Annotated in this window: 53 protein-coding genes (1 of these 53 only partly in view); 26 read left to right on the top strand and 27 right to left on the bottom strand. The window is 71.2% G+C overall.

Features of this window, described 5'->3' with window-relative positions:
• A protein-coding gene (locus tag IE278_RS35345; RefSeq protein ID WP_189778649.1) for a glycoside hydrolase family 16 protein crosses the window boundary here: on the top strand, window positions 1-1,127 show its 3' portion. Its footprint begins 145 nt before the window's first position; only the last 1,127 of its 1,272 coding nucleotides appear in the window; the start codon falls outside the window, past its left edge; it ends in the stop codon at window positions 1,125-1,127.
• A gap of 416 nt (window positions 1,128-1,543) precedes the next feature.
• Here the strand turns inward: IE278_RS35345 and IE278_RS35340 are convergent, their stop codons facing one another.
• Complete coding sequence (locus IE278_RS35340; protein WP_189778648.1) at window positions 1,544-1,780, bottom strand: hypothetical protein; 237 nt, start codon at window positions 1,778-1,780, stop codon at window positions 1,544-1,546.
• A 186-nt stretch (window positions 1,781-1,966) separates the two neighbouring features.
• Between IE278_RS35340 and IE278_RS35335 the strand changes: the two genes are divergently transcribed.
• From IE278_RS35335 to IE278_RS35325, 3 genes are all read left to right on the top strand, one after another.
• Window positions 1,967-3,004: a PHP domain-containing protein gene (locus IE278_RS35335; protein ID WP_189778669.1), complete on the top strand. Its 1,038-nt coding sequence runs from the start codon at window positions 1,967-1,969 to the stop codon at window positions 3,002-3,004.
• Between the two features lie 51 nt (window positions 3,005-3,055).
• Window positions 3,056-3,721, top strand: a complete 666-nt coding sequence (locus IE278_RS35330) for an HAD family hydrolase (protein ID WP_189778647.1) — start codon at window positions 3,056-3,058, stop codon at window positions 3,719-3,721.
• A 314-nt stretch (window positions 3,722-4,035) separates the two neighbouring features.
• Window positions 4,036-4,998: an SDR family NAD(P)-dependent oxidoreductase gene (locus IE278_RS35325; RefSeq protein WP_189778646.1), complete on the top strand. Its 963-nt coding sequence runs from the start codon at window positions 4,036-4,038 to the stop codon at window positions 4,996-4,998.
• A 96-nt stretch (window positions 4,999-5,094) separates the two neighbouring features.
• Here the strand turns inward: IE278_RS35325 and IE278_RS35320 are convergent, their stop codons facing one another.
• Window positions 5,095-5,376, bottom strand: a complete 282-nt coding sequence (locus tag IE278_RS35320) for a hypothetical protein (RefSeq protein ID WP_189778645.1) — start codon at window positions 5,374-5,376, stop codon at window positions 5,095-5,097.
• A gap of 195 nt (window positions 5,377-5,571) precedes the next feature.
• Complete coding sequence (locus tag IE278_RS42575) at window positions 5,572-7,065, bottom strand: ROK family transcriptional regulator (RefSeq protein ID WP_246571176.1); 1,494 nt, start codon at window positions 7,063-7,065, stop codon at window positions 5,572-5,574.
• Between the two features lie 168 nt (window positions 7,066-7,233).
• On the opposite strand from IE278_RS42575, the gene IE278_RS35305 reads away from it, so the two are divergent.
• The 4 genes from IE278_RS35305 to IE278_RS35290 are packed head-to-tail and all read left to right on the top strand — an operon-like array spanning window position 7,234 to window position 11,854.
• On the top strand, window positions 7,234-8,550 hold the full coding sequence (locus tag IE278_RS35305) for an ABC transporter substrate-binding protein (RefSeq protein WP_189778644.1): 1,317 nt from the start codon (window positions 7,234-7,236) through the stop codon (window positions 8,548-8,550).
• Between the two features lie 7 nt (window positions 8,551-8,557).
• Entirely contained in the window at window positions 8,558-9,547 is a 990-nt protein-coding gene (locus tag IE278_RS35300) for a carbohydrate ABC transporter permease (RefSeq protein WP_189778643.1), read from the top strand.
• Entirely contained in the window at window positions 9,540-10,439 is a 900-nt protein-coding gene (locus IE278_RS35295; RefSeq protein ID WP_189778642.1) for a carbohydrate ABC transporter permease, read from the top strand. The genes IE278_RS35300 and IE278_RS35295 overlap by 8 nt, the downstream gene beginning before the upstream one ends.
• 56 nt (window positions 10,440-10,495) lie before the next feature.
• Entirely contained in the window at window positions 10,496-11,854 is a 1,359-nt protein-coding gene (locus IE278_RS35290; RefSeq protein ID WP_189778641.1) for a GH1 family beta-glucosidase, read from the top strand.
• A 10-nt stretch (window positions 11,855-11,864) separates the two neighbouring features.
• Here the strand turns inward: IE278_RS35290 and IE278_RS35285 are convergent, their stop codons facing one another.
• Window positions 11,865-12,824 (bottom strand): phosphotransferase family protein, encoded by a 960-nt coding sequence (locus IE278_RS35285; protein WP_246571183.1) that lies wholly within the window; start codon window positions 12,822-12,824, stop codon window positions 11,865-11,867.
• A 190-nt stretch (window positions 12,825-13,014) separates the two neighbouring features.
• On the opposite strand from IE278_RS35285, the gene IE278_RS35280 reads away from it, so the two are divergent.
• The 4 genes from IE278_RS35280 (at window position 13,015) to IE278_RS35265 (ending at window position 16,526) form a co-directional block, all read left to right on the top strand.
• Entirely contained in the window at window positions 13,015-13,401 is a 387-nt protein-coding gene (locus tag IE278_RS35280) for a hypothetical protein (RefSeq protein ID WP_189778639.1), read from the top strand.
• Between the two features lie 128 nt (window positions 13,402-13,529).
• Window positions 13,530-14,024 (top strand): FBP domain-containing protein, encoded by a 495-nt coding sequence (locus IE278_RS35275; RefSeq protein ID WP_189778638.1) that lies wholly within the window; start codon window positions 13,530-13,532, stop codon window positions 14,022-14,024.
• A gap of 82 nt (window positions 14,025-14,106) precedes the next feature.
• Window positions 14,107-15,354, top strand: coding sequence for an FUSC family protein (locus IE278_RS35270; protein ID WP_189778637.1), 1,248 nt, complete (start codon window positions 14,107-14,109; stop codon window positions 15,352-15,354).
• Window positions 15,355-15,443: 89 nt separating this feature from the next.
• Complete coding sequence (locus IE278_RS35265) at window positions 15,444-16,526, top strand: hypothetical protein (RefSeq protein WP_189778636.1); 1,083 nt, start codon at window positions 15,444-15,446, stop codon at window positions 16,524-16,526.
• An 87-nt stretch (window positions 16,527-16,613) separates the two neighbouring features.
• Here the strand turns inward: IE278_RS35265 and IE278_RS35260 are convergent, their stop codons facing one another.
• Entirely contained in the window at window positions 16,614-17,339 is a 726-nt protein-coding gene (locus IE278_RS35260) for a DUF2470 domain-containing protein (RefSeq protein ID WP_189778635.1), read from the bottom strand.
• Window positions 17,340-17,437: 98 nt separating this feature from the next.
• Complete coding sequence (locus IE278_RS35255; RefSeq protein WP_189778634.1) at window positions 17,438-18,046, bottom strand: TetR/AcrR family transcriptional regulator; 609 nt, start codon at window positions 18,044-18,046, stop codon at window positions 17,438-17,440.
• A 149-nt stretch (window positions 18,047-18,195) separates the two neighbouring features.
• Here IE278_RS35255 and IE278_RS35250 point away from each other — a divergent pair, with 149 nt between their 5' ends.
• The gene (locus IE278_RS35250) at window positions 18,196-19,746 is read left to right on the top strand and encodes a cytochrome P450 (protein ID WP_189778632.1); all 1,551 of its coding nucleotides are present in this window, start codon (window positions 18,196-18,198) and stop codon (window positions 19,744-19,746) included.
• On the opposite strand, the gene IE278_RS35245 is transcribed toward IE278_RS35250, so the two are convergent.
• The 10 genes from IE278_RS35245 to IE278_RS35200 all read right to left on the bottom strand — a co-directional run bounded on the left by IE278_RS35245 (window position 19,714) and on the right by IE278_RS35200 (window position 30,681).
• On the bottom strand, window positions 19,714-20,553 hold the full coding sequence (locus IE278_RS35245; RefSeq protein ID WP_189778624.1) for a pentapeptide repeat-containing protein: 840 nt from the start codon (window positions 20,551-20,553) through the stop codon (window positions 19,714-19,716). The genes IE278_RS35250 and IE278_RS35245 overlap by 33 nt on opposite strands.
• A gap of 78 nt (window positions 20,554-20,631) precedes the next feature.
• A complete protein-coding gene (locus IE278_RS35240) occupies window positions 20,632-21,408 on the bottom strand; it encodes an SDR family NAD(P)-dependent oxidoreductase (RefSeq protein WP_189778622.1) in 777 nt (258 codons plus the stop codon).
• A gap of 80 nt (window positions 21,409-21,488) precedes the next feature.
• Window positions 21,489-22,790: an alpha/beta fold hydrolase gene (locus tag IE278_RS35235; RefSeq protein ID WP_189778620.1), complete on the bottom strand. Its 1,302-nt coding sequence runs from the start codon at window positions 22,788-22,790 to the stop codon at window positions 21,489-21,491.
• A 168-nt stretch (window positions 22,791-22,958) separates the two neighbouring features.
• A complete protein-coding gene (locus IE278_RS35230) occupies window positions 22,959-23,984 on the bottom strand; it encodes a LacI family DNA-binding transcriptional regulator (RefSeq protein ID WP_189778618.1) in 1,026 nt (341 codons plus the stop codon).
• Window positions 23,985-24,063: 79 nt separating this feature from the next.
• Complete coding sequence (locus IE278_RS35225; protein WP_189778616.1) at window positions 24,064-25,485, bottom strand: BNR repeat-containing protein; 1,422 nt, start codon at window positions 25,483-25,485, stop codon at window positions 24,064-24,066.
• A gap of 85 nt (window positions 25,486-25,570) precedes the next feature.
• The gene (locus IE278_RS35220; RefSeq protein WP_189778614.1) at window positions 25,571-25,891 is read right to left on the bottom strand and encodes an L-rhamnose mutarotase; all 321 of its coding nucleotides are present in this window, start codon (window positions 25,889-25,891) and stop codon (window positions 25,571-25,573) included.
• Between the two features lie 90 nt (window positions 25,892-25,981).
• Window positions 25,982-27,067 carry a rhamnose ABC transporter substrate-binding protein gene (gene rhaS / locus IE278_RS35215; protein WP_189778612.1) on the bottom strand — a complete coding sequence of 362 codons (1,086 nt, stop codon included), beginning with the start codon at window positions 27,065-27,067 and terminating at the stop codon, window positions 25,982-25,984.
• Window positions 27,068-27,141: 74 nt separating this feature from the next.
• On the bottom strand, window positions 27,142-28,134 hold the full coding sequence (locus IE278_RS35210; protein WP_189778610.1) for an ABC transporter permease: 993 nt from the start codon (window positions 28,132-28,134) through the stop codon (window positions 27,142-27,144).
• A complete protein-coding gene (locus IE278_RS35205) occupies window positions 28,127-29,167 on the bottom strand; it encodes an ABC transporter permease (RefSeq protein ID WP_189778608.1) in 1,041 nt (346 codons plus the stop codon). The genes IE278_RS35210 and IE278_RS35205 overlap by 8 nt, the downstream gene beginning before the upstream one ends.
• On the bottom strand, window positions 29,164-30,681 hold the full coding sequence (locus IE278_RS35200) for a sugar ABC transporter ATP-binding protein (protein WP_189778606.1): 1,518 nt from the start codon (window positions 30,679-30,681) through the stop codon (window positions 29,164-29,166). The genes IE278_RS35205 and IE278_RS35200 overlap by 4 nt, the downstream gene beginning before the upstream one ends.
• 294 nt (window positions 30,682-30,975) lie before the next feature.
• Here IE278_RS35200 and rhaI point away from each other — a divergent pair, with 294 nt between their 5' ends.
• The 7 genes from rhaI (at window position 30,976) to IE278_RS35165 (ending at window position 40,179) form a co-directional block, all read left to right on the top strand.
• Window positions 30,976-32,136, top strand: coding sequence for an L-rhamnose isomerase (gene rhaI / locus IE278_RS35195; protein ID WP_189778604.1), 1,161 nt, complete (start codon window positions 30,976-30,978; stop codon window positions 32,134-32,136).
• Between the two features lie 244 nt (window positions 32,137-32,380).
• Window positions 32,381-34,420 (top strand): bifunctional aldolase/short-chain dehydrogenase, encoded by a 2,040-nt coding sequence (locus IE278_RS35190; protein ID WP_189778602.1) that lies wholly within the window; start codon window positions 32,381-32,383, stop codon window positions 34,418-34,420.
• A 23-nt stretch (window positions 34,421-34,443) separates the two neighbouring features.
• Window positions 34,444-35,880 carry a rhamnulokinase gene (locus IE278_RS35185; protein ID WP_189778667.1) on the top strand — a complete coding sequence of 479 codons (1,437 nt, stop codon included), beginning with the start codon at window positions 34,444-34,446 and terminating at the stop codon, window positions 35,878-35,880.
• A gap of 167 nt (window positions 35,881-36,047) precedes the next feature.
• Window positions 36,048-36,800: a (Fe-S)-binding protein gene (locus IE278_RS35180; protein ID WP_189778599.1), complete on the top strand. Its 753-nt coding sequence runs from the start codon at window positions 36,048-36,050 to the stop codon at window positions 36,798-36,800.
• Window positions 36,797-38,344, top strand: coding sequence for a LutB/LldF family L-lactate oxidation iron-sulfur protein (locus IE278_RS35175; protein ID WP_246571172.1), 1,548 nt, complete (start codon window positions 36,797-36,799; stop codon window positions 38,342-38,344). The genes IE278_RS35180 and IE278_RS35175 overlap by 4 nt, the downstream gene beginning before the upstream one ends.
• Window positions 38,341-38,991 (top strand): LutC/YkgG family protein, encoded by a 651-nt coding sequence (locus IE278_RS35170; RefSeq protein WP_246571169.1) that lies wholly within the window; start codon window positions 38,341-38,343, stop codon window positions 38,989-38,991. The genes IE278_RS35175 and IE278_RS35170 overlap by 4 nt, the downstream gene beginning before the upstream one ends.
• 33 nt (window positions 38,992-39,024) lie before the next feature.
• A complete protein-coding gene (locus IE278_RS35165; RefSeq protein ID WP_189778597.1) occupies window positions 39,025-40,179 on the top strand; it encodes an ABC transporter ATP-binding protein in 1,155 nt (384 codons plus the stop codon).
• On the opposite strand, the gene IE278_RS35160 is transcribed toward IE278_RS35165, so the two are convergent.
• From IE278_RS35160 to IE278_RS35145, 4 genes are all read right to left on the bottom strand, one after another.
• Window positions 40,146-41,126 (bottom strand): hypothetical protein, encoded by a 981-nt coding sequence (locus tag IE278_RS35160; RefSeq protein WP_189778595.1) that lies wholly within the window; start codon window positions 41,124-41,126, stop codon window positions 40,146-40,148. The genes IE278_RS35165 and IE278_RS35160 overlap by 34 nt on opposite strands.
• Before the next feature lie 126 nt (window positions 41,127-41,252).
• The gene (locus IE278_RS35155) at window positions 41,253-42,278 is read right to left on the bottom strand and encodes an ABC transporter substrate-binding protein (RefSeq protein ID WP_189778593.1); all 1,026 of its coding nucleotides are present in this window, start codon (window positions 42,276-42,278) and stop codon (window positions 41,253-41,255) included.
• Window positions 42,275-42,940: an ABC transporter permease gene (locus tag IE278_RS35150; RefSeq protein ID WP_189778661.1), complete on the bottom strand. Its 666-nt coding sequence runs from the start codon at window positions 42,938-42,940 to the stop codon at window positions 42,275-42,277. Before IE278_RS35150 ends, IE278_RS35155 begins: the two co-directional genes overlap by 4 nt.
• Window positions 42,937-43,617 carry an ABC transporter permease gene (locus IE278_RS35145; RefSeq protein ID WP_189778591.1) on the bottom strand — a complete coding sequence of 227 codons (681 nt, stop codon included), beginning with the start codon at window positions 43,615-43,617 and terminating at the stop codon, window positions 42,937-42,939. The genes IE278_RS35150 and IE278_RS35145 overlap by 4 nt, the downstream gene beginning before the upstream one ends.
• 242 nt (window positions 43,618-43,859) lie before the next feature.
• On the opposite strand from IE278_RS35145, the gene IE278_RS35140 reads away from it, so the two are divergent.
• Both IE278_RS35140 and IE278_RS35135 read left to right on the top strand, forming a co-directional pair.
• A complete protein-coding gene (locus IE278_RS35140; RefSeq protein ID WP_189778590.1) occupies window positions 43,860-44,825 on the top strand; it encodes a lytic polysaccharide monooxygenase in 966 nt (321 codons plus the stop codon).
• A gap of 169 nt (window positions 44,826-44,994) precedes the next feature.
• Complete coding sequence (locus tag IE278_RS35135; RefSeq protein WP_189778588.1) at window positions 44,995-45,900, top strand: squalene/phytoene synthase family protein; 906 nt, start codon at window positions 44,995-44,997, stop codon at window positions 45,898-45,900.
• Window positions 45,901-45,931: 31 nt separating this feature from the next.
• On the opposite strand, the gene IE278_RS35130 is transcribed toward IE278_RS35135, so the two are convergent.
• On the bottom strand, window positions 45,932-46,663 hold the full coding sequence (locus tag IE278_RS35130) for a dienelactone hydrolase family protein (protein WP_189778659.1): 732 nt from the start codon (window positions 46,661-46,663) through the stop codon (window positions 45,932-45,934).
• Window positions 46,664-46,939: 276 nt separating this feature from the next.
• Window positions 46,940-47,323 (bottom strand): MerR family transcriptional regulator, encoded by a 384-nt coding sequence (locus tag IE278_RS35125; RefSeq protein WP_189778586.1) that lies wholly within the window; start codon window positions 47,321-47,323, stop codon window positions 46,940-46,942.
• A gap of 61 nt (window positions 47,324-47,384) precedes the next feature.
• On the opposite strand from IE278_RS35125, the gene IE278_RS35120 reads away from it, so the two are divergent.
• A complete protein-coding gene (locus IE278_RS35120) occupies window positions 47,385-48,512 on the top strand; it encodes an alkene reductase (protein WP_246571163.1) in 1,128 nt (375 codons plus the stop codon).
• 58 nt (window positions 48,513-48,570) lie between these two features.
• Here the strand turns inward: IE278_RS35120 and IE278_RS35115 are convergent, their stop codons facing one another.
• Both IE278_RS35115 and IE278_RS35110 read right to left on the bottom strand, forming a co-directional pair.
• Window positions 48,571-50,778, bottom strand: coding sequence for a 2Fe-2S iron-sulfur cluster-binding protein (locus IE278_RS35115; RefSeq protein WP_189778581.1), 2,208 nt, complete (start codon window positions 50,776-50,778; stop codon window positions 48,571-48,573).
• 11 nt (window positions 50,779-50,789) lie between these two features.
• Window positions 50,790-51,593, bottom strand: coding sequence for a siderophore-interacting protein (locus IE278_RS35110; RefSeq protein ID WP_189778580.1), 804 nt, complete (start codon window positions 51,591-51,593; stop codon window positions 50,790-50,792).
• A 110-nt stretch (window positions 51,594-51,703) separates the two neighbouring features.
• Here IE278_RS35110 and IE278_RS35105 point away from each other — a divergent pair, with 110 nt between their 5' ends.
• On the top strand, window positions 51,704-52,324 hold the full coding sequence (locus IE278_RS35105; protein WP_189778577.1) for a TetR/AcrR family transcriptional regulator: 621 nt from the start codon (window positions 51,704-51,706) through the stop codon (window positions 52,322-52,324).
• Window positions 52,325-52,369: 45 nt separating this feature from the next.
• Here IE278_RS35105 and IE278_RS35100 read toward each other — a convergent pair whose 3' ends face one another.
• From IE278_RS35100 to IE278_RS35090, 3 genes are all read right to left on the bottom strand, one after another.
• Window positions 52,370-52,849: a GntR family transcriptional regulator gene (locus IE278_RS35100; protein ID WP_189778575.1), complete on the bottom strand. Its 480-nt coding sequence runs from the start codon at window positions 52,847-52,849 to the stop codon at window positions 52,370-52,372.
• Window positions 52,842-53,636 carry a hypothetical protein gene (locus IE278_RS35095; RefSeq protein WP_189778573.1) on the bottom strand — a complete coding sequence of 265 codons (795 nt, stop codon included), beginning with the start codon at window positions 53,634-53,636 and terminating at the stop codon, window positions 52,842-52,844. The genes IE278_RS35100 and IE278_RS35095 overlap by 8 nt, the downstream gene beginning before the upstream one ends.
• A 258-nt stretch (window positions 53,637-53,894) precedes the next feature.
• On the bottom strand, window positions 53,895-54,560 hold the full coding sequence (locus tag IE278_RS35090) for a TetR/AcrR family transcriptional regulator (RefSeq protein WP_189778571.1): 666 nt from the start codon (window positions 54,558-54,560) through the stop codon (window positions 53,895-53,897).
• A gap of 108 nt (window positions 54,561-54,668) precedes the next feature.
• On the opposite strand from IE278_RS35090, the gene IE278_RS35085 reads away from it, so the two are divergent.
• A complete protein-coding gene (locus IE278_RS35085; protein ID WP_189778569.1) occupies window positions 54,669-55,616 on the top strand; it encodes an SDR family NAD(P)-dependent oxidoreductase in 948 nt (315 codons plus the stop codon).
• Window positions 55,617-55,972: 356 nt separating this feature from the next.
• Window positions 55,973-56,299, top strand: coding sequence for a hypothetical protein (locus IE278_RS35080; protein WP_189778567.1), 327 nt, complete (start codon window positions 55,973-55,975; stop codon window positions 56,297-56,299).
• Window positions 56,300-56,532: the final 233 nt, after the last annotated feature.

Raw genomic sequence — 56,532 nt, 5'->3', positions numbered from 1 at the left:
CGGTGACGTTCCAGGACACCTTCGACGGTGCCGCCGGTTCGGCCCCCAACTCCTCGAAGTGGCAGATCGAGACCGGCGACAACGTCAACAACCATGAGCGGCAGTACTACACGGCCGGCAACAACAACGCGAAGCTCGACGGCCAGGGCCACCTGGTCATCGAGGCCCGCCGCGAGAACCCGAACAACTACCAGTGCTGGTACGGGCGTTGCGAGTACACCTCGGCCCGCCTCAACACCTCGGGGAAGTTCACCACCACCTACGGACGGGTCGAGGCCCGGCTGAAGGTGCCGCGCGGGCAGGGCATGTGGCCCGCGTTCTGGATGCTGGGCAACGACATCGGACAGGTCGGCTGGCCCAACTCGGGCGAGATCGACATCATGGAGAACGTCGGCTTCGAGCCCGGAACGGTGCACGGCACACTGCACGGCCCCGGTTACTCCGGCTCCGGCGGCATAGGCGCCGGCTACTCGCTGCCCGGCGGACAAGCCTTCGCGGACGCCTTCCACACCTTCGCCGTCGACTGGTCGCCCGAGCGGATCACCTGGTCCGTGGACGGCACCGTCTACCAGACCCGCACCCCCGCCGACCTGGGCGGCAGGCAGTGGGTGTTCAACAAGCCGTTCTTCCTGATCCTGAACCTCGCGGTGGGCGGCTACTGGCCGGGCGACCCGGACGGCTCGACCCCGTTCCCCTCGCAGCTCGTCGTGGACGAGGTGAAGGTGACGACGGGCGAGGGCGCGGGCGGCGGCTCGGCCATCAGGGGCCTCGCGGGCAAGTGCGTGGACGTGGCGGGGGCGAATCCCGCCAACGGCACGCCCGTTCAGCTCTACGACTGCAACGGCACCGCGGCCCAGCAGTGGACCGTGGGCTCCGACGGCACGATCCGGGCGCTGGGCAAGTGCCTGGACGCCGCCGGCGGTGGCACGGCGGACGGTACGCCGGTCCAGCTCTGGGACTGCGCGGGCGTACCCGCACAGCAGTGGGTGGTCTCCGGGGCCCGCGACATCGTGAATCCGCAGGCGAACAAGTGCCTGGACGTCACGGGCAACAACTCGGCCAACAACACCCGGCTGCAGCTGTGGACCTGCACGGGGGCGGCCAACCAGAAGTGGACGGTCGGCTGAGAAGCGGAGAAACGGAGAAACGGAGAAACGGAGAACAAGCTACGGGCTGGGCCCGGGCCGGGTGATCCCCGGCCCGGGCCCAGCCCGTAGGTACGAAGCCCGCGCGTGGCCCGGGTGCCATGAGGCACGTCCGCCCCGGTCGAGCGTGCCACTCCCCTCCTCGGGCCACGCGCACCGCGAGATCAAAATGCCCTGGCCGGAATGAGTCCATGCACGGCGGTGTCCGCCCGCGGGGTGTGCCGATGCGCGGGGTCACGCCACCCGCGACCGGCTCACCACGGCGCGAAAGGCACTGCTCGACGCGCCCCCGTCGGGCCCCTCGAACCCACCGAACCCTTTTCGGGCCCTTTTCGAACCCGTCGGGGGCCGTCAGGTCCGTCGGGATTCACCCGGACGCCCCGCCGCCCGCCGCACGGCTATCGCAGATGCCAGGTGAGCTTGTCCCCGCCGACCCAGCGGACCACGGCCGGGTCGTCGGCGTCGTGCACCGGGATGCCGTACGCCGCGGCGGCCACCAGGACATCCGTGAAGCTCTTGGCCTCACCGATGACGGCGCCGTCGATCTCCACGATCCGGAAGGGCGGATCGCCGGGCTGCACGCCCAGGACCGTGATCCGCGGGTACGAGATGTGAGGGCTGGCGATTTCAGTCATGATCCCACCGGTTCCACACGCGTGCCGCCGATAAGCCTGCCCGGGCGGCGCTGTCGGTCGTCGTGGCGCTCGGCGGCGCCGGCGTGGCCGTGGCCTTACCTGTCGTTATGAGGTTCCTTCATGGTGGCACAGGGCAGGTCGGTCGGCTGCCGTGCGGACCGGGCCCGGCTGGGCCACGCTGGAGCCATGGACCCGGCCGAGGCGCTGGACCGTATCGCCTTCCTGCTGGAGCGGTCCCAGGCCCCCACCTATCGCGTACGGGCGTTCCGCACCGCGGCGGACGTCGTCACGGAGCTGTCCGCCGACGAGGTGGCCCGCAGGGCGGCCGAGGGGTCGCTGGAGTCGCTGAAGGGCATCGGGCCGAAGACCGCGCAGGTGGTGCGCGAGGTGCTGGCCGGACAGCTGCCCGGCTATCTGGAGAAACTGGAGCAGGACGCCGCACACCCCCTCGTCCTGGGCGGCGAGGAGCTGGCGGCCCTGCTGCGCGGCGACTGCCATCTGCACTCGGACTGGTCGGACGGCGGCAGCCCCATCGAGGAGATGGGCCGCGCCGCGGCACGGCTCGGGCACGAGTGGGCGGTCCTCACGGATCACTCGCCGCGCCTGACGGTGGCCCGCGGGCTGTCCCCCGAGCGGCTGCGGGAGCAGCTGGACGTGGTGGCGGAGCTGAACGAGCGCTGGGCGCCCTTCCGGCTGCTCACCGGTATCGAGTGCGACATCTTCGACGACGGGTCGCTCGACCAGGAGCCTGAGCTGCTGGAGCGGCTCGACGTCGTCGTGGTGTCGGTGCACTCCAAGCTGCGGATGAACGCGACCGCGATGACCCGCCGGATGATCGCCGCCGTACGGAATCCGCACTCGGACGTGCTGGGGCACTGCACGGGGCGGCTGGTCACCGGCCGGGGGCGGCCGGAGTCGGAGTTCGACGCGGACGCCGTGTTCGCCGCCTGCGCCGAGACGGGCACGGCGGTCGAGATCAACAGCCGCCCCGAACGCCTCGATCCACCGCGGCGGCTGCTGCGCCGGGCGGTCGCGGCGGGCGTGCTCTTCTCCGTCGACACCGACGCGCACGCCCCCGGACAGCTCGGGTGGCAGGTGTACGGATGCGCGCGGGCCGAGGAGTGCGGGGTGCCCCCGGAGCGCGTGGTGACCACCTGGTCCGCGGAGGAACTGCTGGCCTGGACGCGGGATCGGGTGACTCCCGCGGGCGTACGGGCCCTGTGACGCGGTACTGGGATACCTGGACAACGCGACACCGCGGCGAAGGGACGATGTATGGAGCGGGCGGCCGTATTCGATGTGGACGGCACTCTTGTCGACACCAACCATCTGCATGTGACGGCCTGGTGGGAGGCGTTCAGACAGGCCGGGCACGACGTGTCGATGCACGACGTCCACCGGGCCGTGGGCCTCGGTTCCGACGACCTGATCGGGCATCTGCTGGGCGAGGAGCGGGACACCGGGCAGGACGACGCGATCAGCGCCGCCCACAAGACCCTCTACGGCACGTACTTCGAGCGGCTGCGCCCGTTCCCCGGCACCGGTGACCTGCTGCGACGCCTCGACAGCGAGGGCTGGACCGTCGTGCTCGCCACCTCGGCCGGCGGGGCGGAGCTGGCGGCGCTCCGGCGGGCCATCGACGCCGACGACGTCATCAGGGCGACGGCGAGCTCCGACGACGTGGACTCCGGGAAGCCCGCACCCGATCCGGTGGAGCACGCCCTGGAACTCGCCGGAGCCTCGGCCGAGCACTCGTTCTTCGTCGGTGACACGGTCTGGGACATGCGCGCGGGCACCCGGGCGGGTGTCCTGTGCGTGGGAGTGCTGTGCGGCGGCATCCCGCGCGGCGATCTGGAGAAGGCCGGGGCCAGCTCCGTCTACCGGGACCCGGCCCATCTCCTGGCGTCACTGTCCAAGAGCCCGCTGGTGGCGGAAGGCTGAGCGGGTCGTGACGCAGATCACGATCGGCACCGCCCCGACCTGGGAACACCCGTCGGTAGTTTCCCGTTAAATCAGCTGTGGGTGCGGATGGGACAGTGTCCCCGGGCCTCACCTATCGCCCACAGGGAAGATCGTTCGGCTGAAGCCCTGTGGAGCACACCGCCGAGAGGCGACCGCCATCCGTGGCCACCCACAGACGGCCCCGACCGCGATTCCCCCGTCCGGTCGGGGCCTTTCCCGTTCCCCGCGCCTTTTCTGTTCCTTGGGGGGCGTCGTTTGACTTCGAGAGCGCTCCAATCCGTAGCGTCGTGCGTATGACCACTGCACAGCACAAGATCGGCTCGGGCTTCGACCGGCACAGCACCGCGGACGACGTACTCGCCGGCATCGACCTCACGGGCAAGCTGGCGATCGTCACCGGCGGGTACTCCGGTCTCGGCCTGGAGACGACGCGGGCGCTCAGCAAGGCGGGTGCCCGGGTCGTCGTTCCCGCGCGACGCCCGGCGGTCGCCGAGGAGGCGGTCGCCGGTATCGACGGCGTCGAGGTGGACGAGCTGGACCTCGGCGACCTGGAGAGCGTTCGCGCGTTCGCCGACCGGTTCCTCGCCTCCGGCCGCACCGTCGACCTCGTCATCGACAACGCCGGGATCATGGCCTGCCCCGAGACCCGCGTCGGCCCCGGCTGGGAGGCCCAGTTCGCGACCAACCACCTGGGCCACTTCGCCCTGGTCAACCGACTCTGGCCGGCGATCGCGCCGGGCGGTGCCCGGATCGTCTCCGTCTCCTCGACGGGCCACCACACCTCGGACATCCGCTGGGACGACCCGCACTGGAACCACGGCACCTACGACAAGTGGGAGGCGTACGGACAGGCGAAGACGGCCAACGTCCTGTTCGCCGTGCGGCTCGACGCCCTCGGCAAGGACTCCGGTGTACGGGCCTTCGCGCTGCACCCGGGCGGCATCCTCACGCCTCTCCAGCGGCACCTGCCCAAGCAGGAGATGGTCGAGCGCGGCTGGATCGACGAGAACGGCACCCCGCTGAACCCCGAGGGCTTCAAGAGCCCCGAGCAGGGCGCGGCCACCCAGGTGTGGGCGGCGACCTCCCCGCAGCTGTCCGGCATGGGCGGCGTCTACTGCGAGGACTGCGACATCGCCGAGCTCGCCCCGGCCGACGGTACGCGGGTCGGCGTACGCGAGTACGCGATCGACCCGGCGTCCGCGGCCCGTCTGTGGGACCTGTCGGCGGAACTCACCGGCGTGAACGCCTTCGCCTGAGCCGACGTTCCTTCCCGTCCGTTCCCGGACAGGGCGTCCTTCCTGGACAGGGCGTCCGCGCGACCGCGCCCTCACCCTGTCCAGGGCCCGATCGGCTCAGGCGGGCGACTCCTCCGGCTCCGGGTCCTCGGGGTGGACGGTGCTCGTGCTGGATTCACCCTGCCGGCCGGTGCCCGCCTCGTCGGTGTCGGGGACACCGGTCCCGGCCTTCTCGCCACCGGCGGCCTCGACTGCCCCGTCGGAGTCCTCGCTCGGCCCGGACTCGGGCGGTGTGACGACGTCCCAGGGGTCCTCGCCCTCCTGCACCTGCTGGTCCGGCAGGTCCCGCGGCACGGGGCCGTCGTTCTCCTCGGGCGTCCTGGTCCCGTATTCGCTCACGGTGCGCTCCCCTCCTCGTCGGGCCTCGTGGGGCGGAAATCCCTTGTCGGCCAGGGTGCGGGTACCTGCCGGAACGGATCGGCAAACCCCCGGACGCCGGTGCGGAGCGCTCGCCGGGCAGGGCGCGGGGCGTCCGGGCAGGGCGCGGGGCGCACGGCCTCGCTCTCGCCGCACGATCTTCGCGCGCTCCGCGCGTCAGTGCGGAGCGCGTTCCTCCAGGGCCGCGCGCCAAGCGGGCGGCGGCGTGTCCCCCGAGCCCGGTCCCGTGCCCGCGCGGCGTCCGCCGCGTGCGAAGAAGTCGGCCAGCGGCAGGATCGCCGCGCCGACCGTGACCGCGTCGGGTCCGAGGGCGCCCAGCTCGATGGTGACCCGTTCGGCCGGGTGGCGCAGCGCGTACGAGACGGCGTGGGCGCGGACGGCGGGCAGGAAGCGTGAGCCCAGCTGGAGTCCGGCCCAGCCGCCGATGAGGATGCGTTCGGGCTGGAAGAGGTTGATCAGGTCGGAGAGGCCCGCGCCCAGGTACTCGGCCGTCTCCTCCAGCACGGCCAGCGCCACCGGGTCGGCGGCCGTGCCACCGGCGGCCCCGCCACCGGTCACCGCGCCGGCGGTCGCCGTTGCACCGGTCGCCGTGCCGGCGCCGGCCGTGCCACCCGTAGCCGTGCCGGCTGTCGAAGCACCACCCGTCGAGGCGCCAACGGTCACCGCCCCACCGGTCGAAGCGCCACCGACCCCTGGGCCGTCGGCCCCCGTGCCATCGCCCCCCGCCCCGTCAGCCGGGTACGCGGCCGCGAGCATGGCGGTGAGCGCGGTCTCCTCGTCGACCCCCTTCGGGGGCCGTCCCCCGGCCTCCTCCCAGCGTTCCAGCAGGGCCTCGGCCCCGGCGTACGCCTCCAGGCAGCCGAGTGCGCCGCAGCGGCAGCGGCGCCCCCTGACCCGTACCGTGAGGTGGCCCCATTCCACGGCCCGGCCCAGTTCCACGTCGTCGGAGACGAGGCTGGCGCCGACGCCGGAGCCGAAGAGGACCACGACCGCGTTGCGCGCGCCGCGTCCCGCGCCGAACCACATCTCGGCCTGGCCCAGGGTCTTGGCGCCGTTGTCGGTGAAGTACGGGACGGAGTCCGGGAGCCCGCAGGCGGCGCGGAGCAGGGACTCCAGCGGGACGGCGGGCCAGCCGATGGTCTGGCCGTGCACGACGGCGCCCTCGGCCGCGGTGCGTTCCACGATGCCGGGTACGCCGATGCCGACACCCAGCAGCCGCTCGGGGGCGATGCCGGCGGTGGCCAGGACCTCGGCGACGCCGTCGCGGATGTGGCCGACGATGACGTCGACGTCGTAACCCTGGTGCTCCAACGGCCTTTCCGTGCGGGCGAGTTCGGCGAGTGACAGGTCGAAGAGCTCGACGCGGACGCGGGTCTCGCCGACGTCCACGCCGATCATGTGGCCGCTGGCGGGGGCGACCCGGAGCAGGGTGCGGGGCCTGCCGCCGTCGGAGTCGACGCTGCCCGCCTCCTCCACCAGGCCGTCGGCGACGAGTTCGGCGACGACGTTGCTGATGGAGCCGGAGCTGAGCCCGGTGGCAGGTCCGAGTTCGAACCGGCTCATCGGTCCGTCGAAGTAGAGCCTTCTCAGCACGGCCGTGCGATTGCCTCGTCGCAGGTCACGTACCGTTCGCCCGTTCCGCCCCGCCATGTGTTCCCTTCCCGCCGTACCCCCGACCTGCAAGATACCGCTGCGCGATCCCTTGACGCGACTTTCTTCCGGGTCTTAACTCACGTCCTAAATTAAGCCGTGAGGGTCGTTCGGGAAGTGAACACGGGACGATCCTCTGTTTTCCCTCCGGAAGGGACGCCTGACGTCATGCGCAGAACCCGAGCCGCGGCCGCGAGCGCGGTCACTGTCTCCTTGCTGGCCGCCGTGACCGCGTGCGGCGGTGGCTCGTCGACGGACGGCGGGTCCAACGACTCGCCGAAGACGCTCACCTACTGGGCATCCAACCAGGGCCCGAGCATCGAGGCCGACAAGAAGATCCTCACTCCCGAGCTGAAGAAGTTCGAGAAGCAGACCGGCATCAAGGTGAAGCTGGAGGTCATCCCCTGGTCGGACCTCCTCAACCGCATCCTCGCCGCGGCCACGTCGGGGCAGGGCCCGGACGTCCTGAACATCGGCAACACCTGGTCCGCCTCGCTCCAGGCGACCGGGGCCCTGCTGCCCTGGGACGCCAAGAACTTCGGCAAGATCGGCGGCAAGGACCGGTTCGTCGAGTCGGCACTCGGCTCGGCGGGCGAGACCGGCTCCGACCCGGCGGCGGTCCCGCTGTACTCGATGGCGTATGCGCTCTACTACAACAAGAAGATGTTCGAGGACGCGGGGATAGCCGGGCCGCCCGCCACCTGGGACGAGCTGGTCGCCGACGGGAAGAAGATCTCCAAGGACGACAAGTGGGCGCTCGGCGCCGAGGGTGCGAACCTGTCGGAGAACATCCACCACGTCTTCGTCCTCGCCAAGCAGCACGGCGCCGACTTCTTCGACGCCGACGGCAAGCCCGACTTCACGTCCGACGGGGCCGTGGCGGCGGTCAAGCAGTACGTCGACCTGATGGGCAAGGACAAGGTCATCGCGCCCGGCAACGCCGAGTACGCGCAGAACCAGTCCCTCCAGGACTTCGCCAAGGACAAGACGGCGATGGTGATGTGGCAGACCGCGGCGGCCACGCTCAAGGCCCACGGCATGAGCGACGACGAGTGGGGTGTCGCGCCGGTGCCGGTCCAGTCCGGCGCTCCGGGCGCCGACACGGCCGTCAACTCGATGGTGGCGGGCATCAACATGGCCGTCTTCAAGAACACCGACAACGTCGACGGCGCCATGAAGTTCGTGAACTTCATGACCAGCGTGGACGAGCAGACGATCCTCAACAAGACCTACGGGTCCATCCCGCCGGTCAAGGCGGCCCAGCAGGACCCCGCCTTCAACACGCCCGCCCTGAAGGTCATCCGGGACACCCTCGCCAAGAGCGCGGCCCCGCTGCCGCAGGTGGCGAACGAGTCGCAGTTCGAGACGGCGGTCGGCACGGCCGTGAAGGAGCTCTTCGCCGAGGCCGCGGCCGGCCGACCGGTGACCACGGCCTCCGTCAAGGAGAAGCTCGACGAGGCCCAGCAGCAGATGCCGAAGAAGTGAGCGTTCGATGACCGTGACCGCTGAACCCGCGGTCGGGAAGGAAGCACCGCCCGGTGCGACGGCGCCTGCCCCGCGCCGCCGCACCGGGCGGGTACGCCGGATCGCCCTGCCGTATCTGCTCCTGCTGCCCGCCCTGCTGCTCGAACTCCTCGTCCATCTGGTGCCGATGGTGATCGGCATCGTCATGAGCTTCAAGGAGCTCACGCAGTTCTACATCCGCGACTGGGGCGCCGCGCCCTGGGCGGCCTTCGACAACTACAGCCTGTCCGTGGACTTCGACGCGCCCATCGGCAAGGCGCTGCTCCACTCGTTCTTCGTCACCTGCGCGTTCACCGTGCTGTCCGTCGGCCTGTGCTGGCTGCTCGGTACGACGGCCGCGGTGTACATGCAGGAGAACTTCCGCGGCCGGGGCTTCCTGCGGGCCGTGTTCCTCGTCCCGTACGCGCTTCCCGTGTACGCGGCCGTCATCACCTGGGCGTTCATGTTCCAGCGGGACAACGGCCTGGTGAACCATGTGCTGCACGACCAGCTGGGCCTCACCGACAGCCCGTCCTTCTGGCTGATCGGCGACAACAGCTTCGTCGCGCTGCTCGTCGTGTCGGTGTGGAAGGGCTGGCCGTTCGCCTTCCTCATCGTGATGGCGGGCCTGCAGAACATCCCCAAGGAGCTGTACGAGGCGGCCTCGATCGACGGGGCCGGGATGATCCAGCAACTGCGCCGCATCACGCTGCCGTCGCTGCGCCCGGTCAACCAGGTGCTGGTCCTCGTGCTCTTCCTGTGGACGTTCAACGACTTCAACACGCCGTACGTGCTGTTCGGCAAGGCGGCGCCGGAGGCGGCCGACCTGATCTCGATCCATATCTACCAGTCGTCGTTCGTGACGTGGAACTTCGGGACGGGATCCGCGATGTCCGTGCTGCTTCTGCTGTTCCTGCTGGTCGTGACGGGTGTCTATCTCGTCCTGACCTCGCGTGGACGGAGGGCGGCCGATGCCTAGGACCACCACGGCGGAGCTGACCGCCAAGCCGGTGAGGGCGCGGCGCTCGCCGATGGCCGCGCCCCGTTCGTTCGTCTGGTCGCGCCGGATCTTCCTCACCCTGCTCACCGGCTTCGTGCTGCTGCCGGTGTACGTGATGCTGTCCAGCTCGCTGAAGCCGCTGGAGGATGTGTCGGGCGAGTTCCGCTGGGTGCCCAGCGGGCTGACGATCCGCCCCTACATCGACATCTGGTCGACCGTTCCGCTGGCGAAGTACTTCGTCAACTCGCTGATCGTGGCGGGCGCGGCGACGGTCCTGTCGGTGGTGATCGCGATCTTCGCCGCGTACGGGGTGAGCCGTTACCGCTTCCGCGGAAAACGCCTGTTCACCGTGACCGTGCTGTCCACCCAGATGTTCCCCGGGATCCTGTTCCTGCTCCCGCTGTTCCTGATCTACGTGAACATCGGCAACGCCACCGGCATCGCGCTCTTCGGTTCGCGGATCGGTCTCATCCTCACCTACCTGACGTTCTCGCTGCCGTTCTCGATCTGGATGCTCATCGGGTACTTCGAGTCCGTGCCGCGTGACCTCGACGAGGCGGCGATGGTGGACGGCAACGGGCCGCTCGGCGCGCTCTTCCGGGTCGTCGTGCCCGCGGCCGTGCCCGGGATCGTCGCCGTCGCGGTGTACGCGTTCATGACGGCGTGGGGCGAGGTGCTGTTCGCGTCGGTGATGACCAACGACACCACCCGCACACTCGCCGTCGGCCTCCAGGGCTACGCCACCCAGAACGACGTGTACTGGAACCAGGTCATGGCCGCCTCCCTCGTGGTGAGCGTGCCGGTGGTCGCCGGGTTCCTGCTGCTCCAGCGCTATCTGGTCGCCGGACTCACCGCCGGGGCCGTCAAGTGACCATCGCCCAGCCGCCAGTCGACTCCCCCCGTTCCGACCGTCCCGAGAGGACTTCTGTGACCATCGATCTCGCCGCACTCCCCCAGGACTTCGTGTGGGGCACGGCCACCTCGGCATACCAGATCGAAGGTGCCGTCGCCGAGGACGGCCGTTCACCCTCCATCTGGGACACCTTCTCGCACACACCGGGGAAGGTGGACGGCGACGACCACGGGGATGTGGCCTGCGACCACTACCACCGGTGGCGCGAGGACATCGCCCTCATGAAGGAACTGGGCACCAACGCGTACCGGCTGTCGATCGCCTGGCCTCGGGTCGTGCCGGGCGGCGACGGCCCCGCGAACGCCAAGGGGCTGGACTTCTACGACGCGTTGATCGACGGTCTGCTGGAGGCCGGCATCACCCCGTCGGTCACCCTGTACCACTGGGACCTTCCGCAGGTGCTCCAGGACCGGGGCGGCTGGACCGAACGCGACACGGCCCACCACCTGGCGGCGTACGCGACGGTCGTGGCCGAGCGCCTCGGCGACCGCGTCCAGCACTGGACGACCCTCAACGAGCCGCTGTGCTCTGCCTGGATCGGCCACCTGGAGGGCCGGATGGCACCGGGCCTGACCGACCTCACGGCGGCGGTCCGCGCCTCCTACCACCTGCTCCTCGGCCACGGCCTCGCCACCCAGGCGATCCGCGCCGCGGCCCCCGGCGCCCAGGTCGGCATCGTCAACAACCTGTCCTACATCGAGGCCGCCACCGAGCGCCCCGAGGACATCGCGGCGGCCCGGCGCATGGACGGCCACACGAACCGCTGGTGGCTCGACCCGGTCCACGGCCGCGGCTTCCCGGCGGACATGCGCGAGGTGTACGGAGTCGAACTTCCCGAGCAGGCGGGTGACTTGGAGACGATGGCCCAGCCGCTGGACTGGCTGGGGCTCAACTACTACTTCCCGTCGGCCATCGCGGACGACCCGACTGGCCCGGCCCCGTACGCCGACGCCGTCCGCCGGCACGGGGTGCCGCGCACGGCCATGGACTGGGAGATCGACGCGGCCGGCATCGAGAACCTGCTGCTGCGCCTCACGGACGAGTACGGCGCCCGGAAGCTGTACGTCACCGAGAACGGCTCCGCCTACCCGGACGTCGTACGCCCCGACGGCACCGTCCACGATCCCGAGCGCACCCTGTATCTCGAACAGCACCTGGCGGCCTGCGCCTCCGCGGCCCGCAAGGGGGCTCCGCTGGCGGGCTACTTCGCGTGGTCGCTGCTGGACAACTTCGAGTGGGCGTACGGCTACGACAAGCGGTTCGGCCTCGTCCACGTCGACTACCGGACGCAGCGGCGCACGGTGAAGGGCAGCGGGCGCCGGTACGCCGAGATCGTCCGGGAGCACGGCGGGGGGCAGCGCAAGGCCGCCTGACGCCTGACGCCTACCGGGCCAACTCGTCGAGTGCCGCGACCAGTTCCGGGGCCACCGCGTCCCGGAGCCAGGCGTCGCGCTCGGCCCCCATGGCCCGGGGGACCGTCTCGGTGAGCATGATCAGGTAGAGGTAGCTGCGGTAGAGGGCGAGACGGCGGCGGGCCGGGTCGGTGAACTCGGCCCGTCCGCCACCCTCCTGATACCCCGCCAGGAAGTCCCTGTCCTTCTCGATGTCGTCGAGCAGCGCCAGGGACACGAAGTCCGCCAGGGGGTCGCCCCAGAGCATGCGCTCGCCGTCGATCAGCCCGCCGATCCTGGGCTCACCGCGACCGGCCGGGCGTTCGACGAGGATGTTCCCGCGCCAGAGGTCGAAGTGGACCAGCCGCGGGACGGTCACCTCGTCGAGGGCCCCGTACGCGGACGCGGCCGTACGGGCGATGTCGTCCGGCGGGCGGGGCAGCCAGGCTCCGTACCGCCGGGCGTCGTCCAGGACGGCCGCGTACATGGTGGTGAAGGCGGTGCGCCAGTCGGCGGAGAGGGGGCCGAGGGCACCGGACGGATACCCGAAGCCGGGACCGGTCACCTGGTGGAGCCGGGCCACGAGGACCCCCGACTCCGCGCGCAGGGACGCCTGTTCGACCGCCGTGAAACGGTCGTCCCACATGTCGCCTGGACAGGCCGTCATCAGCAGATGGCGGCTGGTCGGCGTACCCACGACGCGGGGTGCGGGCACACCGACGGTGGCGGCCGCGCGGTAGAACTCCGCCTCGGAGACGAGGAGCTCACGCTCGTGGCTCAACCCGGGAACGTCTGGCGGCGGTGGGGTCTTCAACACGTACCGGCTGCCGTCGGTGAGCAGCACCTCCTCAACGGTGTTGTACGTCCCACCACTGAGCACCCGACACCGATCGAGGCGCCCCGAGGAAATCCCGGCCGCCCCCAAAACCCGCCCCACCCGCTCCTCCACCACACCACCCAGCGTACGCACACCACGCCCCACGAGGGCCGCTCCCCGGGGGCGCGGGGAACGGCGCAATATTTGGTCTGTCAGGGGCGCGGGGAACGGCGCAGTCTTTGAGGGGCGCGGGGAACGGCGCAACCAGCAACAACGAACCCGCACACCCCCACGCCCGAAGATGCGCACCGCATAAGCTCCCCGCATGGAACAGAGCGAGATCATCCTCCGAGCGATCGGCGTCCTGACCGAGACCCAGGAAATGGTGCGCAGGCTCAACGCGGACACCGAGGTCGACATAGACGCCGGCGAGGCCCAACTGGGCCGCCTCGTGACGGAGGTCTTCCCGTCGGTGGAGGTCCCCGGCGACGCGACCCCCGCCGAGGCCGGCCAGGCAGTCGTCGACGCGCTGATGCCCGCCGCCATCTCCCTGGTCGGCGCCTTCGCCTTCCTGTTCTCGGAACTCGCCGACATCCATGACACGGAACGCACCGAGATCAAGAGCACCGATCTCCTGCGCGCCCTCGCACTCCGCCTGTCCAACACGGACTCGGCCGCCGGCCCCGACCCGGACCTCGGCGGCGACGCGTAACCCCTTCCGAACGCCCTCCACAAAAACACATTGGCTCTCCCCGGATCGGCTACGTAGCCTAGGCCATAACCTAGTGACCCTAGGTTCGGCCTTCGCGCCGCCCCACGACCCGCCAGGAGACCCCCGCCATGAAGCCGCTCACCGAGCAGGACATCCGCAGTTCGTTCGTCAACTGCTCCAAGGGAGAGGCCAAGCGCCTGTTCGTACCGCACGACCTGGCGGACCGGCCGTGGGACGTTCTGGACTTCCTGGGCTGGCGCGACCCCGGAGCGCCCGACCGCAGTTACCTGGTGACCGAGCGGTCGGGCGGCCCGGTCGGCGTGACCCTGCGCTTCCCCTCGCAGCAGCGAGGCTTCATGCACCGCAGCATGTGTTCGCTGTGCCTGACCACTCACCCGGGAAACGGCGTCAACCTGATGACCGCCCGCAAGGTCGGCCCGGCCGGCCGCGAGGGCAACTCGGTCGGCGTCTACATCTGCGCCGACCTCGCCTGTTCCCTCTACGTACGCGGCAAGAAGCTGCCCGGACCCGGAGCGCGCTTCGAGGAGAGCCTCACCGTGGAGGAGCAGATCGCCCGTATGAACGGCCATCTGTCGGCCTTCCTGGACCGGCTGCACTCCTGACCGACCGGACGGTCGGCACCCTCGGCGGAGCTGATCACTCCGTTCGCGTTCGATGCGGTCGTCGAACGGGAAGTGGCCAAGGATGCGAGATGTACGTGAAGTGTGGGCCGCCGGTACCGCCCAGGTGACGAAGTGGCGGCAACAACCCGTGATCGTCCAGTCCGTCAGGTCGGCGGCGGCCGCGACGGTGGCGTACGTGGTCGCTCTGCACTTCAGCCCCGAGGCGGCGCCGCTCACCGCTCCCCTGACCGCGCTCCTCGTCGTCCAGGTCACGCTCTACGCGACCCTCACCACCGGCATCCGGCGTGTGAACGCCGTGGTGGCCGGTGTCCTCGTCGCCATCGGTTTCAGCGCCCTGGTGGGGCTGACCTGGTGGAGCCTCGGACTGCTCATCCTGGCCGCGCTGGCCGTCGGGCACCTGGTGCGGGTCAGCGAGTTCGTGCCTGAGGTGGCGATCAGCGCCATGCTGGTCCTCGGCGTCACGCGGATCGGCGACACGGCGTGGGCCCGGATCCTGGAGACGGTGATCGGCGCCGTGGTCGGCCTCGGCTGCAATCTGCTGTTCGCTCCCCCGGTGTGGGTCGGCGCCGCCGGTGAGTCCATCGAGGATCTGGCACGCCGGATGCGGCGGTTGATGCGGCGCGTCGGCGACGAGGCGGCCGGCCGCACAGAGGTGGCCGTCGCGGCGGAGAGTCTCCACGAGGCACGACGGCTCGACCACGACATCGTCGAGGTGGACGCGGCCCTCAAACAGGCCGAGGACAGCCTGCGGCTCAACCCGCGCGTACGGGAGGGCCTGTTGCACCGGGTCGTCCTGCGCACCGGCCTCGACACGCTGGAGATCTGCACGGTGGTGCTGCGGGTGCTCACCCGCACCCTCACCGACCTCGCCAAGGAACGCGACCCCGAGCCGCTGTTCGAGTCACGGATCGGGGAGGTCTTCGAGCAGCTCCTGTCGGAGGTCGGGGACGCCGTCGTCAGTTTCGCCGTGCTGGTCACCACCGACGTCAGCCGCAGCGCCGAGTCGGCGGAGTCCCGGCTCGCCCACGAACTCACCGCTGCGACGGCCACCCGCGACAAGCTGGCGCAGCTCCTCCTGGAGGAGGTGCAGCGCGACGCGCACGAATGGCAGCTGTACGGCGCCGTGGTCACCGAGGTCACCCGGATGCTCGACGAACTCGACATGGAGCACCGCTCCCACCGCCTGCTGGAGGAGCTGGACCGCTGTACGCGCGAACAGCGCGAGCGCATGCCCCGGCTGGACCGCCTCGGCAGGCGCCTGCGCCGCGCACGACGGAACCGCAAGGCCCCCGCACGTCGTGCTACGTGACGTACCTTCACGGCGGCGGGGCGGCCTGCCCGGGTGGCGATACCTGCGACAGACGCGACAGACACGAAAGACGCGACAAGGGAGTGCGGATGGCCGACGGCGGCGTGCGGATCGACGGGAACTCACTGCTGCTGGCGGGCGGTGTGCGGGTCCGGTTCATCCGTACCCTGCGGCTGCCCGAGACGGGTACGCACGCGCTGCCTCCGGGGCTCGGCGAGTTCCCGTTGCGGCGCGTGGAGGACCACCCGGAGACGGTGCCCGCCGAGTGGCTGGCCCGCGGCGGAGTGATGCTGCCGGTCTATCTGCGCGAGGCGATGTGGCTGAGCTTCGGCGGTACGACGGAACCGGCGGCCCTCCAGGTGGGCGCCGGGAAGGTGTGCGCGGTGTCCGGCAAGCCGTGGAGCCCCCGGCCGGCCCGGAATCCGCAGAACTACGTGGTGCTGCCCCGCCAGCCGTGGCTCGACGGCATCAACTCCGGCAAGGGCACGGTCCGTCAGTTCGTGGCGGTGCCGCTCGGGCTGGGCGCGACGGTCGAGGGCCAGGTGACCGGCGAGGAGGTGTGGGGCGGCGTACAGCTCCAGTCGTTCCCGCTGACCGACACCGCGCTGCGGGCGTGGCGTGAGGAGCAGCGCCGGCAGGCGGAGGAGGAGGCACGCCGCCGGACATGGATGGCGTCGGGCGGCTACGGCGCCCCGGCGCCCATGGCAGCGCCCATGGCCGTGCCCGGTGGCATGCCGCAGCCGGGCGGCGCGATGCCGGCCGCTCCCGCCGCCGCTCCGCCCCGCGCCTCGGGGGCGATGGGTCTGGGCGTCGGCGGTTCGATGCGCCAGGAGGTCTACCGGGACGAACGCCCGTTGTCGGACTGGTCGGCCACCGCGTCCGGACGGGTCTTCGTCCATCTCGTGACGCCGCCGGAGTGGCGGCGCATCACGGGTGAGGCTCCCCCGCCGTCCCCCGTCGACCGCGCGGCCTACACGCGCGCCGGGCTGCCCTGGTTCGACTACTACGACCAGGACGCCGCGGATCTCGACCCCACGGACGAACTCGGCGCGGTCAAGCCGGTCGGTGACTGGCTCGGCGACGACCACACACCGTGGCAGCCGCCGTCGCCGGGTCAGGTGAAGCCGCTGGGAGACGCACCGGGCAAACCGGTCGGCGACGGGGACTGGTGAGCCCGGCCCCGGCCCCGTCGGCGGCCTGGGCACGCGGCGGGCGCGTTCGCGTCAGCCATGACCCTCCCGCCAGCCCTTCCAACCCCTCTAGCCGTCGCCCTCCGTACGCTGCCGCTGCAGTGCGCGCGGGCAGTTCGCGCCGCTCGCCTGCGTGAGCAGGATGTGCATGCGCTCGGTGAGCTGTCCGACGTCGTCCGCGGGCCGGTGGAACGGCAGTCGTACGTCGCCGTGGCCGCGAAGGCGCTCGATGCGCAGCGTCAGCCCGTGGCGGTCGACGGCGAGCGGCTGCACCCGGACGGCGCCGTGCAGGCAGTCCGGCTCGACGAGACGGGTCAGCCGCTCGACGGCGTCCGGGTGCGAGTCGGCGAGGTGGGTGAGCAGTTGCGCCTCGGCGAGGGCCAGCGGGTCGGGCTCGGCGGCGGCGTACTCGTCGAGGTCGACGACGACCGCTCCGCCGGCCTCGCGCAGCACGGCGCGGGTCGGGCGGAACGTCAGGTGGTCGTCCTCGGGCGCGAACCAGCCCGCCATCCACAGGCGCGAGCGGATGCGGTTGCGGACCGGGACGGGCGCCACGTCGGCGAACTCCAGTACGGCGGACGGCTCTCCGCGCGGCGCGCAGATCGCGGCCGTGGTGAGCGCGCTGTCGTCGGGCAGGTGCAGCAGCACCCGGCCGTCCTCCGCGACGGTGTGTACGCCGATGAACTCCTCCCGACCGCCTTCCGCGGTCACCGCGCAGGACCACGCCGCGGCGAGCACCGAGCGGGCACGTTGTGCCGTGGCCGGTGCGGCCGTCCAGCTGTGACGGTCACCCATCCCAAAACCTCCCTTAGGTAAGCCTTGCCTAACCTACCGAAGATCGGGGTGTACGCCAACCACGCGGCGCCGCTCGCGGCACCTTTGTGACGCCGAGTTCACGGACGTACGGCTCCGAGCAGGGCTCTCGCGCAGACATCGCGCACCTGTTCCCGGGAGAGGTCCGGCTCCTTGAGCCACTCCAGACAGGCGGCCGCCATGAAGGCCAGCCAGCCCCGCACGGCGATCCGCAGGACCGGCAGGTCGTCCTCGGTCCAGGCGGTCTCCGGGTCGGCGGCCAGCGCCTCCAGGATCTGCCGCTGCTGTGCGGCGAGCGTCTCCCGGTACACCTTCCGGACGGCCTGGTCCCCCGCCGCCTCGGCGCGATGGAAGGCGCGGAAGCCGTGCGCGTGCTTCTGGACGTACTCCAGGAAGGTGTCGAGCCCGGCGTCGATCTGCGTCCGCACGGGCACACCGGGCACGGCGGCGGTGACCCGCAGCATGCGTCTGCTCTCGCGCTCCACGACGGCCGCGAAGAAGTCCCGCTTGGTCGGGAAGTAGTGGTAGAGCAACCCGCGTGAGACGCCCGCGAGTTCGGCCACCTGCTCGATCCAGACGTCGTCGTACGGGCTCTCCGAGAACAACCGCGCCCCGGCGGTGAGCAGTTCCTCCCGGCGCTCCTCGGTGCTGAGCCGACGACGCGTGCGCTCCCCCTCCTTGGCGGCCATGCCCGCACTGTACTCGGCCCGGCGACCTGTCCGAAGCCGAGCGTGACGGCTTACTTGACGTCGGTTCAACAGCGGGACCAGACTGGCGGACACTATTGAATCCGCGTACAACAGGCGCAACCGGCGGTCGGTACAGAGGAGATGGCGCGATGGCGGGCACCAGGGAGACGGCGTTGCCGAAGGGGTTCCGCAGCGCGGAGCTGGGCTGGCCCGAGCTGCACCGCATCCCGCACCCGCCCTACCGCCTGCCGCTGATCGGCGACGCCGTCGGGACCAACCTCCGTACGCCGCTGCAGGATTCGCTGCGCATCGGACGGAGGCTCGGGCCGATCTTCCGGCGCAAGGGGTTCGGCAAGGAGATCGTCTTCGTCTGGGGCGCGGGGCTCACCGGCGAGCTGGCGGACGAGTCACGGTTCGCCAAGCATGTGGGGCTGGGGGTCGCCAACCTCCGTCCCGTCGCCGGGGACGGCCTCTTCACGGCGTACAACCACGAGCCCAACTGGCAGCTGGCGCACGACGTGCTGGCGCCCGGCTTCAGCCGTGAGGCCATGGAGGGCTACCACGCGATGATGCTGGGGGTGGCCGCCCGGCTGACCGACCGCTGGGACGCGGCACAGGCCGCGGGACGGGCCGTCGACGTGCCCGGCGACATGACGAAGCTGACGCTGGAGACGATCGCCCGCACCGGCTTCGGCCATGACTTCGGCTCCTTCGAGCGCGCCCGGCCGCACCCCTTCGTCACGGCCATGGTGGGCGCCCTGTCGTACGCGCAGCGCCTCAATGTCGTCCCCGCGCCGGTGGCGCCGGTGCTGATGCGCGGGGCGACGCGCCGCAACCGGGCCGACGTGGCGTACCTCAACCGCACGGTCGACGCCGTCGTCGAGACGCGCCTGCACGGGCCGGCCGGTGACGGCGACCTGCTGGACCGGATGCTGGGGACCGCCCATCCGGAGACCGGCGAGCGTCTCACCCCCGAGAACGTCCGCCGGCAGGTCATCACCTTCCTGATCGCCGGACACGAGACGACCTCGGGCGCGCTCTCCTTCGCCCTGCACTATCTGGCGCGGCACCCCGAGATCGCCGCCCGCGCCCGTGCCGAGGTGGACCGCGTGTGGGGAGACACGACGGAACCGGCCTACGACCAGGTCGCCAGGCTCCGGTACGTACGGCGCGTACTCGACGAGGCGCTGCGGCTGTGGCCGACGGCGCCCGCGTTCGCGCGCGAGGCCCGTGAGGACACGGTCCTGGGCGGTGTCCATCCGATGCGCCGGGGCGCGTGGGCCCTGGTCCTGATGCCGCTGCTGCACCGCGATCCCGGCACCTGGGGCCCCGACACGGAGAGGTTCGACCCGGACCGCTTCGAGCCGGGAGCCGTACGGGCCCGGCCCGCCCACACCTTCAAGCCGTTCGGCACCGGCGCGCGGGCCTGCATCGGACGGCAGTTCGCGCTGCACGAGGCGACCCTCGTGCTGGGGCTGCTGCTGCGCCGGTACGAGCTGCTGCCGGACCCCGCCTACCGGCTGCGGGTGGCGGAACGGCTCACGCTGATGCCGCAGGGCCTGACACTGCGCCTGGACCGCCGCTCCCCCGCACCGGCTCCCGCCCCGGCCGCCGGGCCGGAGGCCTCCGGGGTCAGGACCAGTGGGGTGCCGTCGGTGCCGTCGGCGTCACGGTGTCCAGTGAGCGGGGCGGGTGAATGACGCCGGCAGTCTGGTGCCGGCGCTGCCCTTGGCGGCGTTGAGCTGCGGCTGGGTGAGGAAGAGGACGCCGGTCAGGTCGGCGTCCGTGAGATCGGCGTCGCGCAGGTCGGCTCCGATCAGATCCGCCGAGCGCAGATCGGCGCCCGTCAGGTCGGCGGCGATGAGGTACGCGCCGCGGAGGTTGGCGCCCCGCAGATCGGCGCCCTTGAGCCGGGCCCCCATCAGGTCGGCGCCCCTGCGCTCCTTCTTCCTGCCCCGGCCGAGTCCGGCGCGGGCCAGTTCGCTGGTGCGCAGCAGCAGGACGTTGACGTCCTGGCGGACCGCCGTCACGTCGAGTCCGGCCAGTTCCGTCCGCTCGCGGCGGGTGAGCGCCTCGACGCGGTCGAGCGCGCGGCGCAGCTCCGGACGGACCGGGCGGGCCGCGGGCAGCTCCAGCGCCTGGGTGAGGTACCAGAGCAGTTCCTGCAGTTGCCGTACGGCATGGAACACGTCGAACATCTGCCGGGCGTGCTCCCCGCTTCCCGAGCGCCAGTCCTCGCCGCCGAAGGTGAGCTGGGAGACCTTCTGGCCGGCGCCGAAGCAGTCGTAGACCGTGCAGCCGTTGAAGCCCCGCTGCCGCAGCTCCGTGTGGATGCCGCAGCCGAAGTCGGCGCGCAGATTGCGGCAGGGGCTGCCGGCCGCCTTGTCGATCGCGAAGTCCGCCGAGGCGGCGAAGGGCAGCGCGACACAGCACAGCCCGAAGCACCGGCCGCAGTCCGCCGTCAGGTCGGTGCGGGCGGGGGCCGTGCCACCGGTTTCGTCTTGCATGTCTGCCAGCGTACGCAGCGCGCGCCCGCCCTGGTCAGGCGGTGTGCCCGCTGTCCGGCCGACCCGCCCGGGCCCGGCCTACGACATGTCGCGGATCATCGCGAGGTTGCTCACCAGCAGGCCGCCGTCGACCGGCAGTGTCACTCCGGTGATCCAGGACGCGTCCGCCGAGGCCAGGAAGGCGACGGTGGACGCGATGTCGGCGGGCTCGCCGACGCGTCCCAACGGGTAGTGGACGGTGGCCCGTTCGAGGTTCTCGCCCCGGCCGTCCCAGGCGTTGGTACGGATGGTGCCTGGCTCGACGAGGTTCACCCGGACACCCCGCGGGGCCGATTCGACGGCGACGGTACGGGTGAGCGAGGCCAGTGCGGCTTTCGCCGCGCTGTACGCGTGGGAGCCGAAGTGCTGCTCGGCGTTGACCGAGCCGATGTTGACGACGGCCCCTCGCCCGCCCGCGGCCACCAGGTGCGGCAGCGCCGCGCGGATGCAGCGGTACGCGCCGTGCAGGGTGATCTCGAAGTCCTCGTACCAGGGGCCGTCCTCGTGCTCCTCGAAGGAGGCGGGGTCGGGGTGGCACGCGTAGGCGTTGTTGACCAGCACGTCCAGGCGGCCGAAGGAGTCCATCGCCGTGGTGACCGCCGCGTCGACGGCGGCGGGGTCGGCGACGTCGCACTCGTACGGGACCGCCGTGCCGCCTGCCGCCTCGATCGCGTCGGCGACCCGCTCGGCGCGGGTCGCGTCGCGGTCCGTGACCAGCACGCCCGCGCCTTCCGCGGCGAAGCGGCGTGCTGTCGCCTCGCCGATGCCCTGGCCCGCGCCCGTGATCAGTACTCCGTAGCCGTCGAATCTCTTCATGTGATCAGCCTAGGGACGCGCGTTCGTCGGCGGGTGCGATGTGGCCGGGCGCGCCGTTCCCCGCGTCCCTCGCGGCGCCTTCATGCCTCGTCCCTCGCCAGGGCCAGGAGGCGGTCCAGGACTCTGGGGCCGCCCGCGCGCACGCCGTCGTGCTCGAACTCGTCCGTGACGTAGGTACGCAGGCCGCGGATCGTGCGGGCCGTGCGCAGGGCGTGCTCCGTGTCGACGTACATGTCGTCGTGGTAGACGGCCGCGGCGACGGGGACCTCGTTGGCCGCGAGGCGGGCGGGGTCGTACAGGACGGGCCAGTCGGTGCGCTCCGCCAGCAGGTCCGCGGTCTCGCGCAGAGGGCGCAGGGCGGGGTCGCAGTCGAAGGTCCAGGGATGGACGGACTCGCCGGTGAACAGGACGGGGCCGTCGCCCGCGAGGGTCTTGGCGGCGTCGAACTGGGGGAAGTCGGCGCGGACCCGCTCGGCGGACCAGGCGGTGGGGCGCTCCCCCTGGGCGTAGCAGGCCTCGTGGACCAGCGCGTACAGGGGATGTCCGGCGTAGGAGAGGAAGGAGTGGGCCTCTTCCTGGAAGGCGTCGGAGAGGGCCGTGCCCTGGGCGGTGCGGACGAAGGCGTTCTCCAGGAGGTAGTGCAGCCGGTGGCTGCCCTCGCTCCCCCCGAGCATGATGCCGAGCGACTGGAAGGCCTCGACGGTGAGCCGGTAACCGCCGTTCAGGACGGGCTCGTTGAGCAGGACGTACTCGGCGATCCGGCGGGCCCGCTCGATGTCCTGGGGGTAACGCGCGTAGTGCGCGGCGACCTTGCGCTCGATACGCGGGTACGCGGCCCGGTAGACGTCGTCGGCGTGGCCGTCGAGGGTCGGGAGCCCGCCCGTGATCAGGGCCGTGCTGAGGCCCTCGGGCGCGGTGGAGAGGTAGTGGGTCGTGCAGAAGCCGCCGAAGCTCTGGCCGAGGACGGCCCAGGGGGCGCCGCCGGTGACGGCCGGGCGGATCGCCTCGCAGTCGCGAACGATGGAGTCGGCGCGGAACAGGGCGAGGTAGTCGGCCTGTTCGCGGGGTCCGCCGCGCAGCGGGAGCGTCTGCCGGTTGGCGGGCGTGGAGCTGCCGGTGCCGCGCTGGTCGAGGAGCAGGACGCGGTACTCCTCCAGGGCGCGCCCCAGCCAGGCCTGTTTGCCGACGAAGCGGTTGGCGCCGAACCCGGGTCCTCCCTGGAGGTACACCAGCCAGGGCAGGTCCTGGTCCGCCTGGTCGCTCGCGACCACTTCACGGGCGTACAGCTCGATCGTCTCGCCGCTGGGGGCGTCGTGATCGAGGGGCACGGTGAACCGGCGGTCGCTGAGGACGACACCGGGCTGACGGTAACTGGTGCTCAAAAGGGGCTCCCGAGACGGACGGATTCCTGACCGCGAACCAGTTCAGCACAAGTTCTTCGGTGAGCCGAGGGCGGGGATCAAGAAAAGCGTACTGACCGGTCGATCAGGCCGGGGAACTGGAACGTACTGAACAACCGCTCAGCACCGCCGCCCGGCCCGGAACGCCCCTCAGCGCGGCGGGAGGCTGGAGCGCCGGACCACCAGTTCCGGCTGGAGGACCACGCGCCGGTGCTGGTGCGCGCCGGGGGCCGCGTCGGCCTCGGTCTCCTCCAGGAGGAGTTCCGCGGCGAGCGCGCCCATGGTCACGGCGGGCTGGCGCACCGAGGTCAGCGGGACGGCCGCCGCCGCGGCGAACTCGATGTCGTCGTAGCCGACGATCGCGAGGTCGTCCGGGACGCTCACCCCGGCCGCGAACATCGCCTGCAGCACACCGAGGGCGAGCAGGTCGTTGGCGCAGAAGACGGCGGTCGGACGGTCGGCGAGCCCGAGGAGACGGGCTCCCGCGTCGCGGCCCGCGGCCACGTCGAGGCGCTCGGTGGGCAGCTCGCGCAGGCACTCAGGCCCGAGTCCCGCCTCCCCGAGGGCGTTCATGGCGCCCGTGCGGCGGTCGGTGACCTGGGTGAGTCCGGGCGGCCCGCTCACGTACGCGATGGAGCGGTGGCCCGCGTCGATGAGGTGCCGTACGGCGAGCGCGCCGCCCGCGACGTCGTCGACGGACACCGAGCACTCGGTGGTGCCCTCGGCCACGCGGTCGACGAGGACGAAGGGGATGCCGTGCCGGCGGAACGCCTCTATGTTGCGTCCGGTCGCGTCGGCCGGGGTCAACAGGACGCCCCGGACGCGCTGTTCGGCGAAGAGCGACAGATAGTCGGCCTCCTCGCCGGCGCTCTGCGCGCTGTTGCAGACCATCACGCCGAGCCCGGCCTCGCGGGCCGCCCGCTCGGCGCCGCGCGCCACGTCCACGAAGAAGGGGTTGCCCATGTCGAGGACGAGCAGGCCCATGATCCGGCTGCGTCCGGCGCGCAGCTGCCGCGCCGACTCGCTGCGGACGTAGCCGAGCCGGTCGATCGCGGAGAGCACGCGGGCGCGGGTCTCGGAGGCGACCGTGTCAGGGCGGTTGATGACGTTCGAGACCGTGCCGACGGAGACTCCGGCGACTCGGGCGACGTCCTTGATACCCACCGACTGGGCCATCAGGCGGTTACCTCCGGGAGAACGGGGAGTGGTGGGCACGCAGTCACATTACCCGCGTGCCCACCCGGAACGGACTGCGTCACGCGGGCAGTCCGAAGTCGATGACACGCAGTGCCGAGGGCGTCGTACCGCTGGACCTGACCTGGTAAAGGACGGACAGTACGCCGTCCTGGGCGATCCGCGTCTCGTCGACGAGCACCTCGCCGAAGGCGTCGAGCCCGGCGCCGTCGAACAGGGTCGTCCAGTCGGTGTGTCCGGAGGCGGCGGACGCGGCGGCGATGCGTCCGTACGGCAGGATCGCGTACGCGTTGTCGTACTTGTCGAGAACCAGCCGGGTGCGCTGGCTGGAGTTCAGGGCGAGGGGTATCTCGGTCTTGCGCCAGGTGCCGGTGGCGGTCTTGCGTACGTGGAAGGCGCGGCCGTGGGCCGTCCGGTCGGCGACGTAGTTCGTGGTGCACTGGCCGAAGCGGCCGGGGACGTAGCTGATGATCGCGTGCGGCCGGCCCGCGGAGTCGGTGGCCTGGCTCTCCTGGTTCATCAGGGAGTGGTCCGGGTTGAGCGCGTCGACCACCAGACCGCCGTCGGTGACGGCGACCGTGTTCGAGGTGCCGGTGGCGCCGACGACCGTGCCCGCGTCGTTGCGCCAGGTGCGGCCGCGGTCGTCGGAGTAGACGTAACCCGTGTCGTGGTTGGTCAGTCCCCCGCTGTTGCACATCACCGCGTTGTTCTGCTCGCGCCAGGTGAAGAAGGAGTGCAGCCGGCCGTCGCGGTCGTAGTCGATGCCGTGCAGGTACATGTTGCGGACGGTGCTGGAGCCGTGCTCGCTGGTGTACGTGCCGGTGGAGGCGCTCCACTCGCCGAGGGCGGTCCAGGACGTGCCGTCGTACTCGGCGAGGGCGTTGCGGCCGTTGCCGGACACCCCGGCGCGGTAGCTGAGCTGGAGTCTCCCCTCGGGCGTGGACACGAACTGCGGGTACGTGAACTGCGAGGTGAGCGCGAGCCCGTCGAGGGTGGACCGGGGCGCGCCGAAGCGGCTCGCGGTCCAGGTCAGGCCCGCGGGGTTGTCCATCAGCCCGGCCACCGACTTGACGTAGGTGAAGCCGTCGCTGTGCGAGTCCATGTGGAGGTGGAGGCGGCCGTCGGTCTTGGACACACCCATGGAGATGACGTTGTGGGAGTCGTCGTAGCGCAGGGTGTGTCCGGCCTTCACGGTCGACCAGGTGCTCGCGCCGAGCGCCCGGCGGCCGACGACGGCGTTGCGGTCGGCGGTGTACCAGGCCGCGTACTGGTAGCCCTTGTGGGTGAGCAGGGCGTTCTTCTGGAACGAGTTGTTGTTGACCAGGCCGTCGTAGGAGACGAAGAAGATGGCCCGGCTGTCGAGTGTGGTGGTCCCGGCCCGGGTGACCGAGGGGCCGGGGGCCGCCGCCCTGGCCGTCCCGGCGAGGGCGGGGGCCGCCGCGGTGCCGAGCAGGGCGGTCGCGAGCAGGGTGCGTCTCTTCATGTCCGGGGCTCCTTGGCGTGTGGGGACGAGGAGGGGAACGAGCTGGGGAAGAGCACGGTGTTCGGGTCAGTGGGTCGGCGGGTCATCAGGCGAGGTGGAACACCTCGGTGAGCGGTTTCATGGCCTCGTCCGGTCTGGCGCCGTCCAGTGCTTCGAAGAACGGCGCCATCTCGGCCTGCCAGCGGGCGTTGACCCCGGTGGCCTCCATGCCCGCCTGCGCGGCGGCGAAGTCCTCGGTCTCCAGGTAGCCGACCAGCAGGCCGTCCTCGCGGAGGAAGAGCGAGTAGTTGTGCCAGCCGGTGGCCGAGAGCGCCTCCCGCATCTCGGGCCACACGGTCGTGTGTCTCTCGCGGTACTCGTCGAGCCGGTCCTCGCGGACCTTGAGCAGGAAACAGACACGCTGCATGAAGTACCACTCCGGGGTCGTGGGGGGGGTGTTGTGCCGTCGGCCGGGCCGCCCGCGACGCGCAGGGCGGCCCCGCTGCCGGCGCCGGGATCAGAAGTCGAACTGGTCGATGTTCTCGGCGTTGAACACGGTCGGCTTGCCGAGGTTGATCACGCCGTCCTTGCCGATGGTGTACTCGCCCATGTCGCCGGCCTTGAAGGTCTCGCCCTCCTTGCCGGTGATCTGGCCGGAGACCAGCGCGACGGAGGTGCGGGCGGCCAGCTCGCCGAGCTTCGCCGGGTCCCACAGCTCGAACGCCTCGACGGTGCCGTTCTTGACGTACTTGCGCATGTCGTTCGGGGTGCCGAGGCCGGTCAGCTTGACCTTGCCCTTGTACTTGGAGCCCGACAGGTACTGGGCGGCGGCCTTGATGCCGACCGTGGTCGGGGAGATGATCCCCTTCAGCTTCGGGTACTCCTGGAGCAGGCCCTGGGTCTGCTGGAAGGACTGCTGGGCGTCGTCGTTGCCGTAGGCGGTCTTGACGAGCTTGATGTCCTTGTACTTCGGGTCCTTCAGCTCGTCCTTCATGAAGTCGATCCACGTGTTCTGGTTCGTCGCGGTCTGCGCGGCGGACAGGATCGCGATCTCGCCCTTGTAGTCGATCTGCTCGGCGAGGAGCTGCACCTCGGTACGGCCCAGGTCCTCGGCGCTGGCCTGCGACACGAAGGCGTTGCGGCAGTCGGTCTTGGTGTCCGAGTCGTAGGTGACGACCTTGATGTCGTTCTTCATGGCCTGCTTGAGCGAGGTGCACAGCGCGCCCGGGTCCTGCGCGGACACGGCGATCGCGTCGACCTGCTGCTGGGTGAGCGTGTTGACGTAGGAGACCTGTCCGGCGGTGTCGGTACCGCTGTTGGTGCCGACCTCCTTGTACTTCGAGCCCAGCTCGGTGAGGGCCTTCTCGCCGCCCTTGTCGGAGGAGGTGAAGTACGGGTTGTTGACCTGCTTGGGCAGGAAGCCGACGGTCAGGCCCTTCTTGGTGGCCGCGTTCGGGTCGGCCTTGCCGGCCGCCGCGTTGGAGCCGCCCTCGTCCTTGACGTCGTCCTTGGAGGTACCGCCACCGCACGCGGTGAGGGCCAGGGCCAGGGAGGTGGTCGCGGCGAGAACCGCACAGGCTCGACGGAGGGATGACTTACGCATGGTGGGTCCTTTACAAGGAGGGTTGAGTACGGCGGGGTGCCCCGAAGGGGCGCGGACCAGCGGAGCGTTACCGCTTAACCAGTGGAACTCTGCGCGGCCCGGCGCCCGGCCCGTGCGACGGAGATCTGCCGGGCGACCCGCGGCCCGAGCACGGACAGCACCAGCAGGATGCCGGTGACGACGATCTGCGACTGCGCGGAGACGTCCTGAAGGCTCATCACGTTCTGCAGGGCCCCGAGCAGGAAGACACCCGCGATCGCGCCGCCGAGCGTCCCCTTGCCGCCGTCGAAGTCGATCCCGCCGAGCAGGACGGCCGCCACGACGGAGAGTTCGAGTCCCGTGGCGTTGTCGTAGCGGGCGCTCGCGTAGTGCAGTGCCCAGAAGATGCCCGTCAGCGAGGCCATCAGGCCGGTCACGGTGAACAGGATCAGCTTCTGCCGCTTGACGCGGATGCCGGCGAACCGCGCGGCCTCCTCGTTGGCGCCGACCGCGAACAGGGATCGCCCGAACGGGGTGGCGTGCAGCGCGACCACGGCGATCGCGAGCAGCACCAGGAAGGGCAGGAACGCGTACGGGATGAAGGTGTCCCCGAGGCGGCCGGCCGCGAAGTCCAGGTACTGGGAGGGGAAGTCGGTCACCGCGTCGGAGCCGAGCACGATCTGCGCGATGCCCCGGTAGGCGGCGAGGGTGCCGATGGTGACGGCGAGGGACGGCAGTCCCAGGCGGGTCACCAGCAGCCCGTTGATCAGCCCGCACACCACTCCGAGGAGCAGACAGATCGGGATGATCGTCTCGATGGTCATGCCCTGGTTCCACAGGGCGCCCATCACGGCGCCGGACAGGCCGGCCGTGGAGGCCACCGAGAGGTCGATCTCGCCGGACACCACGAGCATGGTCATCGGCAGGGCGATCAGCGCGATGGGCAGCGTGTTGCCGATGAGGAACGACAGGTTGAGCGCGTTGCCGAAGCCGTCCACGGTGGTGAAGGACAGCAGCAGGACGACGATCAGGAGGGCGCCGACGACCGTGTCCCAGCGGACGGCGCGCGTGAGAGCGGAGTCAGCCATGGCGGGCGTTCCTCTTCTTCAGTGCGGTCGCCACGCGCAGGGCGACGATCCGGTCGACCGCGATGGCGAGGATGAGCAGGATGCCGTTGATGGCGAGCACCCAGACGGAGCTGACGCCGAGGGCGGGCAGCACGCTGTTGATGGAGGTGAGGAGCAGCGCGCCGAGGGCCGCTCCGTAGACGCTGCCGGAGCCGCCGGTGAAGACGACACCGCCGACCACGACCGCGCTGACGACGGTGAGTTCGTAGCCGTTGCCGGTGCCGGAGTCGACGTTGCCGAACCGGGCGAGGTACAGGGCGCCCGCGAGGCCCGCGAGGGCTCCGCAGAAGGTGTACGCGGCGAGGATCCGCTTGCGCACGGGGATACCGGCGAGACGGGCGGCCTCCGGGTTGGAGCCGAGCGCGTACAGCTCGCGGCCGCTGCCGAAGTGCTTGAGGTAGTACGCGGTCGCGACCAGCACCAGCAGGGCGATCAGGGCCAGGTACGGCACGGCGGAGATGCCGCCGGAGCCGAAGTCGATGAAGCCGTCGGGCAGGCCCGCCGCGGTGATCTGCCGGGAGCCGACCCAGATGGAGTCGATGCCCCGGATGATGTAGAGCGTGCCGAGGGTGACGACGAGCGCGGGTACCTGGCCGAGGCTGACGAGCAGTCCGTTGACCAGGCCGCAACCGATGCCGAGGAGGACCGCCAGGATCACGGCGACGACGGAGTTGCCGCCGCCTTCCAGGTAGGTGCCGGCGGCGAAGGCGCTGATACCGAGCGTGGAGCCGACGGACAGGTCGACGTTGCGGGTGATGACGACCAGCGACTGGCCGGTGGCGACCAGCACGAGGATGGTCGCGTTCAGCAGGAGGTCCTTGATGCCCTGCTCGGACAGGAAGTCGCTGTTGCCGATCTGGGTGATGACGATCATCACCAGGAAGACCAGCAGGATGGCGAGTTCGCGCATCTTGAAGACGCGGTCCACCAGCCGGGTGCCGCTGGACTTGGGCACCTCCGCGGCGGGGGCGGGGTTGGGAGCGGTGACCGTCACGCGGCTGCCCTCCCGGTGGCTGCGGCCATCACGGTTTCCTCGGTGGCGTCGGTACGTGCGATCTCGGCGGTGAGCCGGCCCTCGTGCATGACGAGGACCCGGTCGGCCATGCCGAGGATCTCGGGCAGGTCGGAGGAGATCATCAGGACGGCGACCCCGTCGGCGGCCAGCTGGCTGAGGAGGCGGTGCACCTCGGCCTTCGTACCGACGTCGATGCCTCGGGTCGGCTCGTCGACGATCAGCACCTTGGGGCCGGTGGCGAGCCACTTGGCGAGGACGACCTTCTGCTGGTTGCCGCCGGACAGGGTGTTGACGGTGTCGGCGATGCGGGCGTACTTGACCTGGAGCTTGACGGCCCAGTCGAGGGAGCGGCTGCGCTCGGCGCCCCGGTCCATCAGCCCTGCCCTGACGGTCTTGCGCAGTCCGGTGAGGCCGATGTTGCGCTCGATGGACATGTCCATCACCAGGCCCTGGGCGCGGCGGTCCTCGGGGACGAGGGCGAGACCCGCGGCCATGGCCATGGAGGGCGCGCCGTTCGTCAGCTTCTTCCCGTCGAGCTCGACCTCTCCGGCGTCCCAGCGGTCGACGCCGAAGACGGCCCGGGCGACCTCCGTGCGCCCGGCGCCGACGAGTCCGGCGAGGCCGACGATCTCACCGCGGCGGACGTCGAAGGAGACGTCGGTGAAGACGCCCTCGCGGGTCAGACGGCGGACGCTCAGCGCGACCTCGCCCGCCCGGACGTCCTGCTTGGGGTAGAGCTCGTCGAGGTCGCGGCCGACCATACGGCGGACGAGGTCCTCCTCGGTCATGCCGTCGAGCGGTTCACTGGAGATCAGGGCGCCGTCGCGCAGGGTGGTGACCTGCTGGCAGATCTGGAAGATCTCTTCCAGCCGGTGCGAGATGAACAGCACGGCCGAGCCCTGCTCACGCAGCGTGCGGACCACTCCGAAGAGGCGGGCCACCTCGCTGCCGGTGAGGGCGGCGGTCGGCTCGTCCATGATCAGGACGCGGGCGTCGAAGGAGAGCGCCTTGGCGATCTCGACGATCTGCTGGTCCGCGATGGACAGGCCGCGCGCGGGGCGGTCGGGGTCGAGCTCGACCCCGAGGCGCTTCATGAGGGCCAGGGTCGCGGCGTGCGTGGCCTTGTGGTCGATGCGGCCGAGAGCGCGCCGGGGCTGGCGCCCCATGAAGATGTTCTCGGCGATCGACAGGTCGGGAAAGAGGGTCGGCTCCTGGTAGATCACCGCGATACCCGCGTCGCGGGCGTCGGCGGGACCGTGGAAGAGGGTGGGCTCGCCGTCCAGGAGCACCTGACCGGCGTCCGGTCGGTGCACGCCGGCGAGCGTCTTGATGAGGGTCGACTTGCCCGCGCCGTTCTCTCCGGCGAGTGCGTGCACCTCGCCGGGGAAGAGTTCCAGGGACACGTCCCGCAGGGCGCGTACGGCGCCGAAGGACTTCGAGATGTCCTTGAGTGCCAGCACGGGGGCCGGATCCGCGTCGGACCGGTGGGTCATGAGGGCTCCTCAACGACGCGGGCGATGCGGCCTCACGACGTCGTGAAAGGTTTCAACTAGGTTGCCGGGACGTTAGACATGTAGCCCAGGTCACGTCAATGGGTACCGGCCGAAATTTTCGATAGCCAAAGGTCACAACCGAGTCACGGCAAGGCGTACGCGCCGGAGGGGTTGACAGCCCTTCGGGGGGCTCATAACTTCTGCCTTCTGAATCGTTTCAGAGCCGCGCTGTTCAGAAGTGGTTCGGAAGCAATTCGGACCCGATGCCACAACGGAAGTCACAGGAGCCCCGAAGTGACCGAGCTCGCCGCGGTGAAGGCCGCCCTCAAGACCCAGGCAGTAGAGACGCCGTCGTGGGCGTACGGGAACTCGGGAACCCGCTTCAAGGTGTTCGCGCAGCCCGGGGTTCCCCGCAATCCTTTCGAAAAGCTGGACGACGCGGCGAAGGTGCACGAGTTCACGGGGGCCGCGCCCACCGTGGCGATGCACATCCCCTGGGACCGGGTCGAGGACTACGCGGCGCTCGCGAAGCACGCCGAGGAGCGCGGGCTGACCCTCGGCGCGATCAACTCCAACACCTTCCAGGACGACGACTACAAGCTGGGCAGCGTCTGCCACCCGGACGCCGCGGTGCGCAGGAAGGCCGTGGGCCATCTGCTGGAATGCGTCGACATCATGGACGCCACGGGTTCGAAGGACCTGAAGCTGTGGTTCGCGGACGGTACGAACTATCCCGGCCAGGACGACCTCCGGGACCGCCAGGACCGCCTCTCCGAGGCCCTCGCCCAGGTGTACGAGCGTCTCGGCGACGACCAGCGGATGCTCCTTGAGTACAAGTTCTTCGAGCCGGCCTTCTACGCGACCGACGTACCGGACTGGGGCACGGCGTACGCCCACTGCCTGAAGCTCGGCCCCAAGGCGCAGGTCGTCGTCGACACCGGGCACCACGCGCCGGGCACCAACATCGAGTTCATCGTCGCCACGCTGCTGCGGGAGGGGAAGCTCGGCGCGTTCGACTTCAACTCGCGGTTCTACGCGGACGACGACCTGATGGTGGGCGCCGCCGACCCCTTCCAGCTGTTCCGGATCATGTACGAGGTCATCCGGGGCGGGGGGTTCACGGCGGACGTGGCGTTCATGCTCGACCAGTGCCACAACATCGAGGCGAAGATCCCGGCGATCATCCGTTCCGTGATGAACGTGCAGGAGGCGACCGCGAAGGCGCTGCTCGTCGACCAGGACGCGCTGGCCGCGGCGCAGCGGAGCGGGGACGTGCTCGCGTCGAACGCCGTGCTGATGGACGCGTACAACACGGATGTGCGGCCGCTGGTCGCCGAGGTCCGGGAGGAGCTGGGGCTCGACCCCGACCCGATCGCGGCGTATCACCGGTCCGGGTGGGCGGAGAAGATCGCTGCTGAGCGGGTGGGCGGGGAGCAGGCCGGTTGGGGGGCGTAGCCCTCTGTTCCGGTCTCGGCGGTCCACTCGCCGTGGGGGCTGAGGCCGGGAGCCGACCGCGGGTCGGCTGTGGCCGGCCGTGCCCCGCGGCGGAGCCGCACATCGATACGGCCCCGTGCCCCTGACGGGGCCCGGCCGGCGGCGGTCCGGTGCCGGTCGCGCGTCCCGCGGCGGAGCCACGAACTGATACAGCCCCGAACCCCTCGCGGGGCTTTCTCCTCTCTCTTCTTTAAGGAACTGGAACATGGCTACCCATCCTGAAGCTGCCGCTCTGCTCGGGCGGTCCAATCGGCTCGGTGCTGATCCTCGTAACACCAACTACGCGGGTGGGAACACGTCCGCCAAGGGGACCGGGGCCGATCCCGTGACCGGCGGGGACGTCGAGCTGATGTGGGTCAAGGGGTCCGGGGGCGACCTGGGGACCCTCACCGAGGGCGGGCTAGCCGTGCTGCGGCTCGACCGGCTGCTGGCGCTGAAGGACGTGTACCCGGGCGTCGAGCGCGAGGACGAGATGGTCGCCGCCTTCGACTACTGCCTGCACGGGAAGGGCGGGGCCGCGCCTTCCATCGACACCGCCATGCACGGGCTCGTGGACGCCGCCCATGTCGATCATCTGCATCCCGACTCCGGGATCGCGCTCGCCTGCGCGGCCGACGGGGAGAAGCTGACCGCCGAGTGCTTCGGGGACAGTGTGGTGTGGGTGCCGTGGCGGCGGCCCGGTTTCCAGCTGGGGCTGGACATCGCCGCCGTGAAGGAGGCCAACCCGCAGGCGATCGGCTGTGTCCTCGGCGGGCACGGCATCACCGCCTGGGGCGCCACCGCCGAGGAGTGCGAGCGCAACTCGCTGCACATCATCCGCAGGGCCGAGGAGTTCCTCGTCGAGCGCGGCAAGGCCCAGCCCTTCGGTCCGGCGATCGACGGGTACGCGGCTCTCGGTGACGCCGAGCGGCGGGAGCGGGCCGCCGCCCTCGCGCCCGTCATCCGGTCGATCGCCTCGCAGGACCGGCCCCAGGTCGGGCACTTCACCGACTCCGAGGTCGTCCTCGACTTCCTGGCGAGCGCCGAGCACCCGCGCCTCGCCGCCCTCGGCACCTCCTGCCCCGACCACTTCCTGCGGACGAAGGTCAGGCCGCTCGTCCTCGACCTGCCGCCGACCGCCGACCTCAACGAGGCGATCGCGCGGCTGAAGGAGCTGCACGCCGAGTACCGCGACGAGTACGCGGCCTACTACCAGCGGCACGCCGACGCCGACTCCCCCGCCATGCGCGGCGCGGACCCGGCGATCGTGCTGATCCCCGGTGTCGGCATGTTCTCCTTCGGCAAGGACAAGCAGACCGCGCGCGTCGCCGGCGAGTTCTACGTCAACGCCATCAACGTGATGCGCGGCGCCGAGGCCGTCTCGACGTACGCGCCGATCGAGGAGTCCGAGAAGTTCCGCATCGAGTACTGGGCCCTTGAGGAAGCCAAGCTCCAGCGCATGCCGAAGGCCAAGCCGCTCGCCACGCGGGTCGCGCTCGTGACCGGCGCCGGCAGCGGTATCGGCAAGGCGATCGCCGAGCGGCTCGTCGCCGAGGGCGCCTGTGTCGTGATCGCGGACCTCAACGCGGAGAACGCCGCCGAGGTCGCCACCGCGCTCGGCGGCCCCGACAAGGCCGTCGCCGTCGCCGTGGACGTGACCTCCGAGGAGCAGATCGCCGAGGCCTTCAAGGCGGCGGTCCTCGCCTTCGGCGGTGTCGACCTCGTCGTGAACAACGCCGGTATCTCCATCTCCAAGCCGCTCCTGGAGACCACGGCGAAGGACTGGGACCTCCAGCACGACATCATGGCCCGCGGTTCCTTCCTCGTCTCGCGCGAGGCGGCCCGGGTGATGATCGCGCAGGGGCTCGGCGGGGATGTCATCTACATCGCGTCCAAGAACGCCGTCTTCGCGGGCCCGAACAACATCGCCTACTCGGCGACCAAGGCCGACCAGGCCCACCAGGTCCGCCTGCTCGCCGCAGAGCTGGGCGAGCACGGCATCCGCGTCAACGGCGTCAACCCCGACGGCGTCGTCCGCGGCTCCGGGATCTTCGCGGGCGGCTGGGGTGCCCAGCGCGCCGCCACCTACGGCATCGAGGAGGAGAAGCTCGGCGAGTTCTACGCCCAGCGGACCATCCTCAAGCGCGAGGTCCTGCCCGAGCACGTCGCCAACGCCGTGTTCGCGCTGACGGGCGGCGACCTCACACACACCACCGGTCTGCACGTCCCGGTCGACGCCGGCGTCGCCGCCGCGTTCCTCCGATGACCGGTCCCACCCGGGAGACGGCTGTGAAGTCGTACGCCGCGGTCGACCTCGGCGCGTCCAGCGGACGTGTCATGGTCGGCCGCGTCGGCCCCGACTCGCTGGAGCTGACGGAGGCCCACCGCTTCCCGAACCGGCCCGTGCGTACGCCCGAGGGCCTGCGCTGGGACATCCTCTCCCTGTACGCGGGGGTCCTCGACGGGCTGCGCGCGGCGGGGCACGTCGACTCGGTCGGCATCGACAGCTGGGCCGTCGACTACGGCCTGCTCGACGCCGACGGGGCGCTGCTCGGCAACCCGGTGCACTACCGCGACACCCGTACCCAGGGCGTCGCGGAGAAGGTGTGGGCCACCGTGCCCGCCGCCGAGCTGTACGCGGCCACCGGACTCCAGTACGCGCCCTTCAACACCCTGTACCAGCTGGTGGCGGCCGGCTCCTCCACCCAACTCGCGCACGCCAAGCGCCTGTTGCTCATCCCGGACCTGCTGACGTACTGGCTGACGGGTGAGGCGGGCACGGAGCTGACCAACGCCTCCACCACCCAGCTGATCGATCCGCGTACGGGCGACTGGTCGTACGACGTCGCGGCCCGCCTCGGCATCGACCTGGAGCTGTTCGCGCCGCTGCGGCGGCCCGGCGACCCGGCCGGACTGCTGCGGCCGGACGTCCTGGAGGAGACCGGGCTGACGGGTCCGGTCCCGGTGACGACCGTCGGTTCGCACGACACCGCCTCCGCGGTGGCCGCCGTACCGGCCGTGAACGAGCGGTTCGCGTACATCTGCACCGGCACCTGGTCGCTGGTGGGCCTGGAGCTGACGGCGCCCGTCCTCACCGAGGCGAGCCGTGCCGCGAACTTCACCAACGAGCTGGGCCTGGACGGCACGGTCCGCTATCTGCGGAACATCATGGGCCTGTGGCTGCTCCAGGAGTGCCTGCGGGAGTGGGGCAACCCCGACCTCGGGGAGCTGCTGGCCGCCGCGGCCGAGGTGCCGGCGCTGCGGTCCGTCGTGGACGCGGGGGACGCGGAGTTCCTGGCGCCCGGCCGGATGCCGTCCCGGATCGCCGACGCCTGCCGCGCGTCGGGGCAGCCCGTGCCCGGGTCGCGCGCCGAGATCACCCGGTGCATCCTCGACTCGCTCGCGCTCGCCCACCGCCGGGCCGTCCGCCAGGCGCAGGAGCTGGCCGACCACCCGGTCGACGTCGTGCACATCGTCGGCGGCGGCGCCCGCAACGCCCTGCTGTGCCGCCTCACCGCCGACGCCTGCGGCCTCCCGGTCGTGGCGGGCCCACCCGAGGCGGCGGCCCTGGGCAACGTCCTGGTCCAGGCCCGCGCCAACGGCCAGACGGGCGACCGCACCGAGATGCGCCAACTACTGGTCCGTACGCAGCAATTGACCCGCTACGAGCCCCAGGGCACCACGGCGGCCTGGCAGACGGCCGAGGCCCGACTCCCGGGCCGATGACATGAGATTCCGCCCAGCACAGGCGCCCCGCAAGGGGCGCGGGGAACTGCGCGCCCAGCCACGGTCTGCCGGCAACCGAAGACCCACAGTGGGGTCACCGCTCATTCCGGCAGGACCCCGCGCCGCGTACCGTGTACCCATCCGATGAATGATCTATAGGAGCCGCGATGCGTGTCGCCCTGTTCCTGACCTGTGTCAACGACACGCTGTACCCGGACACAGGCCGAGCCGTCGTGAAGCTGCTGACCAGGCTGGGCGTCGACGTCGACTTCCCGATGGCGCAGACCTGCTGCGGGCAGGCGCACTACAACACCGGATACCGCCACGAGGCCGAACCACTGGCCCGGCACTTCTCCGATGTGTTCGGCGAGTACGACGCGATCGTGACGCCCTCCGGGTCGTGCGGCGCGATGGTGCGCGAGCTGTATCCCCGGATGGGTGAGCGGGCCCGCGCGGAGGGCCGGGGCGACGGTCTCGCCACGACCCTCGCACCGGTCGTGCCGAAGACCTACGAGCTGACCGAGTTCCTGGTGGACGTGCTCGAGGTGACCGACGTGGGCGCGTACTACCCGCACACCGTCACCTACCACCCGACCTGCCACGGACTGCGCAGCCTGGGGCTCGGCGACCGGCCGCGCCGACTGCTCCAGTCCGTCAAGGGACTTGAGCTGAAAGAGCTGCCGGGCGCCGACGAGTGCTGCGGCTTCGGTGGCACCTTCGCGCTCAAGAACTCCGATGTCTCGGCGGCGATGGGGGCCGACAAGGTCCGCAACGCCGAGTCGACGGGCGCCGACGTGCTGTGCGCCGCCGACAACTCCTGTCTCATGCACATCGGCGGCACCATGACCCGGCTCAGGACGGGCATGCGCCCGGTACACATCGCGGAGATCCTGGCGAGCACGGAGGAGGAGCGGGCATGAGCGGTGGCACGTATCTCGGGATGCCGGCCTTTCCGAAGGCCGCGCACGAGGCCGTCCACAACCAGACGCTGCGCGGCAATCTGCGGCACGCGACGCACACCATCCGCGCCAAGCGCGCGAAGGCGGTCGCGGAGGTCTCCGACTGGGCCGAGCTGCGCGAGGCCGGCAAGCAGATCAAGGACCACACCCTCCGTCATCTCGACCGTTATCTCGTGCAGTTGGAGGAGTCGGTCACGGCGGCGGGCGGCACCGTGCACTGGGCCGCCGACGCGGACGAGGCCAACCGGATCGTGACGTACCTCGTCAAGGCGACCGGTGAGAGCGAGGTCGTCAAGGTCAAGTCGATGGCCACGCAGGAGATCGGCCTCAACGAAGCGCTCGAAGCCGAGGGCATCCACGCCTACGAGACCGATCTCGCCGAGCTGATCGTGCAGTTGGGCAAGGACCGGCCCTCGCACATCCTCGTCCCGGCCATCCACCGCAACCGCGGCGAGATCCGGGACATCTTCGCGCGCGAGATGAGCGAGTGGGGCCGCCCGGCGCCGGAGGGCCTGACCGACACACCCGCCGAACTCGCGGACGCGGCCCGCCTGCACCTGCGGGAGAAGTTCCTGCGCGCCAAGGTCGGTGTGTCCGGCGCCAACTTCATGGTCGCCGAGACGGGCACGCTGGTCGTGGTGGAGTCCGAGGGCAACGGCCGGATGTGCCTGACCCTGCCCGAGACACTGATCTCGGTCGTCGGCATCGAGAAGATCGTGCCGACCTGGCAGGACCTGGAGGTCTTCCTGCAGACCCTCCCCCGCTCCTCGACGGCCGAGCGCATGAACCCGTACACCTCGACGTGGACGGGCACCACCGACGAGGACGGGCCGCAGGACTTTCATCTGGTGCTCATCGACAACGGACGCACCGACACGCTGGCCGACGAGGTCGGACGCCAGGCGCTGCGCTGCATCCGCTGCTCGGCGTGTCTCAATGTCTGCCCGGTGTACGAGCGGGCGGGCGGGCACGCGTACGGCTCGGTCTACCCGGGCCCGATCGGCGCGATCCTCAGCCCTCAACTGCGGGGCACCCAGAGCGAGATCGACGCCTCACTCCCGTACGCGTCCTCGCTGTGCGGCGCCTGCTACGACGTGTGCCCGGTGGCGATCGACATCCCGGAGGTGCTGGTGCACTTGCGGGAACGGGTCGTGCAGGGCGGCACCGTGACCCGCGAGGGCGCCAAGGTCGTGCTCAAGCCCGCGAAGGGGCATGCCGCCGAGCGTGCGGCGATGCGTGCCGCCCGGTGGGCGTTCAGTCATCCGGGCGCGCTGCGCACCGGCCAGCGGGTGGCGTCCCGCACGCGTCGCTTCCACCCGCGGACGCTGCCGGGCCCCGGCAAGGCGTGGAGCGAGACCCGGTCGCTGCCGGCGGTGCCCGCGGAGCCGTTCCGCGACTGGTGGCAGCGGACGCGGAGCGGACAGCGGCCCCAGGACGGACCGCAGGGTGGACCTCAGGGCGGACCTCCGGGCGGACTTCCGGGCGGAAAGGACACCTCGAAGTGAGTGGCAGCAGGGATCTGATCCTGGCCCGGGTACGGCGTGCGCTGGCCGATGTGCCGCCGGACGACACGCCGTACGACCAGGCCTTCGCGCGCCCGTATCTGCGCGAGCACGGTCACCGGAGTGTCGCCGGGACGGTGGATCTGCTGGCGGAGAACCTGGCGGACTACCGGGCCCTCGTGCACCGCTGCGCGGCCGGCGAACTGGCGGCGACGATCGCCCGGCTCCTCGACGAGCGGGGTTCGACGGCAGTCTCCGTACCGACGGGCCTGGACCCCGGGTGGCTCGCGGCCACCGAGGTCGCCCAGGTGCCCGACTCGGCCGCGAACACCCCGGACGAACTGGACCGCGTCGACAGTGTGGTCACGGCGTGTGCCGTCGCCATCGCCGAGACCGGCACCATCGTGCTGGACGGGAGCCCGGATCAGGGCCGCCGCCGGATCACGCTGGTCCCGGACCACCACATCTGTGTCGTCCGCGTGCCCGACCAGGTGGTGACCTCCGTGCCCCAGGGCCTGGAGCGCCTCGATCCGGCCCGCCCGCTGACCTGGATCTCGGGCCCGTCCGCCACCAGTGACATCGAACTCGACCGGGTCGAGGGGGTGCACGGTCCGCGCACCCTTGAGGTGGTGCTGGTGAGCGGAGAATGAGCGGGGAGTGACGGACGCGGTTAGCGTGAAGGCATGATCCGGTTCGAACAGGTCACCAAGCGCTATCCGGACGGTACGACCGCTGTGGACGGGCTCTCCTTCGAGGTGTCCGAGGGCGAACTCGTCACGCTCGTGGGCCCGTCCGGCTGCGGCAAGACGACGACCATGATGATGGTCAACCGTCTCATCGAGCCGACCTCGGGCCGGATCCTCGTCGACGGCGAGGACATCGCGACGGTCGACCCGGTGCTGCTGCGCCGCCGGATCGGTTACGTGATCCAGCAGGTGGGCCTGTTCCCGCACCGCACGGTCCTCGACAACACGGCGACCGTACCCACCCTCGTCGGCTGGAAGAAGACGAAGGCGCGGGCACGGGCCGCCGAACTGCTCGACCTCGTGGGGCTGGACCCGAAGACGTTCGGCCCGCGCTATCCGGACCAGCTCTCCGGCGGCCAGCGCCAGCGGGTCGGCGTGGCGCGGGCCCTGGCCGCCGACCCGCCCGTCCTGCTGATGGACGAGCCCTTCGGGGCGGTCGACCCGGTGGTGCGCGAGCAGTTGCAGGACGAGTTCCTGCGTATGCAGGCGGCCGTGCGCAAGACGGTGCTGCTGGTCACGCACGACATCGAGGAGGCCGTACGGCTCGGCGACCGCATCGCCGTGTACGGGCAGGGCCGCATCGAGCAGTACGACACGCCCGGGGCGGTACTGGGCACCCCGGCGACCCCGTACGTGGCGGAGTTCGTGGGCGCCGACCGGGGCCTGAAGCGGCTGTCGGTCACCGAGATCGAGCCCGACGACCTGGAGCAGCCGCCGGTCGTCCGCCTCGACGAGCCCGCCGACCGGGCCGCCGGCCGGCTGCGCGCGGAGGGCGCTCGCTGGGCGGTCGTCCTGGACGCGGAGGACGATCTGCACGGCTGGGTGGGTGTCGAGGAACTGGCCGGGGGCGGCACGGTGGCCGCCCTCGTCCACCGGATGAAGTCCTGGGTCCCGGTGGGCGCCCCGCTCAAGCAGGCCTTCGGCGTGATGCTCCAGCACGACGCCGGCTGGGTGGCCGTGCTCGACGGGGCGCGCTTCCTCGGCGTACTGACCCCGGCGAAACTGCACGAGGCGCTGCGCCGCTCGGTGGACGCGGACGCGCTCGGTGTGCCGCGGGGTCAGGTGGACTTCGACTCGGTGGCGGACGCCTGAGCCCTCGTCCTCCTGCCCCTGCCCGTGCTGTCCTCGTCGTCCCTGCCGTCCCGGCTGTCCCTGTCGTCCCTGCTGTCCCGGTCGTCGCGGCCGTCCGCGCCGTAGGAACGGGACGAGCGGTTCAGCAGGCCGAACGTCCATCGTTCGTTGAAGCCCGACAGGAAGCCGATGGCGCACCAGAAGACCCAGAACGAGGTGCTTGCCTCCTCGCGCCCCCCGCAGATGTCGTCCGTCGCGGCCGGGATCTCGATCACCTGGGCGAACTCGGCGCTCAGCAACAGGAACACGGCGATGCCGAGGACCCATCCGATGACCACCCGGTAGACGCCCTCGTGCCGCATGCTCCGTGCCATCTGACCCGGCACGACCGCCGCGCTGTGGCCGTTGGTCTTGCGGCGGGTCAGTTCGTCCCCGCTGTTGCGCAGCCGCGCCAGCACGCTGAACACCGCGCCGAACGCCCCGGCGCCGCCGCTGAGGAAGACACCCATGAGCGTCCAGCGGTCGCTGCAGTTCAAGGTGATGCCCAGGTGCCCGAGCCACCCCCACGCGCCCGCCATCAGCGGGAGGCTGAGCAGCACGAGACTGAGCAGCAGTCCGCTGGAGAGCCCGACGTTGAGCCCGCGGCTGACGGCGACCGCTCTGTCCTGGCGGACCCTGGCCCGGATGCCGGCGATCTCCTTGTCGAGGTAGTCCTCCAGGCCGGCGCTGTACTGCTTCTCGTCGAGTTGCGGAGAGGCGAGCGCACTGCGGAGCGCGTACTCCACGGTGGCCATCAGCGAGACCCTGGTCTCCCTCTCGAAGGCCCGCTGGGAGACCCCGTACAGCCGCTGCAGTTCCAGGTGCTGCTTCGGGAACGTCCTGCACAGCTTCTGGTAGCCGTCGCAGGGCAGGGAATCCAGTTCGCTCAGCAGCCTGGGCTTTTCGAGCGTGGCCGCTCCCACCATCATTTCGGATAATCTCTCCCGCCTCGTCGGGCGGTATCCCCCGTTTTCCATGTAAGACGTGTACCGACGCGGAGGTCGTGCGGGAAGGCGTTGTGTCGCACCAGTACGGCCACAGTCGTCACGGCCTTGCTACGGGAGCAATCCGTTCTCCCGCAGATACGTCCGGGCCACGTCCTCGGGCAGTCGGCGCCAGCTGTCCACCTGTTGGTTCATGGACGCCAAGTCCCGTGTCGTCAGCACCCCGTTGAGCTTGCCGAGAGCCGTCGCCACCCCCTTGCCGCCCGCCCGCGAGCGATTGACCACCGGCACGATGTAGTCGGCGTTCTGGAGGTGTCTGTCGTCCGTGAGCAGGACCAGGCCGAAGTCGTCGAGGGTCGCGTCCGTCGTGGTGGTCAGCACCATCTGGTCCTGGCCGTTCTGCACGGCCCGTTTCGCCTGCGTAGTGCCGACGCCCTTGGGGTCCACACCGGTGATGTCGATGCCGTACGTCTTCTTCAATCCCGGTTCGCAGTAGGGCCGTTGCACGCACTCGTCACCCGCCGCGAGTCGCACGCGCACCCCGGACGCCCCCAGGTCGCTGAGTGTCTTCAGGTCGTGCTCGCGGGCGAAGTCCCGGGTCACGGCGAAGGCGTTCTGGTCGACGGCCTCGCCGGGGTCGAGGACGGTGAGTCCGCGGGGCGTGGCCAGCTTCCGCAGCGCGGCCATCGTGGCGGCCAGGTCGGGTGAGCCGACGGCGGGGGCGTCCGCCCCGTTGGTCTTGGCGTTCAGCCAGTCCGCGAAGGTCGCCGCGTACTCGGCGACGACGTCGATCTGCCCCGACTCCAGGGCGGGTTCGTACAGTTCGCGGTTGGCGACGGTGATCGTCGACGTCTTGTACCCGGCCTGCTCCAGCAGCAGTCCGTACAGGGTGGCCAGCAGGTCGCTCTCGGTGAAGCCGGCCGAGCCGATGATCAGGCTCTTGCTGTCGCCGGGCGGTGCGGTGACCTGGTCCTGGTTCTCCAGGGAGGGGCCGGAGGCGCAGCCCGTCGGCAGGAGCAGCAGGAGAAGGAGGAACAGGTGGGCGAGCGGCCCGCGCCGGCTCACCGCGTACGCCGCCCCTCTCCCGCACCCGGTCCTCGTCGCGCACCCGGTCCCCGTCGCGCACCCCGCCCTCATCGTGTGCCCCGCCGGGGCAGCAGCCGCTCGGCCGCCTCGAAGACCGCTTCGACGAGCAGGGCGAAGACGGCCACGAGAACGGCCCCCGCGACGACCTGCGGCGTACTCGCCAGGTTGAACCCGGCGGTGATGATCCGTCCGAGTCCGCCGCCACCCGCCAGCGCGGCGATCGTGGCGGTGGCCACGAGCTGGACGGCCGCGAGCCGCACCCCGCCCAGGATCATCGGCATCGCGAGCGGCGCCTCGACCCGCCACAGCAGCTGCCGGCCCGTCATTCCCATGCCGCGGGCCGCCCGTACGACGTCACGGTCGACCTCGCGCATCCCGACGTACGCGTTGGTGAGCAGCGGCGGTACGGCGAACAGGACGAGCGCGACGACGGTGGGACCCTCGCCCCAGTCGCCGATCGGGGTGAGCAGCAGCAGGACCAGCACCGCGAAGGTGGGGACGGCCCGGCCGACGTTCGAGATGTTGACGGCGAGCGCGCCGCCCCTGCCGAGGTGGCCGAGGACGAGGGCGACCGGCAGCGCGATCAGGCAGCTGATCACCAGGCAGACGACGGTCAGGACGAGATGCTGGCCGAGCCGGTGCCAGACGCCGTCGTCGCCGGCCCAGTGCGCGGAGTCGGTGAGCCAGTTCCAGGCGTCGGTGAGGGTGTTCATCCGCGCCTCGCTCTCGTCCACGGGGTGATCAGCCACTGGATCCCGAGCAGCAGCAGATCGGCGGCGACCGCGATGACCACGCACAGCACGGACGCGGTGAGGACCTGGGCCTTGAAGTAGGTGTTCATCCCCGCGTAGATGAGGTTGCCGAGCCCGCCGAAGCCGACGATCGCGCCGACCGTGGCGAGCGAGACCGCCGAGACGGTCGCGATCCTGAGTCCCGCCATGGCGGCGGGCAGGGCCAGCGGCAGCTCGACGGTGAGCAGCAGCCGGACGGGCCCGTATCCCATGCCGCGGGCCGCCTGCCGGGTGTCCTCGGGGACGGCCCGGAGCCCGGCCAGGATGTTCCGTACGAGCAGGGTCAGTGAGTAGAGGACGAGGCCGGCGACGACCAGGGCCGCCGACAGCCCGTACACCGGCAGGAGCAGGGAGAACATCGCCAGCGACGGGATCGTGTAGAGGACGGTCGTGACGGCGAGCACCGGGCCCGCGGCCCAGCCCCAGCGGCGGGCCACCACGGCCAGGGGCAGCGCGATCGCCAGGCCGATGAGGACGGAGAGCACCGTCAGCTGGAGGTGCTGGCCGACGGCGTCGAGGAGGATGTCGCGGCGGGTGCTCAGATACTCACCGCAGATCCACTCGTTGCGTGCGAGGCAGTCGTCCGGGGGCGCGGTCACGGGTCCCTTCCGGTCACGGGGTCCAGTCCGGTCACGCTCCCATTCCAGCGGGGCGGGCGGCGGAGGGCGCGTCTTGATGGCCCGTACGGGGAGTCACCCGTAGCGGGAGACACCCGTGGAGGAAATTGCGCGCAGGGCGCAGGGGAGGTGAACGCAGGGGGAGTTGAACGTCCCTTGCGCCTCTCCCGTACTTCAGGGACAGCGGGCTGCCCCTGCCCGCCGTCCCAGGAGGAATCCCGCCCATGACGACCGCACCCCGCACCGCCGCCCTCGTCGTCCTCACCGGGACGGCCACGCTCCTGCTCGCGGTGGGGGCCGCCGGGCCCGCCGCCGCGCACGGAGCGCCGACGGATCCGGTCAGCCGGGTGGTGGCCTGCTCCCCCGAGGGCGGGCAGCAGGCCCGGTCGGCGGCCTGCCGGGCCGCCACCGCCTCCGGTGTCGCCGTCTTCGACAACCTGCGGCTGGCGGGCGTCGGCGGCCGGGACCGGCAGGTCGTCCCCGACGGCAAGCTGTGCAGCGGGGGCCTCCCCGCCTACCGGGGCCTGGACCTGGCCCGCGCCGACTGGCCCTCGACCCGGCTCACCGCCGGGGCGAGCATGACGCTCACCTACAAGTCGACGATCCCGCACACGGGAACGTTCAAGCTGTTCCTGACGAAGGACGGCTACGACCCGACGAAGCCGCTCACGTGGTCCGACCTGCCGACCCGGCCCTTCGCGACGGCCACCGACCCGGAGCTGGTGAACGGCGCCTACCGGATCAAGGCCGAGCTGCCGGCCGACCGCACCGGACGCCATCTGCTGTACACGATCTGGCAGAACACGAGCACGCCGGACACGTACTACTCGTGCTCGGACGTGGTCTTCCCCGGTGCGAAGGACACGGCCGGGTCCGCGGGATCCGCCGGTTCAGCCGGTTCGACGGGTTCGGCCGGTTCAGGCGGTTCCGGTACGCGCGAGCCCGCCGCGTCGCCGACGAAGTCCGCGGCCGGGAGCGGCGGGACCCCCTCCCCGTCGAAGTCCGCGGCCGACGTGAGCAGCGCACCCCCGCAGCCGTCGGAGACCGTGACCAGCGATTCCGGCGAGGCGGTCTCCTCCGCCACCTCCGGCAAGGACGACCGGGCCCCCGCCCTGCCCCTCGTCGCGGGCGGCGCGGCGGGGCTCCTGATCACGGCGGGCGCCGCGTACACCCTGCGCAGGCGCCGCTGACCGCACGGACCTGCCACCCGGAGCCGGCACCCGGGCCCACCGCCCGGAACCCAGGCCCCGGCCTGCCGCCCGGACCTGCCGTGCGGACCTGCCGTCTGTCGAAGATCACGTGGCTGATAGCGTGCGTCGCTTCGGCGGTTGACGACTGGCAGCTTCAGGAGAGCGGAACGTGCGGACCTGGCGGAGGAGTCTGGAAGCGGCCGAGGTGAGCCAGGGCGTGCTGCGTGACGACTACACGAAGGTCGCGCGGTTCATGCGCAGGCGGGAGCCGGCCGGCTATCTGGCGGTGCGCCTGATGGTGCCCGCCGACCATCAGCCCCATGTCCTCGCCGGTTACGCGTTCGCCTCCTACACCGACGACGTCTGCGACCGGGGCACGGTCGAGGAACGCACCCGGCGTTACGACGCGTGGGCGCAGCGGGTGCGGACGGCGCTGGACTCGGGAAGCGCCGAACACCCGCTGCTGCGCGCGTTCCTGCACACCGCGGCCACCCGCGAGCTGCCGCGCCGGTGGGTGGACTCGTACCTGGACGGCGCGCGGATCGACCTCGACTTCCCCGGCTTCGCCACCGAGGCCGACTACCAGCGGTACGTGGAGCGGCTCACCTGGCCGTTCCTGATGATCACCTCGGGGCTGGCCCATCAGGGCGGCGGCAGCGCCGAGTTCGCCGCCGCCTGCCGGCTGTTCGCCGACGCGGCCCAGCGGACGGACATCCTGACCGACCTGCACGAGGACCTGCGCGCCGGGCGCCTGTACCTGCCCGTCAGCGATCTCGACCGGTACGACATCACGCGCGAGGACCTGGAGCGGGGCCGCGACCTGCCCGGAGTACGCGCGCTGGTCGCGGCCACCGCCCGCACCGCGCGCGCCACGCTCCGGGAGGCCGGGGTGCTGCTTGACCACTGCTCGGAGGAACACCGGCGGCTGATGCGCTTCGTCCTGGACCTGCACCATCAGCGGCTGGAATCGGTGACGGACCGGGGCGCCACGGTCACCCGCCGCCCCGTACGCGACCGTCCGGTGGCGTGCCTGCGCCTGCTGACCCGCCGTACGGAACCCGTCGGCGCCTTCTAGCGGCCCGACCGCCCACGGCGGCCCCGCGGGCTCACTTCAGGTGGCGGTCGAAGAACCGGACGCCGTCGTCCGTCTCGAACCACGGGGTCCCGGTGTGCCCTCCCATGTTGGCGTGCAGCGTCTTCTCCTTGCCGCCGAAGGCGTCGAACAGGTCCAGGGCCCGCTGCCGGGGGTTCCCCTCGTCGTCCCACTGCAGCAGGAGCAGCAGCGGGACGGTGACCTGCCGGGCCTCCGCGCGCTGGGCACGGGGCACGTATCCCCCGGCGAAGAACCCGGCGGCGGTGATGCGCGGCTCGGTCACCGCCAGCCGGATGCCGAGGGCGGTCCACCCCGAGTAGCCGACCGGGCCGTCGATCCCGGGGAGCGCAAGGAGGGCGTCCAGGGTGGTCCGCCAGTCCGGGGCCGCCTTCTCGACCATCGGGCCGACGAGGGACTCGAAGATCTCGTCGGCCGGCTCGCCGGCCCGCAGCGTCCGGCGGAGTTCGGCGCGGGCCTCTTCGTCGGCGGCGGAACGGGGCCGGTCACCGCACCCGGCGGCGTCGATGGAGGCCACCGCGTAGCCGCGTGCCGCGGAGTACCGGGCCCGGGCCCCCAGCCGGGGTTCCCGCTGGGGCAGGCCGTTGTTGTGGGCCATCAGGATCAGCGGGGCGGGTGCGGCTGATGCGGCGGATCCGGGCGTCCACAGGGTGCCGGGGATCTCGCCGAGGGTGAATTCGCGTTCGAGGACGCCGTCGTCGTGGCGCTGCTCGGAAGTGAAGCGCAGGGGCGTGTCGTGCATGCTCGTGTCGCGCCTGGTCGTGTCTCGCATGGTCGGGCCTTTCGGGAGTGCTGCTGAACGGCGCTCCCGGACGATCTATCGCCCGACCGTGACCCCGGAGGGGAGCACCCATGTCGATACTGCGTTCACGGGTACCACCTCCTCGTTCTGTCGCACGGCCTCCGGAAAAGTAGCAGTGGCCGCCGTGGCCCGCCAACGGTTTTTCGCGGCGCCCGGGGCACGGTGTCCCCGGCGTTCCCCGCCGGGGCTCGCACACCCTGGTCAGGGCGTAGGGCTCCCCCGGTCCGGGGGCGCGGCGGCGGTGTCGATGATGGCGTCCAGCAGGGAGCGGGAGCGCCGCAGGTCCTCGATCATGCGGTCGATGCGGGCCCGCTCCACCGTCAGCTCGCTCACCAGGAACGCGTCGGCCGTCTCCGCGGGTCCGCCGTCGCTGTCGCGCATACAGGGGAGCAGTCGCACGATCTTCGAGCTGCACAGGCCGGCCGCGTAGAGCTCCTGGATCCGCCGCACCCGGGCCACCGCGGGCTCCGTGTAGTCCCGGTGCCCGCCCGGCGTCCGCTCCGCGGTCAGCAGGCCCTCCTGCTCGTAATACCGCAGCGACCGTTCACTGACGCCCGTGCGCCGGGCCAGCTCACCGATTCGCATGACGCAGATCACATCATTTCCGCTTGATTCTCACATTGACGTCAAGTTCTACGGTACCCACATGACGTACGAATCGACGACCTCCCCTCTCCTGACGACGGCCTCCCCCCTCCTGGCCCCGGCCCGCCTCGGTACCCACGAGGTGGCGAACCGCTTGGTCATCGCCCCCATGACCCGCAACCGTGCGGAGAGCGACGGCACCCCCACCCCGCTGATGGCCGAGTACTACGCCCAGCGCGCCACGGCCGGAGCGATCATCGCCGAGGCGTCCACCCCGAACGCGGTCGGCCAGACCTATCCGAACATCACCGCCCTGCACACCGACGCCCACACCGCGGGCTGGCGCCAGGTCACCAAGGCCGTACAGGCCGCCGGGGGCGGTCCGATGTTCCTCCAACTCCAGCACGGCGGCCGCGTCGGCCACCCCGACAACAGCGGCCTCACTCCCCTGGCCCCCTCGCCGATCCCGCTCCCCGAGACCATCCACACCCCCACCGGGCGCCAGGAAGCGGTCGTTCCGCGCGAGATGACCGCCGACGACATCCGCCGGACCGTCCGCGACTTCGCCGACGCCGCCCGCCGAGCCGTCGACGCGGGTTTCGCCGGAGTCGAGGTGCACAGCGCCAACGGCTATCTGCTCCACCAGTTCCTCGCCCCCAACACCAACCACCGCACCGACGCGTACGGCGGCGGCGTCGGCCACCGCATCCGGTTCACCACCGAGGTCGTCGACGCCGTCGCCGACGCCATCGGTGCCGAGCGCACCGGTCTGCGCGTCTCACCCGGCAACACCGTCAACGGCATCACCGACACCGACGCGGACGACCTGTACCCGGCCCTGCTCACGGCCAACGCGGACAAGGGCCTGGCCTATCTGCACATCGCGTTCGCCGACCCCGGCCGGCCGCTCTTCGCCCGGCTGCGCGAGATCTGGACCGGCACCCTCATCGCCAACCCCGTCCTGCCACCGGACCGGATCCCCGCCGACGGCGGCCGCCGCGCCGCCGAACGCCTCCTGGCCGCCGGCGCCGACCTCATCGCCCTGGGCCGTCCCTTCCTCGCCAACCCCGACCTGGTCGAGCGGATCCGTACGGGTGCCCCCGTCAACCCCGTACGTGCCGAGTACGCGATGTACACCGGCGGAGCCACCGGCTACACCGACTACCCGACCCTTCCCGCCCCCAACTGACCGGCGCAGGGCGCTCCTCGGGAGCCCTGCGCTCCCCCGGCGGTGCCGCTCCCGGACCTCAAGGCCGTTCGGGGACCGCCGGATCGGCGATGTCGAGCGTCACCTTCGAGAGGGGACAACCGACGCAGGTCAGCACGTAGCCCTCGGCCCTCTGTCCGGGCGTGAGGCAGGTGTGCTCGGGTTGCGTGACCTCCCCGCCGCGGATCCGTGCCATGCACTCACCGCAGTTGCCGACCGTGCAGGAGTACGGCATGGGCAGTCCCGCGGCGAGAGCGGCGTCGAGCAACGTCTGGCCTGGCTCGACCACGGTGGCTCCGACGAGGCTCCCGTCCCTCTCGACTGTCAGCTCCTGGGGTGCCACGGCGGCGGGGGCGGCCACACCACCGGTGAAGCGTTCCTGGTGCGTGCGTTCGTCCGGCACGCCGAGCTGCCGCAGGACGTCCTGGACGGTGTCCATCAGCGCGTCGGGGCCGCAGACGTAGTGATGTGCGCCGTCGGACCCGTCGGACAGGGACAGGCCCGTCACCCAGCCGCGGACGCGCTCGGCGTCGAGCCGGCCGTCACGGGAGGTGAGGACGTGAGTGACGGCCAGCAGGTCCGGACGGTCCTTCTCCATACGGGTCAACTCGTCGCCGAAGATGATGTCCTCGGGGCTCCGGCTGCTGTAGAGCAGATGGATCCTGCCCGCCGCCGCGGGGTCGGACAGGCGGGTTCGGATCATGCTCATCATGGGGGTGATGCCGCTGCCCGCCGCGATGAGCACCAGATCGTCGGGCGCCCGCGCCGGGGCGTGGAAGGTGCCGGAGGGGCCGCGTACCGCGAGCCGGTCTCCTGGACGCAGCCCGTGGTGGGCGTGCGTGGAGAAGCGTCCGCCCTCCACGTGCTTGACGGTGAGTTCCAGTCGGGTCGCACCGGGGACCGAGGAGGCCGAGTAGGCACGCCGCAGCGGCTGGCCCTCCAAGTCCGTTACCAGGGTGAAGAATTGGCCGGGGTGGAAGTCGAACCGCTCCGCCCCACCGGCCGCGTCCTCCAGGACGAGGGTCCGCGCGGTGGGTGTCTCCTGGCGTATCTCGCGGACACGCACGGACCGCAGCGGGCTCTCCACCGCCTCTGCTCGGGGGGTGTCGCCGCGGTGCGTGGCGGCGGGGGCCCGAACGTCGTCGTACCCCTCCTTGCGCAGGCCGGAGACGTAGGCGCGGTCGGCGGCCTTCCGCAGGAGGCGGCTCACCCCGGGGAGGGAGGTGACGAGTTTGATCAGCCATGCCGATCTGCCCCCGGACTCGGCTGAGTTGGCGGCCAGGTGGGCGCCGCCCAGGGCCATCATGTCGGGTGCCCGGCCGTCACCTGTCCGTCCGTCACCTGTCCGTCCGTCGGGCGTCCACAGCCGCGCGCCGGACACCGCGTCGTTGCCGCTCACCTCGGCGTACTCCACATCGATGACGAGCGCGAGATGCGGTGGCGCCCCGCGCAGGGCCATCGTCTCCAGCAGCGCGGTGTCGTCGGTGATCGCGCCCCGCCCATGGACATGCAGGACGCCGCTGCGGCCGGGGACGAGCGCGGCCAGTGAGAGCCGGTCGTCCCGCAGCAGGTTGTGCAGACTGTCCGCGCGCTTGTTCCCCCTGCGGTCGGCGAGGACCAGGGTGCGGCCGTCCAGGACGCGGGCGACCGTCTGCCGGTCCCCGCGCGGGCTGGTGTCGCTGCCGTTGTCCGTGTCCCAGGTGGAGAGGGCCAGAAACGGTGAGGCGGCCAGGAAGTCGCTCACGCCGGGGCCGGTCAACGGGCCCTCGCCCTGCACCGGTTCGGCCGCCCGGGACAGGGCGGGCGGTTCCCACAGGCCGGAACGGATCACGGCCTGCGCGCAGTGCACGTACGCCTCGGTGATGTCCACGGCCGTCTCCCCGCCCCTGAGGGCGGACCCGATGCCGTTGACGCGCAGCACCTCGCCCACACCGGGCAGCAGGAAGAACAGCGAGACGGGACCGTGCGCGACGGCCGGGCCGGGAGCGCGGAAGGAGAACCGCTTCGGGGAGTGGACGCGCGCGAACCCGGGCGCCCCGCCGACGAAGGTGGTCCGGGGGGTGCCGTCGGCGTCCCGGTGGCCGAAGGCCGCGACCGGGCTGTGGGCCAGGACGTCACGGCAGCCCGCGTCGAGGACGCTGATCTGTTTGCGCATGACGATCGCGGCGGGGCGGCCGACGACGGCCTCGACCTCGGCCGCGGAGGAGAGCCGGTGCAAGGCGTCCGGCCGGAAGGTGTGCTGCTGCATGGGAGTCCTTTTCAGCCGGGGGTGGACCGGCCCAGTCGCCAGTAGCCGTGGAACGAGATGTCCCGCCTGGGTACGCCGCGGTCATCGACCAGATGCCGCCGGACGCCGGTGGCCAGCCGGGACTCGCCGGCCACCCACGCGTGGAGGGGGCCGTCGGGCAGTTCGGCGTCGCGGATCGCCTCCAGTACGCGGACGCCGGGCCGCAGGCGTTCGTCGTCGCGGCTGAGCCAGTGGACGCGCACCCCGGCCGGCACGGGCACGGGCCGGACGTCGGCCGCGGTCGCCACTTCCACGAACACCTCGGTGGGTACCGGGTCCGGGTCGCCCTCCAGGATCGACAGGATGGCCGGCAGCGCGGTCTCGTCACCCGCCAGGAGCCGCCCCCGGGCCTGTGCGGGCGGCCGGTACCTGGTCCCCAGGTCGAAGATCCCGGCCGCATCGCCCGGCCGGACGCGGCGCACCCACGCACTCATGGGCGAGTCGCCGTGCAGGGCGAACTCGATGTCGATCTCCTGCTCCGCGGGGCGCAGCCGCCGTACGGTCAGGTTGCGCACCCAGGGGCGGACCGCCTTGGGCATGACCATCACCTGGACCATCCACGCCGCCTCGTTCGAGGCGCTCGACATCCTCAGTCCGCTCTGCCCCTCCCTCGGGAAGAAGAGACGGACAGCCCTGTCGCCGCCTCCCGGGACGAGGTCCAGCACGCCGGGGCCGCCGAGGGTGACGCGGGCGAAGCCGGGGGTGAGCAGCTCGCGCCGCCGCACTTCCAAGGTGATCGTCCTGCGCTCCCGGGGAACGCTCGGCTGGGGGATCACGGACGCGCTCCGCTTGCTTGACTTAGCTTGTTTGCGCAGGTCATGGCACTATTCTGAGTAAAAGCTCAGCTCTTGGCTACTCGCTTTTCGCCGCCCGGAAGGATCGACGGATGCCCTCCGACGAACGCCGTCTCACCCCACGTCGTACGCCTCGGCAGGTGCGCGCCGAACTCACCCGTGAGCGCATCCTCAGCGCCGCTGCTCACGTTTTCGCCGAGTACGGCTACGCCGCCGGCACCACCAACCGCATCGCCGAACACGCCCGCGTGTCCATCGGCTCGCTGTACCAGTACTTCCCGAACAAGGACGCCATCCTCGCCAAACTGCTGGTCCGTCACATCGACCGCGGGGGCTGGACGGGGGCCGAGGGGCTGGACCTGACCCCCGGCAGCCTGAAGGAGACGGTGCTGGCCCTGGTCCGCGACGCGATCGACCACCATCGCGACGACCCGCAACTGCTGCGGATGATGATCGAGGAGGCGCCGGTGTCCGGCGAACTGATCGAAGCGATGGACCGGCACGGCAAGGCACGGGTGCAGCAGATACGCGATGTGCTCGCCCGGCATCCGGACGTCCGGGTGGAGGATCTCGACATGGCCGCGGAACTCGTCGTCGGGACGGTGGAGATGAACACCCACAAGCTCATGGCGAGCCCGCACCCCATCCAGGTCGAGCGGCTGGAGAGGGAGCTGGCGGCCATGATCACTCGGTATCTGGGCGGGGACGGGTAACCGCCCGTGCGGGGCCTGGTACGACGACCGGGGAGTCGACCCCCTTCAGCGCCCCGCTCCCCGGGGCAGCCGCTGGACCGCCGTGGTGACGCCCGCGGTCCTGTGCCCGCGCGTTCCGCTTCCAGGTGCGGGTGCGGAGGCAGGGGATCCGGGCTCCAGGGCGTCGCGGACGGCGGTCAGGATGTCCTCGGTGTCCGCGCCGATCGCTCGGGCGGCGGAGGTGAAGTCCCGCGCCAACGTGGTGAGTTGACCGGAGTCGTGCGCGGGTGTGTCCGGCGGGAGCGGGGCGACCCTGGTGCCCGCGCCACGGCGGGTGCGGATCAGCTCGACGGCCTCCAGTTCGCGGTAGGAGCGGGCCACCGTGCCCGGCGCCAGCCCGAGGTCGGTGGCGAGTTGGCGCACGGTCGGCAGCCGCTCCCCCTCGGCCAGCCGGCCGGTGCGGATCAGTGCGGCCAGCTGGGCGCGGATCTGCTCGTACGGCGGCACCTGGCTGGTGGTGTCGACGCGGATGACGGGGTCACTCATCGCCGGAAGTCCCCTCGTGGGCTGCCTCGTCGTCGACCGCCCTGGGTGCCACCACGGTGGCCAGGGACCATCCGAAGCAGAACATGCCCAGCAGGCCCAGGGGGCAGATCGCCACGATGGTGGCAGCGCCCAGCGGGCCGGCGCAGGCCTTGTCCGTGAGCGCGACGAACAGCATCAGCACGACGAGCAGCACCTGACTGGACACCAGCAGCCCCCAGGCTCCGGTGATGGCCCACGCGCGGTCGCGGCGCTGCTGTTCGTCGCCTGTGCCGTCGGCGATGCGGCGCAGGGCCCAGACGCAGACCGGGGTCGCCACCGCGAGCGCGGCGAACATCGGGCCGCTGTAGTACAGGCCGGGCCAGGGGCCGAGGGATGTGCGCATCCCTTCGCAGGTGACGTTGACGACGCTCCCCGCCCTGTCGGGCCGGTCGACGACTGAGGAGGCCGTGACCGCGCCGACCACCAACAGGCCCACCAGGAACATGGCCTGCACGAGAAGCAGGGGCGCCATACGCGGCGGCACCTGGTCCCGGATCAGACGCGGGGCGAGGCTCGCGGTGCGCACCGCCTCCTGAGGAGGCAGGGTGAGGGCGTCGCCGAGCAGCACACCGCCCACCGCGCACAGCCCGAAGGCGGTGATGGCGAACACCAGGGGCAGCGCGATGTCACCGCTGGCCATCGTGACCAGATGCCGCGCGACCACGATCCCGATGGCCAGACCGGACCAACGGGCGTAGTGGTCGGCGTGATCGAGGATCCGGGACTGCAGTGGGACGGTGTCGAGCATCTGGAGATCCCCCGAGCGAGCTTGTACCAATCGATGCGTACAAGATGGCCCCAGCCGGAGTGTTGTGTCAAACAGTCGATACAAGAGGGGTGCGCGAGGGAGAACCCTTGGACGGGTAGCACCGGCCGACGGCGGAGGCCGCACGACGTCGGGGGAACCGGGCCCGAGGCCGCTACCCGTGCCGCCGGCATCGACCGAGCCCGACACCGTCCGAGCGCGAGAAACGCAGAGGTTCCGGCCTGTCCGGAGCGACGCAGGTCAGTGGCGGGGCAGCACACCCAGGAGCGTGGCGTTCAGGGACAGCTTCAGGGAGTCCTTCAACTCCAGGTGGAAGCGGGCCAGTTCGGGCTCGGCCTCGTAGGCCGCCCGCAGGCTGGGCGGAGGCGTGCTGTACGCCGACAGCGCGCCGGCCAGGACCATGGTCTGCAGGCTGAACAGCGTCGCACTCTCGCCCAGCTCCGGCAGGTACTTCCGGATCAGGTCGGTCATGGTCGTCAGGCGGTCCAGGGAGGCGCGCTTGTAGCGTGCGACGACCTCGACCGAGACGTTGTGTTCCAGGACGCTGCCCTGTGCGCCGAAGAGGTCGCACAGCACCGCTCGGCCGGAGAGTGAGCGGCTGAGGATCTCGGCCACCGCCGTCGCCCGCTCGGCCATGGGCAGATCCTCGTCGACACCGGCCGCCAACTCGCCCGCCAGTTCCGCCAGCCACTCCCGCAGGAAGTGGTCCAGCACTTCCAGCAGCACCGCCTCGCGGGACTCGAAGTAGCGCAGCACGTTCGGCTTCGCCAGGCCCACCCGGCGGCTCAGCTCGTTCAACGTGACCGCGGCCACCGGCATCTCGTCGAGCATCGCCGACGCCATGTCGAGGATCGCCCGTCGGCGGATCTCCCGCTGCTCTTCGGTTCGCGCCCGCTGGAACGTCACGATCACCAGCCTAGCTTAGGTACCAGCGGTACGTTGACAACGTACCTGGGGTACTTTAATGTCTGGAGCGCAAGATACCTCCGGTACTTAACAAGGCAGGGGCCTGACATGAGCGACAAGTGGACGACGGCGGACATCTCGGACCAGCGCGGGCGGGTGGCCGTGGTGACCGGCGCCAACACCGGACTGGGGTACGAGACCGCCAAGGCGCTCGCCGAGCGCGGGGCGTCCGTGGTGCTCGCCGTGCGCAACGTCGAGAAGGGCGAGCAGGCCGCGGCCCGCATCACCGGCGACGTGAGGGTGCAGGCGCTGGACCTGACCTCGCTCGACTCCGTCCGGACCGCGGCGGCGGCGCTGCGGTCCCGGTTCGACCGGATCGACCTGCTGATCAACAACGCCGGCGTGATGTACACCCCGAAGCAGACCACCCGGGACGGCTTCGAGATGCAGTTCGGCACCAACCACCTCGGGCACTTCGCGCTCACCGGGCTGCTGCTGGACCTGATGCTGCCGGTCCCCGGCTCGCGCGTGGTGACGGTCAGCAGCACCGGCCACCGCATCCGGGCCGCGATCCACTTCGACGACCTCCAGTGGGAGCGGTCGTACAGCCGGGTCGGCGCCTACGGCCAGTCCAAGCTGGCCAACCTGATGTTCACGTACGAGCTGCAGCGCCGGCTCGCCGCGCACGGCACCACTGTGGCGGTGGCCGCGCACCCCGGCCTGTCCGGCACCGAGCTCGCCCGCAACACCCCCGCGGCCCTCCGGCTTCCCCTCACCTGGCTCTCGCCGCTGATCACCCAGACCCCGGCGATGGGCGCGCTGCCGACCCTGCGCGCCGCCACCGACCCGGCCGTGCTCGGCGGCCAGTACTACGGTCCCGGTGGACGCTACGAGGTCATGGGCCACCCCCGGCTGGTCACCTCCAGCCCGGAGTCGTACGAGGCAGCCGTCCAGCAACGGCTGTGGTCCGTCTCCGAAGACCTCACCGGGGTGCAGTTCCCCGTCGTCCGGCCCCAGCGGAACTCGATTCCCTCCGGATCGGCCATCACGATGTAGCCCGCGCCGACGGGGGGGAGCCGGTTCGGCGCGGCGCACGCGGGTGGCACCGCGACCGACGGGCCGCTCACACCGCGTCGGTCAGCGCACCCGTCCCCGCGCCTTCAGCGGGCCCGGCGGGAGGGCAGGGGCCGCGCCGCGACCGGGCTCAGGCCGAGCAGGCCGGACCGCTCCTGGTCGACCGCGACTTCTGCCTAGCTGCCCGCTCCCACGTCTGGAGGCTGCAAGCGGACCAGAATGAGCGTCACGCCCGCACCTGGGCCCTGAAGCTCCTCGACGACTGCTCCGCCTACGCACTGCGAGCCCTCGCGGCCCCGGTCCCGTCCTACCTGGCGCACCACAATCCCGCACGCCCCGTGCCCGACCCACAGCTGCCCCGCAAGATCACCGCGCGGCTCAACGAACTCGCCGAGCCGGACACCTCACGCCGCACCCTGCGCCACCAACTGACGTCACACAACATGACCTGCGCCGACCTGGCCGACGCAGCCATCCTGCCCGAGACACTGATCACCGCATGGCTCGACGGCACGAGCGCCATCTCACCGACCCAGCTCGTCCGCTGCGCCCCGGCGCTGCAGATGCCCGAAGACGTCCTTCTCGCATGCCTCGGCGGCGGCCGTGACCGCTCCTACTGGCCACTGCCCCAGCCCGCCCCGGACCAGATCACAACCAGCACCTGAAGCAGAAACGCGTGCGGTGCTGCACTGCAACCATCAACGCGCAGGGCGCACGCATTCGCGATCGCCGGATAGGGATCGGCACCCACGCTGGTGCAGCTAGCCCACTCACCGACATCGCAAACTCGGTCAGAACGCGACTCCCGCACTCATCGCGAAGCGACTCCCCAACTCAGGCTCTGGTCCACTTCGTGTGGTCGCGTACGCAGTGTGACTGTCGATCTTCTCGTGAGAGT

It is taken from the genome of Streptomyces tauricus (assembly GCF_014650955.1).
Classification (GTDB): Bacteria; Actinomycetota; Actinomycetes; order Streptomycetales; family Streptomycetaceae; genus Streptomyces; species Streptomyces tauricus.
The sequence above is the reverse complement of the archived record's forward strand: the minus strand, read 5'-3'. Positions and strand labels throughout refer to the sequence as shown.

Coding starts and splice junctions, on each gene's coding strand:
- IE278_RS35220 (WP_189778614.1), bottom strand. CDS start 25,891: ATGCAGCGTGTCTGTTTCCTGCTCAAGGTCCGCGAGGACCGGCTCGAC.
- IE278_RS35325 (WP_189778646.1), top strand. CDS start 4,036: ATGACCACTGCACAGCACAAGATCGGCTCGGGCTTCGACCGGCACAGC.
- IE278_RS35240 (WP_189778622.1), bottom strand. CDS start 21,408: ATGAAGAGATTCGACGGCTACGGAGTACTGATCACGGGCGCGGGCCAG.
- IE278_RS35275 (WP_189778638.1), top strand. CDS start 13,530: ATGAAGCCGCTCACCGAGCAGGACATCCGCAGTTCGTTCGTCAACTGC.
- IE278_RS35150 (WP_189778661.1), bottom strand. CDS start 42,940: ATGAACACCCTCACCGACGCCTGGAACTGGCTCACCGACTCCGCGCAC.
- IE278_RS35295 (WP_189778642.1), top strand. CDS start 9,540: ATGCCTAGGACCACCACGGCGGAGCTGACCGCCAAGCCGGTGAGGGCG.
- IE278_RS35225 (WP_189778616.1), bottom strand. CDS start 25,485: ATGAAGAGACGCACCCTGCTCGCGACCGCCCTGCTCGGCACCGCGGCG.
- IE278_RS35165 (WP_189778597.1), top strand. CDS start 39,025: ATGATCCGGTTCGAACAGGTCACCAAGCGCTATCCGGACGGTACGACC.
- IE278_RS35175 (WP_246571172.1), top strand. CDS start 36,797: ATGAGCGGTGGCACGTATCTCGGGATGCCGGCCTTTCCGAAGGCCGCG.
- IE278_RS35190 (WP_189778602.1), top strand. CDS start 32,381: ATGGCTACCCATCCTGAAGCTGCCGCTCTGCTCGGGCGGTCCAATCGG.
- IE278_RS35330 (WP_189778647.1), top strand. CDS start 3,056: ATGGAGCGGGCGGCCGTATTCGATGTGGACGGCACTCTTGTCGACACC.
- IE278_RS42575 (WP_246571176.1), bottom strand. CDS start 7,065: ATGGCGGGGCGGAACGGGCGAACGGTACGTGACCTGCGACGAGGCAAT.
- IE278_RS35140 (WP_189778590.1), top strand. CDS start 43,860: ATGACGACCGCACCCCGCACCGCCGCCCTCGTCGTCCTCACCGGGACG.
- IE278_RS35280 (WP_189778639.1), top strand. CDS start 13,015: ATGGAACAGAGCGAGATCATCCTCCGAGCGATCGGCGTCCTGACCGAG.
- IE278_RS35230 (WP_189778618.1), bottom strand. CDS start 23,984: ATGGCCCAGTCGGTGGGTATCAAGGACGTCGCCCGAGTCGCCGGAGTC.
- IE278_RS35125 (WP_189778586.1), bottom strand. CDS start 47,323: ATGCGAATCGGTGAGCTGGCCCGGCGCACGGGCGTCAGTGAACGGTCG.
- IE278_RS35250 (WP_189778632.1), top strand. CDS start 18,196: ATGGCGGGCACCAGGGAGACGGCGTTGCCGAAGGGGTTCCGCAGCGCG.
- IE278_RS35160 (WP_189778595.1), bottom strand. CDS start 41,126: ATGATGGTGGGAGCGGCCACGCTCGAAAAGCCCAGGCTGCTGAGCGAA.
- IE278_RS35305 (WP_189778644.1), top strand. CDS start 7,234: ATGCGCAGAACCCGAGCCGCGGCCGCGAGCGCGGTCACTGTCTCCTTG.
- IE278_RS35155 (WP_189778593.1), bottom strand. CDS start 42,278: ATGAGGGCGGGGTGCGCGACGGGGACCGGGTGCGCGACGAGGACCGGG.
- IE278_RS35270 (WP_189778637.1), top strand. CDS start 14,107: ATGCGAGATGTACGTGAAGTGTGGGCCGCCGGTACCGCCCAGGTGACG.
- IE278_RS35105 (WP_189778577.1), top strand. CDS start 51,704: ATGCCCTCCGACGAACGCCGTCTCACCCCACGTCGTACGCCTCGGCAG.
- IE278_RS35120 (WP_246571163.1), top strand. CDS start 47,385: ATGACGTACGAATCGACGACCTCCCCTCTCCTGACGACGGCCTCCCCC.
- IE278_RS35200 (WP_189778606.1), bottom strand. CDS start 30,681: ATGACCCACCGGTCCGACGCGGATCCGGCCCCCGTGCTGGCACTCAAG.
- IE278_RS35210 (WP_189778610.1), bottom strand. CDS start 28,134: ATGGCTGACTCCGCTCTCACGCGCGCCGTCCGCTGGGACACGGTCGTC.
- IE278_RS35115 (WP_189778581.1), bottom strand. CDS start 50,778: ATGCAGCAGCACACCTTCCGGCCGGACGCCTTGCACCGGCTCTCCTCC.
- IE278_RS35260 (WP_189778635.1), bottom strand. CDS start 17,339: ATGGGTGACCGTCACAGCTGGACGGCCGCACCGGCCACGGCACAACGT.
- IE278_RS35180 (WP_189778599.1), top strand. CDS start 36,048: ATGCGTGTCGCCCTGTTCCTGACCTGTGTCAACGACACGCTGTACCCG.
- IE278_RS35255 (WP_189778634.1), bottom strand. CDS start 18,046: ATGGCCGCCAAGGAGGGGGAGCGCACGCGTCGTCGGCTCAGCACCGAG.
- IE278_RS35335 (WP_189778669.1), top strand. CDS start 1,967: ATGGACCCGGCCGAGGCGCTGGACCGTATCGCCTTCCTGCTGGAGCGG.
- IE278_RS35100 (WP_189778575.1), bottom strand. CDS start 52,849: ATGAGTGACCCCGTCATCCGCGTCGACACCACCAGCCAGGTGCCGCCG.
- IE278_RS35300 (WP_189778643.1), top strand. CDS start 8,558: ATGACCGTGACCGCTGAACCCGCGGTCGGGAAGGAAGCACCGCCCGGT.
- IE278_RS35265 (WP_189778636.1), top strand. CDS start 15,444: ATGGCCGACGGCGGCGTGCGGATCGACGGGAACTCACTGCTGCTGGCG.
- IE278_RS35340 (WP_189778648.1), bottom strand. CDS start 1,780: ATGACTGAAATCGCCAGCCCTCACATCTCGTACCCGCGGATCACGGTC.
- IE278_RS35095 (WP_189778573.1), bottom strand. CDS start 53,636: ATGCTCGACACCGTCCCACTGCAGTCCCGGATCCTCGATCACGCCGAC.
- IE278_RS35245 (WP_189778624.1), bottom strand. CDS start 20,553: ATGCAAGACGAAACCGGTGGCACGGCCCCCGCCCGCACCGACCTGACG.
- IE278_RS35085 (WP_189778569.1), top strand. CDS start 54,669: ATGAGCGACAAGTGGACGACGGCGGACATCTCGGACCAGCGCGGGCGG.
- rhaS (WP_189778612.1), bottom strand. CDS start 27,067: ATGCGTAAGTCATCCCTCCGTCGAGCCTGTGCGGTTCTCGCCGCGACC.